At 54.9% G+C, this 57,671-nt stretch carries 52 protein-coding genes and 1 riboswitch (2 of these 53 cut by a window edge); of the genes, 30 read left to right on the top strand and 22 right to left on the bottom strand.

The window, feature by feature from the left end:
• Positions 1 to 1,416 carry the 5' portion of a ribulokinase gene (araB, locus tag SIK69_RS01330; protein ID WP_319785227.1) on the bottom strand. It extends 291 nt beyond the left edge of the window, so only the first 1,416 of its 1,707 coding nucleotides appear in the window; its start codon is at positions 1,414 to 1,416; its stop codon lies beyond the left edge, outside the window.
• 216 nt (positions 1,417 to 1,632) lie between these two features.
• On the opposite strand from araB, the gene araC reads away from it, so the two are divergent.
• Together araC and SIK69_RS01340 are read left to right on the top strand one after the other, a co-directional pair.
• Positions 1,633 to 2,484 carry an arabinose operon transcriptional regulator AraC gene (araC, locus tag SIK69_RS01335; protein WP_319785228.1) on the top strand — a complete coding sequence of 284 codons (852 nt, stop codon included), beginning with the start codon at positions 1,633 to 1,635 and terminating at the stop codon, positions 2,482 to 2,484.
• 121 nt (positions 2,485 to 2,605) lie between these two features.
• Complete coding sequence (locus SIK69_RS01340; RefSeq protein ID WP_319628204.1) at positions 2,606 to 3,373, top strand: DedA family protein; 768 nt, start codon at positions 2,606 to 2,608, stop codon at positions 3,371 to 3,373.
• Here the strand turns inward: SIK69_RS01340 and thiQ are convergent.
• From thiQ to sgrR, 4 genes are all read right to left on the bottom strand, one after another.
• Positions 3,315 to 4,061, bottom strand: coding sequence for a thiamine ABC transporter ATP-binding protein ThiQ (thiQ, locus tag SIK69_RS01345; protein WP_319628203.1), 747 nt, complete (start codon positions 4,059 to 4,061; stop codon positions 3,315 to 3,317). The two genes, SIK69_RS01340 and thiQ, sit on opposite strands and share 59 nt — an antisense overlap.
• Positions 4,045 to 5,655: a thiamine/thiamine pyrophosphate ABC transporter permease ThiP gene (thiP, locus tag SIK69_RS01350; RefSeq protein ID WP_319785229.1), complete on the bottom strand. Its 1,611-nt coding sequence runs from the start codon at positions 5,653 to 5,655 to the stop codon at positions 4,045 to 4,047. The genes thiQ and thiP overlap by 17 nt, the downstream gene beginning before the upstream one ends.
• Entirely contained in the window at positions 5,631 to 6,614 is a 984-nt protein-coding gene (gene thiB / locus SIK69_RS01355) for a thiamine ABC transporter substrate binding subunit (protein ID WP_319785230.1), read from the bottom strand. Before thiB ends, thiP begins: the two co-directional genes overlap by 25 nt.
• A 30-nt stretch (positions 6,615 to 6,644) precedes the next feature.
• Positions 6,645 to 6,791: riboswitch (TPP riboswitch) on the bottom strand.
• Positions 6,792 to 6,827: 36 nt separating this feature from the next.
• On the bottom strand, positions 6,828 to 8,483 hold the full coding sequence (gene sgrR / locus SIK69_RS01360) for an HTH-type transcriptional regulator SgrR (RefSeq protein ID WP_319628200.1): 1,656 nt from the start codon (positions 8,481 to 8,483) through the stop codon (positions 6,828 to 6,830).
• Between the two features lie 87 nt (positions 8,484 to 8,570).
• Here sgrR and sgrT point away from each other — a divergent pair, with 87 nt between their 5' ends.
• Together sgrT and SIK69_RS01370 are read left to right on the top strand one after the other, a co-directional pair.
• A complete protein-coding gene (gene sgrT, locus SIK69_RS01365) occupies positions 8,571 to 8,726 on the top strand; it encodes a glucose uptake inhibitor SgrT (RefSeq protein WP_319628199.1) in 156 nt (51 codons plus the stop codon).
• A 117-nt stretch (positions 8,727 to 8,843) separates the two neighbouring features.
• A complete protein-coding gene (locus SIK69_RS01370) occupies positions 8,844 to 10,022 on the top strand; it encodes a sugar efflux transporter (RefSeq protein WP_319628198.1) in 1,179 nt (392 codons plus the stop codon).
• 54 nt (positions 10,023 to 10,076) lie between these two features.
• On the opposite strand, the gene leuD is transcribed toward SIK69_RS01370, so the two are convergent.
• The 5 genes from leuD to leuL all read right to left on the bottom strand — a co-directional run bounded on the left by leuD (position 10,077) and on the right by leuL (position 14,938).
• Positions 10,077 to 10,682, bottom strand: a complete 606-nt coding sequence (gene leuD / locus SIK69_RS01375) for a 3-isopropylmalate dehydratase small subunit (protein ID WP_319628197.1) — start codon at positions 10,680 to 10,682, stop codon at positions 10,077 to 10,079.
• A gap of 10 nt (positions 10,683 to 10,692) precedes the next feature.
• Positions 10,693 to 12,093: a 3-isopropylmalate dehydratase large subunit gene (gene leuC, locus SIK69_RS01380; protein ID WP_319628196.1), complete on the bottom strand. Its 1,401-nt coding sequence runs from the start codon at positions 12,091 to 12,093 to the stop codon at positions 10,693 to 10,695.
• Between the two features lie 2 nt (positions 12,094 to 12,095).
• Positions 12,096 to 13,187 carry a 3-isopropylmalate dehydrogenase gene (gene leuB, locus SIK69_RS01385; RefSeq protein ID WP_319785231.1) on the bottom strand — a complete coding sequence of 364 codons (1,092 nt, stop codon included), beginning with the start codon at positions 13,185 to 13,187 and terminating at the stop codon, positions 12,096 to 12,098.
• A complete protein-coding gene (gene leuA / locus SIK69_RS01390; RefSeq protein ID WP_319628194.1) occupies positions 13,187 to 14,758 on the bottom strand; it encodes a 2-isopropylmalate synthase in 1,572 nt (523 codons plus the stop codon). The genes leuB and leuA overlap by 1 nt, the downstream gene beginning before the upstream one ends.
• 93 nt (positions 14,759 to 14,851) lie before the next feature.
• On the bottom strand, positions 14,852 to 14,938 hold the full coding sequence (leuL, locus tag SIK69_RS22910) for a leu operon leader peptide (protein ID WP_110510754.1): 87 nt from the start codon (positions 14,936 to 14,938) through the stop codon (positions 14,852 to 14,854).
• Between the two features lie 640 nt (positions 14,939 to 15,578).
• Between leuL and leuO the strand changes: the two genes are divergently transcribed.
• From leuO to mutT, 23 genes are all read left to right on the top strand, one after another.
• Positions 15,579 to 16,529, top strand: coding sequence for a transcriptional regulator LeuO (gene leuO, locus SIK69_RS01395; protein WP_319628193.1), 951 nt, complete (start codon positions 15,579 to 15,581; stop codon positions 16,527 to 16,529).
• Positions 16,530 to 16,915: 386 nt separating this feature from the next.
• Entirely contained in the window at positions 16,916 to 18,640 is a 1,725-nt protein-coding gene (ilvI, locus tag SIK69_RS01400; RefSeq protein ID WP_319628192.1) for an acetolactate synthase 3 large subunit, read from the top strand.
• A gap of 2 nt (positions 18,641 to 18,642) precedes the next feature.
• Entirely contained in the window at positions 18,643 to 19,134 is a 492-nt protein-coding gene (gene ilvN, locus SIK69_RS01405) for an acetolactate synthase small subunit (RefSeq protein WP_097162857.1), read from the top strand.
• A gap of 180 nt (positions 19,135 to 19,314) precedes the next feature.
• The gene (cra, locus tag SIK69_RS01410) at positions 19,315 to 20,319 is read left to right on the top strand and encodes a catabolite repressor/activator (RefSeq protein WP_319628191.1); all 1,005 of its coding nucleotides are present in this window, start codon (positions 19,315 to 19,317) and stop codon (positions 20,317 to 20,319) included.
• Between the two features lie 604 nt (positions 20,320 to 20,923).
• Positions 20,924 to 21,382, top strand: a complete 459-nt coding sequence (gene mraZ, locus SIK69_RS01415; protein WP_319628190.1) for a division/cell wall cluster transcriptional repressor MraZ — start codon at positions 20,924 to 20,926, stop codon at positions 21,380 to 21,382.
• Between the two features lies 1 nt (position 21,383).
• A complete protein-coding gene (gene rsmH, locus SIK69_RS01420; RefSeq protein ID WP_319628189.1) occupies positions 21,384 to 22,325 on the top strand; it encodes a 16S rRNA (cytosine(1402)-N(4))-methyltransferase RsmH in 942 nt (313 codons plus the stop codon).
• Complete coding sequence (gene ftsL, locus SIK69_RS01425; RefSeq protein WP_110510760.1) at positions 22,322 to 22,687, top strand: cell division protein FtsL; 366 nt, start codon at positions 22,322 to 22,324, stop codon at positions 22,685 to 22,687. Before rsmH ends, ftsL begins: the two co-directional genes overlap by 4 nt.
• A 15-nt stretch (positions 22,688 to 22,702) precedes the next feature.
• Positions 22,703 to 24,469 carry a peptidoglycan DD-transpeptidase PBP3 gene (gene ftsI, locus SIK69_RS01430; protein ID WP_319628188.1) on the top strand — a complete coding sequence of 589 codons (1,767 nt, stop codon included), beginning with the start codon at positions 22,703 to 22,705 and terminating at the stop codon, positions 24,467 to 24,469.
• Complete coding sequence (murE, locus tag SIK69_RS01435) at positions 24,456 to 25,943, top strand: UDP-N-acetylmuramoyl-L-alanyl-D-glutamate--2,6-diaminopimelate ligase (RefSeq protein ID WP_319628187.1); 1,488 nt, start codon at positions 24,456 to 24,458, stop codon at positions 25,941 to 25,943. The genes ftsI and murE overlap by 14 nt, the downstream gene beginning before the upstream one ends.
• Positions 25,940 to 27,298 (top strand): UDP-N-acetylmuramoyl-tripeptide--D-alanyl-D-alanine ligase, encoded by a 1,359-nt coding sequence (gene murF, locus SIK69_RS01440; RefSeq protein WP_319785232.1) that lies wholly within the window; start codon positions 25,940 to 25,942, stop codon positions 27,296 to 27,298. Before murE ends, murF begins: the two co-directional genes overlap by 4 nt.
• A complete protein-coding gene (mraY, locus tag SIK69_RS01445) occupies positions 27,292 to 28,374 on the top strand; it encodes a phospho-N-acetylmuramoyl-pentapeptide-transferase (RefSeq protein WP_319628185.1) in 1,083 nt (360 codons plus the stop codon). The genes murF and mraY overlap by 7 nt, the downstream gene beginning before the upstream one ends.
• A gap of 2 nt (positions 28,375 to 28,376) precedes the next feature.
• The gene (gene murD / locus SIK69_RS01450; protein WP_319785285.1) at positions 28,377 to 29,693 is read left to right on the top strand and encodes a UDP-N-acetylmuramoyl-L-alanine--D-glutamate ligase; all 1,317 of its coding nucleotides are present in this window, start codon (positions 28,377 to 28,379) and stop codon (positions 29,691 to 29,693) included.
• On the top strand, positions 29,693 to 30,937 hold the full coding sequence (gene ftsW, locus SIK69_RS01455; RefSeq protein ID WP_319628184.1) for a cell division protein FtsW: 1,245 nt from the start codon (positions 29,693 to 29,695) through the stop codon (positions 30,935 to 30,937). Before murD ends, ftsW begins: the two co-directional genes overlap by 1 nt.
• The gene (murG, locus tag SIK69_RS01460) at positions 30,934 to 32,001 is read left to right on the top strand and encodes an undecaprenyldiphospho-muramoylpentapeptide beta-N-acetylglucosaminyltransferase (RefSeq protein ID WP_319785233.1); all 1,068 of its coding nucleotides are present in this window, start codon (positions 30,934 to 30,936) and stop codon (positions 31,999 to 32,001) included. The genes ftsW and murG overlap by 4 nt, the downstream gene beginning before the upstream one ends.
• 58 nt (positions 32,002 to 32,059) lie before the next feature.
• Positions 32,060 to 33,535, top strand: a complete 1,476-nt coding sequence (murC, locus tag SIK69_RS01465; protein WP_319628182.1) for a UDP-N-acetylmuramate--L-alanine ligase — start codon at positions 32,060 to 32,062, stop codon at positions 33,533 to 33,535.
• The gene (locus tag SIK69_RS01470) at positions 33,528 to 34,448 is read left to right on the top strand and encodes a D-alanine--D-alanine ligase (protein ID WP_319785234.1); all 921 of its coding nucleotides are present in this window, start codon (positions 33,528 to 33,530) and stop codon (positions 34,446 to 34,448) included. The genes murC and SIK69_RS01470 overlap by 8 nt, the downstream gene beginning before the upstream one ends.
• A gap of 1 nt (position 34,449) precedes the next feature.
• On the top strand, positions 34,450 to 35,286 hold the full coding sequence (gene ftsQ / locus SIK69_RS01475; RefSeq protein ID WP_319628180.1) for a cell division protein FtsQ: 837 nt from the start codon (positions 34,450 to 34,452) through the stop codon (positions 35,284 to 35,286).
• Positions 35,283 to 36,539, top strand: coding sequence for a cell division protein FtsA (gene ftsA, locus SIK69_RS01480; RefSeq protein ID WP_319785235.1), 1,257 nt, complete (start codon positions 35,283 to 35,285; stop codon positions 36,537 to 36,539). The genes ftsQ and ftsA overlap by 4 nt, the downstream gene beginning before the upstream one ends.
• Positions 36,540 to 36,601: 62 nt before the next feature.
• Complete coding sequence (ftsZ, locus tag SIK69_RS01485; protein ID WP_319628179.1) at positions 36,602 to 37,753, top strand: cell division protein FtsZ; 1,152 nt, start codon at positions 36,602 to 36,604, stop codon at positions 37,751 to 37,753.
• A gap of 100 nt (positions 37,754 to 37,853) precedes the next feature.
• Positions 37,854 to 38,771 (top strand): UDP-3-O-acyl-N-acetylglucosamine deacetylase, encoded by a 918-nt coding sequence (lpxC, locus tag SIK69_RS01490; RefSeq protein ID WP_319628178.1) that lies wholly within the window; start codon positions 37,854 to 37,856, stop codon positions 38,769 to 38,771.
• 261 nt (positions 38,772 to 39,032) lie between these two features.
• Entirely contained in the window at positions 39,033 to 39,536 is a 504-nt protein-coding gene (gene secM / locus SIK69_RS01495) for a secA translation cis-regulator SecM (protein WP_319628177.1), read from the top strand.
• 60 nt (positions 39,537 to 39,596) lie between these two features.
• The gene (gene secA / locus SIK69_RS01500; protein ID WP_319628453.1) at positions 39,597 to 42,302 is read left to right on the top strand and encodes a preprotein translocase subunit SecA; all 2,706 of its coding nucleotides are present in this window, start codon (positions 39,597 to 39,599) and stop codon (positions 42,300 to 42,302) included.
• Positions 42,303 to 42,373: 71 nt separating this feature from the next.
• Positions 42,374 to 42,766, top strand: coding sequence for an 8-oxo-dGTP diphosphatase MutT (gene mutT, locus SIK69_RS01505; RefSeq protein ID WP_319628176.1), 393 nt, complete (start codon positions 42,374 to 42,376; stop codon positions 42,764 to 42,766).
• Here mutT and yacG read toward each other — a convergent pair.
• From yacG to coaE, 3 genes are read right to left on the bottom strand one after another with little or no spacing between them, the layout of a single operon-like run.
• Positions 42,763 to 42,960 (bottom strand): DNA gyrase inhibitor YacG, encoded by a 198-nt coding sequence (yacG, locus tag SIK69_RS01510; protein WP_319785236.1) that lies wholly within the window; start codon positions 42,958 to 42,960, stop codon positions 42,763 to 42,765. The two genes, mutT and yacG, sit on opposite strands and share 4 nt — an antisense overlap.
• A 9-nt stretch (positions 42,961 to 42,969) precedes the next feature.
• Positions 42,970 to 43,713 carry a cell division protein ZapD gene (gene zapD / locus SIK69_RS01515; protein ID WP_319628174.1) on the bottom strand — a complete coding sequence of 248 codons (744 nt, stop codon included), beginning with the start codon at positions 43,711 to 43,713 and terminating at the stop codon, positions 42,970 to 42,972.
• Positions 43,713 to 44,333, bottom strand: a complete 621-nt coding sequence (coaE, locus tag SIK69_RS01520; protein WP_319785237.1) for a dephospho-CoA kinase — start codon at positions 44,331 to 44,333, stop codon at positions 43,713 to 43,715. The genes zapD and coaE overlap by 1 nt, the downstream gene beginning before the upstream one ends.
• A gap of 228 nt (positions 44,334 to 44,561) precedes the next feature.
• On the opposite strand from coaE, the gene SIK69_RS01525 reads away from it, so the two are divergent.
• Positions 44,562 to 45,605 carry a GMP reductase gene (locus tag SIK69_RS01525; RefSeq protein ID WP_319628172.1) on the top strand — a complete coding sequence of 348 codons (1,044 nt, stop codon included), beginning with the start codon at positions 44,562 to 44,564 and terminating at the stop codon, positions 45,603 to 45,605.
• A 36-nt stretch (positions 45,606 to 45,641) separates the two neighbouring features.
• On the opposite strand, the gene hofC is transcribed toward SIK69_RS01525, so the two are convergent.
• From hofC to nadC, 4 genes are all read right to left on the bottom strand, one after another.
• Positions 45,642 to 46,841 (bottom strand): protein transport protein HofC, encoded by a 1,200-nt coding sequence (gene hofC / locus SIK69_RS01530; RefSeq protein ID WP_319785238.1) that lies wholly within the window; start codon positions 46,839 to 46,841, stop codon positions 45,642 to 45,644.
• On the bottom strand, positions 46,831 to 48,216 hold the full coding sequence (gene gspE, locus SIK69_RS01535) for a type II secretion system protein GspE (RefSeq protein ID WP_319785286.1): 1,386 nt from the start codon (positions 48,214 to 48,216) through the stop codon (positions 46,831 to 46,833). The genes hofC and gspE overlap by 11 nt, the downstream gene beginning before the upstream one ends.
• Before the next feature lie 10 nt (positions 48,217 to 48,226).
• Positions 48,227 to 48,664 (bottom strand): prepilin peptidase-dependent pilin, encoded by a 438-nt coding sequence (gene ppdD, locus SIK69_RS01540; RefSeq protein WP_319628170.1) that lies wholly within the window; start codon positions 48,662 to 48,664, stop codon positions 48,227 to 48,229.
• Between the two features lie 159 nt (positions 48,665 to 48,823).
• Positions 48,824 to 49,717 (bottom strand): carboxylating nicotinate-nucleotide diphosphorylase, encoded by an 894-nt coding sequence (gene nadC / locus SIK69_RS01545; RefSeq protein WP_319628169.1) that lies wholly within the window; start codon positions 49,715 to 49,717, stop codon positions 48,824 to 48,826.
• A gap of 92 nt (positions 49,718 to 49,809) precedes the next feature.
• On the opposite strand from nadC, the gene ampD reads away from it, so the two are divergent.
• Together ampD and ampE are read left to right on the top strand one after the other, a co-directional pair.
• The gene (gene ampD / locus SIK69_RS01550) at positions 49,810 to 50,373 is read left to right on the top strand and encodes a 1,6-anhydro-N-acetylmuramyl-L-alanine amidase AmpD (protein ID WP_319628168.1); all 564 of its coding nucleotides are present in this window, start codon (positions 49,810 to 49,812) and stop codon (positions 50,371 to 50,373) included.
• A complete protein-coding gene (ampE, locus tag SIK69_RS01555; protein WP_319785239.1) occupies positions 50,370 to 51,224 on the top strand; it encodes a beta-lactamase regulator AmpE in 855 nt (284 codons plus the stop codon). The genes ampD and ampE overlap by 4 nt, the downstream gene beginning before the upstream one ends.
• A 74-nt stretch (positions 51,225 to 51,298) precedes the next feature.
• Here ampE and SIK69_RS01560 read toward each other — a convergent pair whose 3' ends face one another.
• The 5 genes from SIK69_RS01560 to SIK69_RS01580 form a co-directional block, all read right to left on the bottom strand.
• The gene (locus SIK69_RS01560; RefSeq protein ID WP_319785240.1) at positions 51,299 to 52,561 is read right to left on the bottom strand and encodes a hypothetical protein; all 1,263 of its coding nucleotides are present in this window, start codon (positions 52,559 to 52,561) and stop codon (positions 51,299 to 51,301) included.
• A gap of 280 nt (positions 52,562 to 52,841) precedes the next feature.
• Positions 52,842 to 54,389 carry a glycoside hydrolase family 43 protein gene (locus tag SIK69_RS01565; RefSeq protein WP_319785241.1) on the bottom strand — a complete coding sequence of 516 codons (1,548 nt, stop codon included), beginning with the start codon at positions 54,387 to 54,389 and terminating at the stop codon, positions 52,842 to 52,844.
• On the bottom strand, positions 54,382 to 55,839 hold the full coding sequence (locus tag SIK69_RS01570; RefSeq protein WP_319785242.1) for a glycoside-pentoside-hexuronide (GPH):cation symporter: 1,458 nt from the start codon (positions 55,837 to 55,839) through the stop codon (positions 54,382 to 54,384). Before SIK69_RS01570 ends, SIK69_RS01565 begins: the two co-directional genes overlap by 8 nt.
• A 200-nt stretch (positions 55,840 to 56,039) precedes the next feature.
• Complete coding sequence (locus tag SIK69_RS01575; protein WP_319785243.1) at positions 56,040 to 56,990, bottom strand: glycoside hydrolase family 43 protein; 951 nt, start codon at positions 56,988 to 56,990, stop codon at positions 56,040 to 56,042.
• On the bottom strand, positions 56,987 to 57,671 hold the 3' end of the coding sequence (locus tag SIK69_RS01580) for a glycoside-pentoside-hexuronide (GPH):cation symporter (protein ID WP_319785244.1). It continues 719 nt past the right edge of the window; only the last 685 of its 1,404 coding nucleotides appear in the window; the start codon falls outside the window, past its right edge; the stop codon is at positions 56,987 to 56,989. The genes SIK69_RS01575 and SIK69_RS01580 overlap by 4 nt, the downstream gene beginning before the upstream one ends.

Here is a 57,671-nt window from a genome sequence, read left to right on the forward strand (position 1 = left end):
GCAGCTGGCCTGCATGATCTCGACGTTTTTACGGGCGATGCCGCCGAGCGCCATCACGTTGTCGACCGGGATCCCCTGCGAAGTGAAACACTCCATGATGGCGCGCGCCCCGAAGGCGGTCGCGGCGACCAGCCCGCCAAACAGCGCCGGCGCATCGGTGGCCAGATTCAGGTCGGTAATGACCCCTTTCAGACGCTGATTGGCATTCGGGGTGCGGCGACCGTTAAACCAGTCGAGCACCACCGGGAGATGTTCGAGAGATGGTTTCTGCGCCCAGGCGGCGGTCAAAGCGGGTAGCAGCTGTTTTTGGTGGGCGTTAATCTGCTCTTTCAGTTCGGGATGCTGGGCCGCCAGCTGCTCCAGTGGCCAGCCAAGCAGGCGGCCAAACCAGGCGTAGATATCACCGAAAGCGGATTGCCCGGCCTCCATGCCGATAAAGTCGGGCGTGACGCTGCCGTCGACCTGGCCGCAAATGCCCTGTACCGCGCGGTCACCGACGCTGGCTTTGTCGGCAATCAAAATGTCGCAGGTGGAAGTGCCAATCACTTTCACCAGCGTGTTGGGCTGCGCCCCGGCTCCGACCGCGCCCATATGGCAGTCGAACGCCCCGCCGGAAATTACGACGCTTTCAGACAGGCCCAGGCGCTGCGCCCATTCGGTGTTCAGCGTGCCGACCGGAATGTCGGCGGTCCAGGTGTCGGTAAACATCGGGTAATCGAGATGTTGATTCAGCAGTGGATCGAGTTCATCGAAGAAGCTGGCGGGCGGCAGGCCGTTCCAGCTTTCATGCCACAGGGATTTGTGCCCGGCGCTACAGCGTCCACGGCGAATATCCTGCGGACGGGTAGTGCCGGACAGCAGAGCAGGCACCCAGTCGCACAGTTCAATCCAGGACACGGCGGCTTCTGCCACGCTGCGGTCTTCGCGCGTCACGTGCAGGATTTTGGCCCAGAACCACTCGCTGGAATAAATACCGCCGATGAAGCGGGAGTAATCCACCTTGCCAGGCTGGTGGCACAGGCGGGTGATGGCTTCGGCTTCTTCGACGGCGGTGTGGTCTTTCCACAGCACAAACATCGCGTTCGGGTTATCGACAAATTCCGGACGTAGGGCCAGCACGTTGCCGTCGGCGTCAATGGGGGCAGGGGTAGAACCGGTACTGTCGACGCCGATGCCGACGACCTCGTTCCGGCGTGAACCGAGTTCGTTAAGCACATTTTTCAGCGCTGTTTCCATTGATTCGATGTAGTCACGCGGATGATGGCGAAACCGGTTGTTGGGCGCATCGCAGTAGCGACCTTCCTGCCAGCGCGGATACCATTCCACGCTGGTGGCGATTTCCTTCCCGGTGGTGCATTCCACCGCCAGGGCTCGCACTGAATCACTACCAAAATCGAGGCCAATTGCTATTGCCATCGTGTTGCTCCATGAAGAGTGTCAGACATGGTGAAACAGTAGATATCCGCGAAAAAAAGCGTCAGGCGTGAACCGCTAATCTTATGGACAATAATGCTGTGTAAACGCAAAGTGTGACGGCGTGCAAATATTCTCGCAGGCCATTTCGCCCTTTTTCGCTTCGCTGGCAATATGGACAATTGATTTCCTGATGAGCCTGTTGAGTGAGCGTTTTTTATGCCTGAACTCCAGAATGACCCGCTGTTACCCGGCTACTCTTTTAACGCCCATCTGGTGGCGGGACTGACGCCGATTGAGGCCGATAGCTATCTCGATTTCTTTGTCGACCGTCCGCTCGGCATGAAGGGCTACATTCTCAATCTGACGGTGCGCGGAGAGGGGGTGATTGACAATCAGGGGCATCAGTTTGTCTGCCGACCGGGGGACATTGTGCTGTTCCCGCCGGGTGAGATTCATCACTATGGCCGCCACCCCGATGCCAGCGAGTGGTATCACCAGTGGGTATATTTCCGGCCACGCGCCTACTGGCATGAATGGCTGGCGTGGCCGACGCTGTTTGCCCAGACCGGTTTTTACCGCCCCGATGATGCGCATCAGGCGCAGTTCGCCGACCTGTTTGGGCAGATCATTGATGCCGGGCAGGGCGTGGGGCGTTATTCGGAACTGCTGGCGATTAACCTGCTGGAGCAGTTATTACTCCGGCGGATGGAGGTCATCAACGAATCGCTACTGCCGCCGATGGATAACCGGGTGCGCGATGCCTGCCAGTACATCAGCGATCACCTGGCCGATAGCCAGTTTGATATCGCAAGCGTTGCCCAGCACGTCTGCCTGTCGCCGTCGCGGCTGTCGCATTTGTTTCGCCAACAGTTGGGGGTCAGCGTGCTGAGCTGGCGGGAAGATCAGCGCATCAGTCAGGCCAAGCTGCTGCTCAGCACCACTCGTATGCCCATTGCCAGCGTAGGGCGCAACGTTGGCTTCGAAGATCAGCTCTATTTCTCACGCGTCTTTAAGAAATGTACCGGTGCCAGTCCCAGCGAGTTTCGGGCTGGTGTAAACAATGTGTGAAAAAAGTGAACCCCGGCGCGCGAATACAGGTCATAACCTGTAACTATTCAGATAATTGTCGGCTTGACGAAGTGGCGGCCCCTCAGGAGAATCGCAGCTTCGTCTTCCTGTCGGGTACCTTATGCAAGCGTTGCTGGAACATTTCATTACCCAATCGGTAATGTATTCGCTGATTGCCGTCGCGCTTGTCGCGTTTCTCGAATCGCTGGCACTGGTCGGGCTTATCCTGCCTGGCACCATCATGATGTCGGCCCTTGGGGCGCTAATTGGTAGCGGTGAAGTGAATTTCTGGCAGGCCTGGCTGGCGGGGATTATTGGCTGCTTGCTGGGGGACTGGATCTCATTTTGGCTTGGCTGGCGTTTCAAAAAGCCGCTGCACCGCTGGTCATTCATGAAGAAGAACAAAGCGCTGCTCGACAAGACCGAACATGCGCTGCATCAGCACAGCATGATAACCGTGCTGGTGGGCCGTTTTGTCGGCCCGACGCGTCCGCTGGTGCCGATGGTGGCCGGGATGCTCGACCTGCCGGTGTCCAAATTTATCCTTCCGAACATCATCGGGTGCCTGTTCTGGCCACCGGTCTATTTCCTGCCTGGCATTCTTGCCGGGGCGGCAATCGATATTCCGTCTGATGTTCAGAGCGGCAGCTTCAAGTGGCTCCTGCTGCTGGCGGCGGGCGTAGTCTGGCTGACGGCATGGCTTGGCTGGCGTTTATGGCGCAGCGGTAAATCAGGCACCGATCGCCTGACGCGTTATCTGCCACGGACGCGTCTGCTGTGGCTGACGCCGCTGATGACTATTCTGAGCGTGGTTTCACTCTATTTTCTGTTCAAACATCCGCTGATGCCGGTGTATCTGGATATTCTTGGCAAGGTCGTGAGTCGCTAATACCCAACAGGTGCGAGGCGCTGGCTTTGCCGCTGAGTAGTTCATCGGTCGGGCCATCCCAGGCGATGCGCCCGTCGGCAATCACCAGCGAACGTGGCGCAATCTTCAGCGCGTCTTCCACGCTGTGCGATACCATCAACAGCGTCAACTGCTGGCGCTGACAAACGTCGCTGACCAGCTGGAGCATCTCCTGACGTAGCGCAGGGTCGAGCGCTGAAAACGGTTCATCCAGCAACAGGATTGGCTGCTCGCGCACCAGACAACGCGCCAGGGCCGCACGCTGTCGCTGCCCACCGGACAGCTCACCGGGCAGCCGTTCCAGCAGCGATTCAATCCCCATTTGGCTCGCAATCACCCCGAGTTTATGCTGCTGGGCGGCATTCAGCTTGAGCCCCGGATGCATCCCGAGACCGATGTTTTGTCGCACCGTCAGATGGCTGAACAGATTGTTCTCCTGAAACAGCATCGACACCGGGCGCTTGGCCGGGGGCGTGAAGGTATGCGGCTGGTCGCCGATCAGCAGCGTCCCGCTCTCCGGCGTTAAAAATCCGGCAATCAGGTTTAGCAGGGTGCTTTTCCCCGCGCCGCTCGGGCCTAAGACGGCTATCTGCTCCCCCTGTTTGACGGACAGGGTAAAGCGCATCGGCAGATGCTCGTACAGCCAGGTGACATCATTCAGTTTTAGCATCACGCCCCGGAAGTTTTTCAATCACGGTAAATAACAGGAAACAGAGTATCAGCAGAATAAAGGCGGTGACCGCCCCATCCTGACTACGATAGGCACCCATCTGCTGATAAAGATAAAACGGTAGGGTGCGGAAATCCTCATTGCCAAACAGTGCCACCACGCCGAAATCGCCAATCGACAGCACGCAGGCGAAGGCCAGCGCCTGGGCGATAGGCCGCTTCAGGGCGCGCAGTTCAACGACCCGGAAACGGGTGAATCCCTGCATGCCAAGCGACTGGCACAACAGGCTGTAACGCGCGGTGGCGTCACGCATCGGGATTTCCAGCACCTTAAGCGCATACGGGATGGCCATCAGCGCATTGGTGAAAATCACAATTCCGTCAGCGGATGACGGCAGGCCAATGCTGTTATTGAGCAGTAGAAAGAAGCCGGTAGCCAGCACGATGCCCGGCATGGCGAGGATCAGCATCCCGCTCAACTCCAGCGCTTGTCCGGCGAAATTGAACTGTCTGGCGCGCAGTTCCCGACTGCTCCACAGCAGCATGAGCGTCAAGGTCACGCACAGCAATCCGGCGGCCACCGCGATGCGCAGCGAGGTCCACGCCGCCTGCCATAGCACGGGCTGCATCAGCACCTGCGGTAAATTACGGTTCAAGCCATCGATTCCCACCGCCAGCAGTGGTGGGAGCAACAGCAGTAGCGCCAGCCCGATCAGCATGCTGTCAGTTACCCGGCTGTGCAGGCGATCGTCCGGATCGCGCCAGCCGGTGTGCTGCGTATTCCCCGGGGCGAGGGAGCGACTCAGGCGCTGGCTAACCAACATCAGGCCCAGGCAGCAGATCATCTGCACGAGCGCCAGCATCGCCGCGCGTCCGGGATCGTAATCGAAATTGAGCGCCTGATAGATGGCGAGTTCGATCGTCGTGGCCTGTGGCCCGCCGCCGAGCGACAGGACGGTGGCGAAGCTTGCGAAGCACAGCATGAAAATCAGCGCGGCGGTGGCCGGGATTTGTCGCCGCATCCACGGCCATTCGACAAAGCGGAAGAAGCTAAAGCCGCGCATTCCCAACTGCGCCGCCAGCTGACGCTGTTCACCGGGGATCTGCTCCAGTGCCTGAAGCAGCAGCCGCGTTGCCATTGGCATATTAAAGAACACGTGCGCCAACAGAATGCCTTGCAGGCCATACGGCGAGAACGACCATTCCCAGCCGAGCCAATGGCATAGTTGAGCCAGCCAGCCCTGGCGACCGTATACGCTGAGAATGCCAAACACCGCCACCAGAACCGGCAGAATTAAGGTCATGGCGCACAGTCGGAGCAGGATTTGACGGCCTACAAAGCGGCGGCGGTAGAGGGCGCGGGCGAGGAAAATAGCGGGCACGACCGACAGCAGAGCGGACAGAAACGCCTGCCAGAAGGAAAACCGCACCACGTGCCAGAGATAGCTGTCGTGCAGGAAAGCCCCCCAGCTGGCGGTCGGGGAGTTAACCCACAATGCCAGAAACGCCGCCAGCGCAACAGCGACCATCAGGCTGGCCACCGTTGCGCCGGGTATCAGCCAGCCGGCGATTACTGGCTGACGGCGCGTTGCCATGCAGCAATCCAGTTCTGGCGCTGGGTAGCAACCTGTTGCGGGGTATATTCCAGCGTGCTTTTCGGTTTCACCAGACCGTTAAAACCGTCTGGCAGCGCCACGTCGGTGACCGGATACATCCAGTTCCCGGTCGGGATCGTTTTCTGGAACGCCGGGCTGACCATAAATTTCAGGAACTGTTCAGCCAACTGTGGCTGTTTGCTGGCGGCGGTCCGCGCGGCGACTTCGACCTGCAGATAGTGGCCTTCGGCGAAATCAGCGGCGGCGTAGTTGTCTTTCTTCTCTTCAATGATGTGATAAGCCGGGGAGGTGGTGTAGCTCAGCACCAGGTCGCTTTCCCCTTTCAGGAACAGGCCGTAGGCTTCGCTCCAGCCTTTGGTGACGGTGACGGTTTTGGCCGCCAGTTTCTGCCACGCTTGCGGGGATTTATCGCCATACACTTTCTGCATCCACAGCAGCAGGCCAAGACCTGGGGTGCTGGTACGTGGGTCTTGATAGATAACGCGCCATTTCTGCGGGCTCTCGACGAGGTCTTTCAGGCTTTTCGGCGGGTTCTTCAGCTTATTTTTGTCATACACGAACGCAAAGTAACCATAGTCGAATGGCACAAAGGTCTCGTTACTCCAGCCGCCAGGCACCTTGATCCCGGCGGTTGGCACACCGCTATTGGCGAACAGCCCGGTTTGGGTGGCGGCCTCAAGCAGATTGTTATCCAGCCCCAGCACCACGTCGGCTTTGCTATTTTTGCCTTCCATCCTTAAGCGGTTGAGCAACGAAACGCCGTCTTCCAGCGCCACGTATTTCAGCTCGCAGTTGCAGTCCGCTTCGAAGGCTTTTTTGACCGCAGGCCCCGGGCCCCAGTCGGCGGAGAAAGAGTCGTAGGTATAAACGGTGAGAACGGGTTTCGCGAAAGCAGGGACGCTTAACAGGAACAGGAATGGCAGGAGTTTTTTCAGCACTTTGCACCTCAAATTAAGGGGTGGCAAAGGATTTTGAGTAGCCTCAAATCCCTTCGCCGGCGTTATCCGGATCAGGTTCGACGGGTATCATCTCAGCCCATAAACGTCATCATTCAAGCCGCCTTGATGCCTCTCGAATGATTTTGTGTCGGTTTATTAGCACCCCGTTGAGAACGACAGCATTGTAATGAGTTTGTGACTTTTCAGAAAGCCTTAAGAATCCGGTGGCGCAAACCACGCCGATTTAAAGTCAAACCAGCCGAGGGTGTTCATGCGCAGACCGCGCATACTGCGCTGGCCCTGGATCATCAGCCAGTGGTGGATCAGCGGCACCACAGAACGCTGGGCGATAAGCTGCTGACACCAGTTGGCGAGGTGCATGTCACCAGCCTGCCATTCGGCGGCGGCCTGTTGCCAGTCGAGCGGGATACAGTGCTGGATCAGCGGCACTTCAAACAGCTGGGCAAACAGCGAGAAATCCAGCGGCAGGGTAAAGTTGGCGCTGTTCAGCCACATGTCGCTGTGTGCTTCACCCCGGTGCCACTCGTCGTAATCCAGCTCCTGAATCTCCAGCTTCACCTGATGTTCGGCCAGCAGGTCACCCATGATCCGCGCGATGTTTTTGTGTTCCAGATGTTCCCGATAATAGGTCAGGGTCAGCGTTTCCAGCCCGGCGGGTTTACCCCCTTTACCCGGACGCGCATGGTGCCAGCGTGGCAGCAGGCCGTAGGCCGGGAACCAGTGCCCCTGATACTGTTCATCGGCGTGATACAGCAGGTTGGCGGGGGAAAGGATTTTGCTCACCCACTCACGGACTTCATCGGAGACCCCTTTCTGGCTGCGGGCGTCGAACAGCAGGTAATAGCAGCCTTCTTCGAGGCGACTTTCAACCGCTTTTTCGCCGTCGGTAGGGCCTTCCAGCGTCAGGCCGCAGGTGACTTCCTCGCCGATTTCCGGTAGCACCCAGACGTTCACCTCATCTATCAGCGCCCGATAGCCAAAGAAGTCGTCAAAGGCATGGATTTTTAGCTGGTTTTGATTGTTACGTGCCACGGCGTAAGGCCCGGTGCCCACCGGCAGGCTGGAAAAGTGATTCATGCTTTCCCATTCACGCGGCAGGATCATCGCCGGAATGTGGCCGACCAGCCACGGCAGCCAGCGGTCAGGGCGTGCAAGATGAATATCCAGCGTCCAGGCGGTTGGGGAATCGATGCGCCGGATGTGAGCGTACAGCGGCAGGGCATTAATACGCTGTAGGGAATGGATAACGTCCTCCATTTCCAGTTCACGGCCATGGTGGAAATGAATCCCTGGCCGGAGATAAAAGCGCCACTGCAAAGGGGAAATCTGCTGCCAGTGATGGGCAATGTCCGCTTCCAGTTCCCCGTTTTCCTCATTTATACGCGTCAGGGCGCTAAATATCTGTCGGGCAATGTGGGTTTCCGAACGGCGTAACGGCGTGCCGGGTAGCAGATTGCGCATCGGACGATAGTAGAGCACCCGCAGGATGTGCCGCCCCTGGCGAAAGCTACGACCAAGATGTGAGACCAACATCTGACGCACGGTGGCTTTGTCTCCGACCAGTTGTACCAGCTGATCAATCCTGTCCTGTTCCAGTAAATCTTCCGCCCGCTGCTGCTGGAGCGCCAGGCCGGTATACAGGAACGTCAACCGCGAACGCTTCCCGCGCCCGGCTTCCGCCTGCCAGGTCAGCCAACCTCTCTCTTCCATGGTGTTCAGCAGCGTGCGCATATGGCGGCGCGAACAGCTGAGTAATTCGGCCAGCTCGTTGAGCGTGGTCTGCTGGGATTGACCGTCACAGCATTGCCATAACCGGATGAACTGTTGTTGCAGACGACCAGAGGACATAAAAGGGGAACTCCTGACGAAAACTCAGCAATTTATTTATCCTCATATTAAGCCAATAATCACTCCCGATGAAGTGAGGAGGTGAAGATGAAGAAGCCAACTGCCCGTCAGTTTTACCAACAGTACTTTTTGGCGACGCAGGGAGCGTCATGGCTGGCCCGCCTGGTCGCAGGAATGCGCCTGAAAATGCTGGAAGATTTGATGCAGTGGGATGTTACAAACCCGGTTTCGGATCTTCATTGACTTGACTTAATCATGTGTGACTGAGTATTGGTATCAGGCGAGAGCCTTGAAAGACCCGCCAGCAGAATGCTTCTGCTGGCTTTTTTCGTTTTCTTTTTTTGTGCGACGGGAATAAGCATGCATTGGTTAGCGACGATGGGACGACGACTGAACGGGGTGTACGCTGCCTTTATGCTGGTGGCGTTTATGGTAGGCGTGGCGGGTGCATTGCAGATGCCGACGTTAAGCCTGTTCCTCAGCCGGGAGGTAGGCGTGCAGCCATTCTGGGTCGGCCTGTTTTATACCGTCAACGCCATCGCCGGGATCGTGGTCAGCCTGGGGCTGGCTAAACGATCTGATAGCCAGGGCGATCGCCGCAAGCTGATTTTGTTCTGCTGCCTGATGGCGGTCGGCAATGCGTTGCTGTTTGCCTTTAATCGGCATTATCTGACGCTGCTTATCTGCGGCGTGATGCTGGCCTCGCTCGCCAATGCCCTGATGCCGCAGCTGTTTGCCCTGGCCCGTGAGTATGCCGACAGCTCAGCGCGTGAAGTGGTGATGTTCAGCTCGGTGATGCGTGCGCAGCTGTCGCTGGCGTGGGTGATTGGCCCGCCGCTGGCCTTTATGCTGGCGCTGAATTACGGCTTCACCACCATGTTCTCAATAGCGGCTGGGATATTTTTCCTGAGTCTGGTGCTGATTGCCTTTGCGCTGCCGTCGGTGTCGCGCGTCGAGACTTCCGCCGATGTCGCAGTCACCGAGGTTAGCGGCTGGGGCGATAAAAATGTGCGGATGCTGTTTGTGGCATCAACCCTGATGTGGACCTGCAATACCATGTACATCATCGACATGCCGCTGTGGATAAGCAGCGATCTGGGGCTGCCTGATAATCTGGCGGGCATTCTGATGGGCACCGCCGCCGGGCTGGAGATCCCGGCGATGATCCTCGCCGGATATTATGTGAAACGCTTCGGTAAGCGGCCGATGATGATTACCGCCGTGGCGGCCGGGGTGCTGTTCTATTTTGGGCTGATCCTGTTTCACTCCCATGAGGCGCTACTTTTCCTGCAACTTTTCAACGCGGTGTTTATCGGGATTATCGCCGGGATAGGAATGTTGTGGTTCCAGGATTTGATGCCGGGCAGGGCGGGTTCTGCGACCACGCTGTTTACCAACAGCATTTCAACCGGGGTCATTATTGCCGGGGTGATTCAGGGGGCGGTCTCACAGAGTTTTGGTCATCACGCGGTGTATTGGGTGATGGCGGCGGTGGCAGTGGTAACGCTGGGACTGACCTGTCGGGTGAAGGACGTTTAGTTTTTATTGCCCGGCCAGGCCTACGATCCTATGTCGGCCTGGCCGGGCAAAAAATCAGCTCATAAACGCAGGCTGCTTGTTCTCGTACTCCGAAATCGCACCTTCGTGTTGCAGCGTCAGCCCGATGCTGTCCAGACCGTTCAACATGCAGTGGCGACGGAACGCGTCGATGTTGAAGCTGTACGACTTGTCTCCGGCTTTCACCACCTGCGCTTCCAGATCCACTTCAAACGTCATGCCCGGGTTCGCCTGTACCTGCTGGAACAAATCGTCGACCTGTTCATCGCTGAGCGTGACCGGCAGGAGCTGGTTGTTGAAGCTATTGCCATAGAAGATATCGGCAAAACTCGGGGCAATCACCACTTTGAAACCGTAATCGGTCAACGCCCACGGGGCATGTTCTCGCGATGAACCACAGCCAAAGTTTTCACGCGCCAGCAGAATCGACGCGCCTTTAAACTCCGGGAAGTTCAGCACGAATTCCGGGTTTGGCTGCTCGCCTTTATCGTCAAGGAAGCGCCAGTCGTTAAACAGGTGTGCGCCAAAGCCGGTCCGGGTGACCTTCTGCAAAAACTGCTTAGGGATAATCGCATCGGTGTCCACGTTAGCCGCATCCAAAGGGACAACCAGGCCGGTGTGTTGGGTAAATTTCTCTGCCATGATGGTGCCCTTATTTCATGCTACGAATGTCGGCGAAATGGCCGGTAACGGCAGCCGCTGCGGCCATCGCCGGGCTGACCAGATGGGTTCGTCCGCCGCGGCCCTGACGGCCTTCAAAGTTGCGGTTGCTGGTTGAGGCACAGCGCTCGCCCGGGTTGAGGCGATCGTTGTTCATCGCCAGGCACATTGAGCAGCCCGGTAAACGCCATTCAAAACCGGCCTCAATGAAAATCTTGTCCAGCCCTTCCGCTTCGGCCTGTGCTTTTACCGGGCCGGAGCCTGGCACCACTAACGCCTGAACGCCAGGTGCGACTTTGCGACCTTTGGCGATTTCTGCCGCTGCGCGTAAATCTTCAATGCGGGAGTTGGTGCAGGAGCCGATAAACACTTTATCGATAGCCACGTCGGTCAGCGGGACGCCCGGCTTCAGGCCCATGTAGGCCAGCGCTTTTTCAGCACTTGCTCGCTCAACCGGATCGGCGAACGAAGCCGGATCGGGAATGCTGTCATTGACGGAAATCACCTGTCCTGGGTTGGTGCCCCAGGTCACTTGTGGGGCAATCTCTTCAGCTTGCAGGGTGACAATGGTATCGAATGTTGCACCATCGTCGGTTTTCAGGGTTTTCCAGTACGCCACGGCGGCGTCAAAGTTTTCCGCTTTTGGCGCGTGCAGACGGCCTTTCACGTAGTTGAAGGTAGTGTCATCCGGTGCGACCAGGCCCGCTTTGGCACCCATTTCAATTGCCATGTTGCACAGGGTCATACGCCCTTCCATGGTCAGCGCCTGGATGGCGTCGCCGCAGAATTCGACCACGTGACCGGTGCCACCCGCGCTGCCGGTTTTACCGATGATCGCCAACACGATGTCTTTGGCGGTGATGCCCGGCGCAGCTTTGCCATTCACTTCGATTTTCATGGTTTTGGCGCGGCCCTGTTTCAGGGTCTGCGTCGCCAACACGTGTTCCACTTCGGAGGTGCCTATTCCGAAGGCCAGGGCACCAAACGCCCCGTGGGTTGCGGTATGCGAATCACCGCAGACGATAGTCATGCCCGGCAGGGTGATGCCCTGTTCCGGCCCCATCACATGCACAATGCCTTGATACGGGTGATTCAGGTCATACAGCTCCACCCCGAACTCATTACAGTTTTTGATAAGCTCCTGCATCTGAATGCGAGCCATCTCACCGGAGGCGTTGATGTCTTTGGTCTGGGTCGAGACGTTGTGATCCATCGTCGCGAAGGTTTTACCCGGCTGACGCACCGGGCGGTGGTGCGCCCGCAGACCGTCAAAAGCCTGCGGGGAGGTCACTTCATGAACCAGATGACGGTCGATATACAGCAGCGGGGTCTCGTTTGGTGCCTCGTGCACAATATGCGCATCAAACAATTTCTCATATAACGTCTTCGCCATGATTACACCCCTTCAGCTACATAGCGGGCGATGATGTCGCCCATTTCATCGGTACTGACGGCGGCATTGCCACGCGCCAAATCACCGGTGCGCACGCCTTGCTCTAATGCGCGGTTGATCGCGCTTTCGATAGCGGTGGCCGCCGCGTCGGCATCCAGGCTGTAGCGCAACAGCAGCGCCAGCGACAGGATTTGCGCAATCGGGTTGGCGATGTTTTTGCCCGCGATATCCGGGGCGGAACCGCCTGCCGGTTCATACAGGCCAAAACCTTGTTCATTCAGGCTGGCAGACGGCAACATCCCCATTGAACCGGTGATCATCGCGCATTCATCAGACAGAATGTCGCCGAACAGGTTGGAGCACAGCAGCACGTCGAACTGCGACGGATCTTTAATCAGCTGCATGGTGGCGTTGTCGATGTACATATGCGCCAGTTCAACGTCCGGATACTCTTTGGCGATTTCGTTCACGATTTCACGCCATAAAATGGACGACTGCAGCACGTTGGCTTTATCAATCGAGGTCACTTTGTGACGGCGTTTACGCGCCGATTCAAACGCGATGCGGGCAATGCGCTCAATTTCAAAACGGTGATACACCTCGGTATCGAACGCTTTCTCATGCTGTCCGCTGCCTTCACGGCCCTTTGGCTGACCGAAGTAAATGCCGCCGGTCAGTTCACGCACGCACAGAATGTCGAAGCCGTTTGCGGCGATATCGGCGCGCAGCGGGCAGAACTCTTCCAGGCCCTGATACAGTTTGGCTGGACGCAGGTTGGAGAACAGCTTGAAGTGCTTACGCAGCGGCAGCAGCGCCCCGCGCTCTGGTTGTTCAGCCGGGGGCAGATGTTCCCATTTTGGGCCGCCTACGGAACCGAACAGGATTGCATCCGCTTGTTCACAGCCTTCGACGGTGGCCTGTGGCAGCGGTTTACCGTGCTTGTCGATGGCGATACCGCCTACGTCATAGTGGCTGGTGCTGATGCGGATATCGAAACGCTGACGAACGGCTTCCAGTACTTTCAGGGCCTGCGCCATCACTTCCGGGCCAATACCGTCACCCGGCAAAACGGCAATATGGTAGTTCTTCGACATTACACGGTTTCCTTTTTGTTCTCGTTATTCTGCGCTTTGCGCTGCAACTCTTTTTCGACTTCATTGGCACGCCAGATGCTGTTCAGCACGTGAACCATCGCTTTGGCGGAGGATTCAACGATATCGGTCGCCAGACCGACGCCGTGGAAGCGACGACCGTTGTAATTGGCGACGATATCTACCTGGCCCAGCGCATCTTTGCCATGGCCTTTGGCGGTCAGACCGTATTTGACCAGTTCGATGTCGTATTGGGTGAGGCGGTTAATGGCCTGATACACCGCATCGACCGGGCCATTACCGTTGGCGGCTTCAGCTTTCACTTCGTCGCCACAGGCCAGTTTGACCGAGGCAGTGGCGATATCGTTAGAGCCAGACTGCACGCTGAAGTAATCCAGACGGAAATGTTCAGGCTCTTCCTGCTGCTTGTTAATGAAGGCCAGGGCTTCCAGGTCGTAATCGAAGACCTGACCTTTTTTATCTGCCAGTTTCAGGAATGCGTCGTACAGGTTATCGAGGCTGTAGTCGGCTTCTTTGTAGCCCATTTCATCCATGCGGTGCTTCACGGCGGCACGGCCAGAGCGTGAGGTCAGGTTCAACTGCACCTGGTTCAGGCCGATGGATTCCGGGGTCATGATTTCGTAGTTTTCGCGATTCTTCAGCACGCCATCCTGGTGGATACCGGAGGAGTGCGCGAAAGCACCTGTGCCAACAATCGCTTTGTTCGCGGGGATCGGCATGTTGCAAATTTGGCTCACGGTCTGACTGGTACGCCAGATTTCATTGTGATTGATCTGGGTCTGCACGTTCATGATGTCTTTGCGGACCTTGATAGCCATGATCACTTCTTCCAGCGAGCAGTTACCGGCACGTTCACCGATCCCGTTCATGGCACCTTCAACCTGACGCGCTCCGGCGTGGACGGCGGCGATGGCGTTCCCGACCGCCAGACCCAAATCGTCGTGGGTGTGAACGGAGATGATGGCTTTATCAATGTTAGGCACGCGCTCATACAGGCCGGAGATGATATTGGCGAACTCGAATGGCATGGTGTAGCCCACGGTGTCCGGGATGTTAATCGTACGCGCCCCGGCATTGATGGCGGCCTCTACCACGCGAGATAAGTCGTCAATCGGCGTGCGGCCCGCATCTTCACAAGAAAACTCCACGTCGTCGGTATAGTTACGGGCGCGTTTAATCATATAGATGGAGCGCTCGATAACCTCATCCAGCGTGCTGCGCAACTTAGTGGCGATATGCATCGGCGAGGTGGCAATGAAGGTATGAATACGGAAGGCTTCAGCGACTTTCAGCGATTCAGCCGCAACATCAATATCTTTCTCAACGCAGCGGGCCAGGGCGCAGACGCGGCTATTTTTGATGGTGCGCGCAATGGTCTGAACGGAATCAAAATCGCCAGGGGAAGAGACAGGGAAGCCGACCTCCATCACGTCAACGCCCATACGCTCGAGGGCCAGCGCAATCTGCAGTTTCTCTTTCACGCTCAAACTTGCCTGTAATGCCTGTTCACCGTCACGTAAGGTGGTATCGAAGATAACGACTTGTTGGCTCATGGTTTTAGGTCCTTGTCAGTCTTAGGTCGCCTTGCTACGAGCATAAAAAAACCCGCGCTAAGGCGCGGGTTTTTAGTCTTACTGGGAGATGACTTAACGTAAAACGTCGCCCACCAGTCTACCGCGCAGAATGAATGCGTTTAGTAGTAGTAGACCGGTGAAACGAGATGTACGAATCATTGCGTCATGCTCCAGATGAATGCGTTATGCTTTTAGTGGTACTGGATATGGCAGGCACTGTCAACCTTTTCTGAGGTAAGGCACGTATTCAACAGGGCGACGCTCAGAAACTTCTTTAGCTAATTGTGCTGATTGCGGGGTTATTTTTCGCAGATTGTTTTAATCTGCGTTTACTGTTTTAATAAAATGAATCATCTCATCATAATTATTTGCATCCGGAAACGGATTGGCACGTTCAGCACTCCGCGGTAACGCAATGATATAGTGATGATTCGTATGGAAGAGAAGATGAATTTAGGAATTTTCACAGTTTAATGATAATAATTTGTTATGTGAATACTGATTTTTTAAAAAGTCCTTAAGTACAACTAAATTATTCTTGTTCTAAAGTGCTGTTGTTTATTACTCTGGTTTATGAGTAAAATTTGACTACAAAGCCGCAGTTATTGATTGATGGGGAATTGAACAGCGCTCAACGTTGCGTTAACCCTTGTCTAACCGAGTTCTGCAGGTAAAACTTTATAAAATCCTAATTTTCTCTGTATCTCTTCTTTTGAATGTATATGCATGGTAAATCATATTTTCAGAAATTATTGCTGTATCCAGGCAAAGGGAGCTATGTGTGACAGTGGAGTCAAGTATGATCGTTGAAAAAGAAGTCCCCGAACCCGGTTCGGGACAGGAGCATATCCGCCCCCAGCTCCGTTCGGTGGATCTCAATTTGCTGACAGTTTTTGATGCAGTAATGCAGGAACAAAATATTACCCGTGCTGCACATATTCTGGGAATGTCGCAGCCCGCAGTCAGTAACGCCGTTTCTCGCCTGAAAGTGATGTTCAACGATGAACTGTTTGTGCGCTATGGACGCGGCATTCAGCCCACAGCCAGAGCCTCTCAGCTCTTTGGTTCCATCCGCCAGGCGTTGCAATTAGTACAAAACGAGTTGCCGGGTTCTGGCTTCGAACCTATCAGCAGTGAACGGGTGTTTAATCTTTGCGTCTGTAGTCCTCTTGATAATTATTTAACCTCATTAATTCTTAATAATGTGAATGAGGTCGCACCGAATATCCATCTCGTGTTTAAGTCCTGCTTAAATCAAAATACTGAACACCAGTTACGCTATCAGGAACTTGAGTTTGTTATCGGTTACGAAGAATTCCGCCGTCCCGAGTTTGCCTGCGTGCCGTTATTTCACGATGAAATGGTGTTAGTGGCCAGTGCCAACCATCCTCGGTTGGTGGGGCCGCTGAAAGAAAGCGATATTTATCAGGAGGAACATGCCACGGTTTCTCTCGAGCGTTATGCCTCATTCAGTCAACCCTGGTACGATACGCCAGAAAAACAGGCCTGTATTGCCTATCAGGGAATGGCGTTAATCAGCGTGCTTAATGTGGTATCGCAAACCGAACTTATTGCTATTGCCCCCCGCTGGTTAGCTGAGGGCTTTAAACAAAAACTCAATCTTCAGTTATTACCGCTGCCGATGAAATTAAACAGTCGGACCTGTTTCCTCTCCTGGCATGAAGCTGCGGGTCGCGACAAAGGCCATCAGTGGATGGAAGAGTTACTGGTCTCCGTTTGTCGTCATTAAAACCGATGCGAATAAACCAGATGTAAAAGCATCTGGTTTATTCCATAAATTTTCTAAATTCCGATATTTTCCACTAATGTACTTTCATCTGATCGCCTGCGCTCAGATTAAAAATGCATGATCGCCTGTGATGTGCCTTATCCTTCGAGTTTTCCCTATCATCTTTTCTTATTTCTGAAGTATTCCACCATTAAGTTTTCCTGCACCTTTCTATTGTTCTGTAATCCGAGGTTGTGACCGTTGGGCGGCTGATTGCCTGCCCGGAGGCGAGCGGTTATGTTAAGGAAATGCTGTCATTCAAAAATCAACGGGGCGCGGTTAAACCCTGTTGTATGACGATGCGGAAATGAGTTCCGCCGTCATTACACTAAGCCTGGAGGCAAACCATGGAGATGTTGACTGGCGCCGAGATGGTCGTTCGATCGTTAATCGATCAGGGCGTGAAGCAGGTATTCGGCTATCCCGGGGGCGCGGTTCTCGATATTTATGACGCGCTGCACACTGTCGGTGGGATCGACCACGTGCTGGTTCGTCACGAGCAGGCGGCCGTACATATGGCGGATGGCCTGGCGCGTGCGACTGGCGAAGTTGGCGTAGTGCTTGTGACGTCCGGTCCCGGTGCGACCAATGCTATCACCGGGATTGCGACTGCCTACATGGATTCCATTCCTTTAGTTATTCTTTCCGGGCAGGTTGCCACCTCGCTGATTGGCTATGATGCCTTCCAGGAGTGCGACATGGTGGGGGTTTCTCGCCCGGTGGTAAAACACAGCTTCCTGGTGAAGCAGACCGAAGATATCCCCGGCGTTCTGAAAAAGGCATTCTGGCTGGCTGCCAGTGGCCGCCCTGGCCCGGTGGTGGTCGATTTACCCAAAGATATTCTGAGCCCGGCCAACAAACTGCCATACAGCTGGCCGGATGCGGTCAGTATGCGTTCCTATAACCCGACCACCACCGGGCACAAAGGCCAAATTAAGCGCGCGTTGCAAACGCTGATTGCCGCTAAGAAACCGGTGGTTTACGTAGGTGGCGGGGCGATTACGTCCTCCAGCGAAGCGGTGCTGCGCACACTCATTGAAAAGCTGAATTTGCCGGTCGCCTCCTCGTTAATGGGCCTGGGGGCATTTCCGGCGACCCATCGTCAGTCGCTGGGTATGTTGGGGATGCACGGGACGTATGAGGCCAACATGACGATGCACCACTCCGACGTGATTTTTGCTGTCGGGGTGCGCTTCGACGATCGCACCACCAACAACCTTGCGAAATATTGTCCGAACGCCACCGTGCTGCATATTGATATCGACCCGACATCAATTTCCAAAACGGTGTCTGCCGACGTGCCAATCGTGGGTGATGCACGCCAGGTGCTGGAACAAATGTTGGAGATGCTTGAGCAAGAGAGTGCCTTGCAGCCACTGGATGATATCCGCGACTGGTGGCAGCAAATCGACCAGTGGCGCAGTCGTCAGTGTCTGAAGTACGACACGCAGAGTGAACACATCAAGCCTCAAGCTGTTATCGAAACCATCTGGAAACTGACCCATGGTGAAGCCTACGTCACGTCTGACGTGGGTCAGCATCAGATGTTTGCGGCACTGTATTATCCATTTGATAAACCACGTCACTGGATCAACTCCGGTGGCCTCGGCACGATGGGCTTCGGCCTGCCTGCGGCCCTGGGTGTGAAAATGGCGCTGCCCGCCGAAACGGTGGTCTGCGTGACCGGTGATGGTAGTATTCAAATGAACATCCAGGAGTTGTCTACCGCGTTGCAGTATGAACTGCCGGTGCTGGTGTTGAATCTCAACAACGGTTATCTCGGAATGGTGAAGCAGTGGCAGGACATGATCTACTCCGGCCGTCATTCCCAATCCTATATGTCGTCGCTGCCTGATTTCGTGCGTCTGGCCGAAGCATACGGCCATGTCGGCATGCGCATCAGTAATCCTGCCGAGCTGGAAGCCAAACTGGGCGAAGCGCTGGAGCAGGTTCGCAACAACCGCCTGGTGTTTGTGGATGTCATCGTCGACGGCAGCGAGCACGTCTACCCGATGCACATTCGCGGTGGCGGTATGGATGAAATGTGGTTGAGCAAAACGGAGAGAACCTGATTATGCGCCGGATATTATCAGTCTTACTGGAGAATGAGTCGGGTGCGTTATCGCGCGTGATTGGGCTTTTCTCCCAGCGTGGCTACAACATTGAAAGTCTGACCGTGGCCCCGACGGACGATCCGACACTTTCACGCATGACTATTCAGACCGTTGGCGATGAAAAGGTGATCGAGCAGATCGAAAAGCAGTTGCACAAACTGGTCGACGTATTGCGCGTCAGCGAGCTGGGGCAGGGCGCGCACGTTGAGCGTGAGATAATGCTGGTGAAAGTCCAGGCCAGCGGCTACGGACGCGAAGAGGTGAAGCGCAATACCGAGATTTTCCGCGGGCAAATCATCGACGTGACCCCGTCTATTTACACCGTGCAGCTGGCCGGGACCAGCGACAAACTCGATGCGTTTCTTGCTTCGCTGCGTGATGTGGCGCGCATTGTCGAAGTGGCGCGATCTGGCGTGGTTGGCCTGTCGCGTGGCGACAAAATCATGCGATAAGTCTGGGTTTCATCTGAAAACCATAGCCCGACGCCAGACGCCGGGCTTTTTTTTGCGAAATCAGCGGTAAGTGTCAACAAAAGCGGTTGCCGCTGTCCGCATTCTGCGCTTAGATGTTATGGAATTTATTCCATGATTTAACAATGGTTATGGATTGTACATTTTACGCAAGGGGCAATTGTGAAACTGGATGAAATCGCCAGGCTGGCGGGTGTGTCACGCACTACGGCGAGCTATGTGATCAATGGAAAAGCGAAACAGTATCGCGTCAGCGATAAAACTGTCGAAAAGGTCATGGCCGTTGTACGTGAGCATAACTATCATCCGAACGCTGTCGCCGCCGGTTTACGTGCGGGCCGTACGCGCTCGATTGGCCTGGTTATTCCCGATCTCGAAAACACCAGTTACACCCGGATTGCCAATTACCTCGAACGTCAGGCACGTCAGCGTGGTTATCAGTTGCTGATTGCCTGCTCTGAAGATCAGCCTGATAACGAAATGCGCTGCATTGAGCATCTGCTCCAGCGCCAGGTGGATGCGATTATTGTATCGACCTCGCTGCCGCCTGAGCATCCATTTTATCAGCGCTGGGCCAACGATCCGTTCCCAATCGTCGCGCTGGACCGGGCCCTCGATCGTGAACATTTCACCAGCGTTGTCGGGGCCGATCAGGAAGATGCCGAGGCTCTGGCGGCTGAACTGCGCAAATTCCCGGCAGACACGGTGCTCTATCTTGGCGCGTTACCCGAACTCTCGGTGAGTTTTCTGCGCGAACAGGGTTTCCGCTCTGCATGGAAAGATGACCCGCGCGAAGTGAATTTCCTGTATGCCAACAGCTACGAGCGTGAAGCTGCCGGGCAGCTGTTTGAGAAGTGGCTGGAAACGCATCCGATGCCGCAGGCGCTGTTCACCACCTCGTTTGCTCTGCTGCAAGGCGTCATGGACGTAACGCTGAGGCGCGAAGGGAAGCTGCCTTCCGAACTGGCTATCGCCACGTTTGGCGATCACGAACTGCTCGATTTCCTCCAGTGCCCGGTGTTGGCCGTCGCTCAGCGTCACCGCGATGTGGCTGAACGGGTGCTGGAAATCGTCCTCGCCAGCCTCGATGAACCGCGGAAACCGAAACCGGGCCTGAGCCGAATTCGACGTAATCTGTATCGTCGTGGCAGTCTCAGCCGACGTTAAGTGTAAAAGCGGAAAGGCAACGCTCGAAAATTGCCTTTCCGAATATCCCTCCTGAAAAAGATGAAAATTCTTATTCGGACAATTCCTTAAAGCGCCTTCTTTCACTATTTACCGTTCCGCTAAAAAGGCTCTGAGGTAATTAATTTAGGTTAATGAAAAGTAAAGAACGGTTTCGTTTGTATTGTTTTGTTACATCCTTGTCGCGTTTTGCAGAATTAACAGTCACTTCATTCATGCTCTCCACATTTCCTCACGCTTAAGGGCTTCGGGCGGGTAGAAACAGTTCCCACAAGGGCTATCAACGCGGATAAGAATGTCCTAAAATGCCGCGCACGTCGCAAACTGACACTTTATATTTTCACCTTTGTGAAATTGGGTTGTTCAAAATCGTTACGAACCTGTTGGTTTTTTTCTTGCCACTATTCATGACGTTATTTTGCCTCGTTCGCTGGACAGAAATTAATCAGGGCGAATATTGGTGCTTATTATTGAGTTTTCGGACTCGTATAGCACCAGTGCTGGCTTGACAAGCTTTTCCTCCGCTCCGTAAACTCCTTCAGGTGGGGATTTGTGGGTGAAAGTGGAGAAAAGGGGTGAGGCTGGCATGTTCCGTGGAGCTACGTTAGTCAATCTCGACAGCAAAGGGCGCTTGGCCGTCCCAACCCGATACCGGGATTTGCTGATTGAGAACGCTACTGGTCAATTGGTTTGCACCATTGACATCCATCACCCATGCCTGCTGCTTTACCCGCTGCCCGAATGGGAAATCATCGAGCAAAAATTATCGCGACTGTCGAGCATGAATCCCGCAGAGCGCCGCGTACAGCGTCTGTTACTGGGACATGCCAGCGAATGTCAAATGGACAACGCCGGTCGTTTGCTGATTACGCCGGTTTTACGGCAACACGCCGGACTGACCAAAGAAGTGATGCTGGTCGGACAGTTCAACAAGTTTGAACTGTGGGATGAAACGACCTGGTATCAACGGGTCAAGGAAGATATCGACGCTGAGCAGTCCGCCTTCGGAGAGTTGTCGGAGCGGTTGCAGGACTTGTCATTATAAAATGATGGAAAATTTTAAACATACAACGGTACTGCTGGACGAGGCTGTAAACGGCCTGAACATTCGCCCTGACGGTACCTACATTGACGGCACTTTTGGTCGTGGTGGCCACTCACGCCTGATCCTTTCGCAACTGGGTGCGCAAGGGCAGCTGATCGCTATCGACCGCGATCCAGAAGCTATCGCCGTGGCCAACGCCATTGATGACTCCCGCTTTTCCATCGTGCATGGACCTTTTTCTGCGCTGGCTGACTACGTGGCAGAGCGCAATCTGATTGGCAAGATCGACGGTATTCTGCTCGATCTTGGTGTCTCTTCACCACAGCTTGATGATGCTGAACGTGGCTTCTCCTTCATGCGTGACGGACCGCTGGATATGCGTATGGACCCCACGCGCGGTCAGTCTGCCGCGCAGTGGCTGCTCAATGCAGAAGAAGCTGATATCGCCTGGGTGATTAAAACCTTCGGCGAAGAGCGGTTCGGCAAGCGCATTGCGCGCGCCATCGTTGAGCGCAACCGCATTGAGCCGATGACCCGCACCAAAGAACTGGCGGAAGTCATCGCGGCGGCCATGCCGGTGAAAGACAAATTCAAACATCCTGCGACCCGTACTTTCCAGGCGGTGCGCATCTGGGTGAACAGTGAACTTGAGGAGATAGAGCAGGCGCTAAAAAGCTCGCTCGACGTGCTGGCCCCGGGTGGGCGGCTCTCCATCATCAGTTTCCACTCGCTGGAAGACCGTATTGTGAAACGCTTCATGCGTGAGCAAAGCCGCGGTCCGCAGGTTCCGGCGGGAATTCCGATGACTGAAGAGCAACTCAGGAAACTGGGTGGCCGTCATCTGCGAGCACTAGGCAAGTTGATGCCGGGCGAACAAGAAGTGGCAGAGAATCCACGCGCTCGTAGTTCAGTGCTGCGTATTGCAGAGAGGACGAACGCATGATCAGCAGAGTGTCAGAAGCCCTAAGCAAAGTAAAAGGGTCGTTAGGAAGCAACGAGCGCCATGCCTTGCCTGGCGTGATCGGCGACGATCTTTTGCGGTTTGGGAAGCTGCCACTCTGCCTGTTCATTTGCATTATTTTGTCGGCAATAACGGTAGTGACCACGGCGCACCATACGCGTCTGTTAACCGCCCAACGTGAACAACTGGTTCTGGAACGCGATGCGCTCGATATTGAGTGGCGTAACCTGATCCTCGAAGAGAATGCCCTCGGCGACCATAGCCGGGTTGAGCGGATCGCGACGGAGAAGCTGCAAATGCAGCATGTCGATCCTTCCCAGGAAAACATCGTTGTACAGAAATAAGGATTATCACGACGCATGAAAGCAGCGGCAAAGACGCTTAAACCAAAACGTCCGGAAGTACAGGCCAACTTTATCAGTTGGCGTTTTGCGTTGCTTTGCGGTTGCATTTTGCTGGCGATGGCTTTCCTGCTGGGCCGCGTGGCCTGGCTACAGATTATTAACCCCGACATGCTGGTGCGTCAGGGGGACATGCGTTCCCTGCGTGTGCAGGAAGTGACGACCTCGCGCGGGATGATTACCGACCGTTCCGGTCGTCCGCTGGCTGTCAGTGTGCCGGTGAAGGCTATCTGGGCCGATCCGAAAGAACTGCATGATGCAGGCGGGGTCAGCATCGACAACCGCTGGAAAGCCTTAGCTGATGCCCTGAACATGCCCCTCGATCAGCTGGCGTCGCGTATCAATTCCAATCCGCGGATGCGCTTTATCTATCTGGCACGTCAGGTCAATCCCGATATGGCCGACTACATCAAAAAGCTCAAGCTGCCGGGGATTCATCTGCGGGAAGAGTCCCGCCGTTACTATCCTTCAGGGGAAGTGACCGCTCATCTTATCGGTTTCACCAACGTTGACAGCCAGGGGATCGAAGGCGTTGAAAAGAGCTTTGATAAATGGCTCACCGGTCAGCCGGGCGAACGTATCGTGCGTAAAGACCGCTACGGTCGCGTCATAGAAGATATCTCATCAACCGACAGCCAGGCCGCACATAACCTGGCGTTGAGCATTGACGAACGCCTGCAGGCGCTGGTTTACCGTGAACTGAATAACGCCGTGGCGTTTAACAAAGCGGAATCCGGTAGCGCCGTGCTGGTGGATGTCAGCACTGGAGAAGTGTTGGCGATGGCTAACAGCCCCTCCTACAACCCGAACAACCTGACCGGTACGCAGAAAGACATTATGCGTAACCGCACCATTACGGACGTGTTCGAACCGGGTTCCACCGTTAAGCCCATGGTGGTGATGACTGCGCTACAACGCGGGATCGTCAATGAAAGCACCGTGCTGAACACCATTCCATATCGAATTAACGGCCACGAAATCAAAGACGTGGCGCGCTACAGCGAATTGACCCTGACCGGGGTATTACAGAAGTCGAGTAACGTCGGTGTCTCCAAGCTGGCGTTAGCGATGCCGTCCTCAGCGTTAGTAGATACTTACTCTCGTTTTGGGCTGGGAAAGGCGACCAATTTGGGGTTGGTCGGAGAACGCAGTGGCTTATATCCTCAAAAACAACGGTGGTCTGACATAGAGAGGGCCACCTTCTCTTTCGGCTATGGGCTAATGGTAACGCCGTTACAGTTAGCGCGAGTCTACGCCACGATTGGCAGCTACGGGATGTATCGCCCGCTGTCGATCACCAAAGTTGATCCTCCGGTTCCCGGTGAGCGTATCTTCCCGGAACCTATCGTTCGTACCGTGGTGCACATGATGGAAAGCGTGGCGCTGCCCGGCGGAGGCGGCGTAAAAGCGGCCATCAAAGGTTATCGCATCGCCATTAAAACCGGTACGGCGAAAAAAGTGGGTCCAGACGGTAAGTACATCAACAAATACATTGCTTACACCGCGGGCGTTGCGCCAGCCAGCCAGCCGCGTTTCGCGCTGGTGGTGGTTATTAACGATCCGCAGGCAGGTAAATATTACGGCGGTGCCGTTTCCGCGCCGGTGTTCGGTGCCATCATGGGCGGCGTTCTGCGCACCATGAACATCGAACCGGATGCGCTGGCGACGGGCGATAAAAGTGAATTTGTGACGAATCAAGGCGAGGGAACAGGTGGCAGATCGTAATTTGCGCGACCTTCTTGCTCCGTGGGTGCCAGGCGCACCGGAGCGGGCACTGCGAGAGATGACACTCGACAGCCGTGTGGCGGCATCGGGAGACCTCTTCGTGGCTGTTTTAGGTCATCAGGCGGACGGGCGTCGGTATATCCCGCAGGCGATAGCGCAAGGTGTAGCTGCCATTATTGCGGAAGCAAAAGATGAAGCCGCTGATGGCGAAATCCGCGAAATGCACGGCGTGCCGGTCATTTATCTCAGCCAGCTTAATGAACGTTTGTCCGCGCTGGCCGGGCGTTTCTATCACCAGCCTTCTGAACAACTGAGCCTGGTCGGCGTGACCGGAACCAACGGCAAAACCACCACCACCCAGCTTCTGGCGCAATGGGCACAGCGGCTCGGCGAGACCAGCGCGGTGATGGGCACCGTAGGCAATGGCCTGCTGGGCAAAGTCGTTCCAACGGAAAATACCACCGGTTCTGCGATTGACGTGCAGCACGTGCTGTCCGGTCTGGCAGAGCAGGGCGCGTCGTTTGCGGCAATGGAAGTCTCTTCACACGGGCTGGTACAGCATCGCGTGGCGGCGCTGAAATTTGTTGCCTCGGTGTTCACCAATCTCAGCCGCGATCATCTCGACTATCACGGCGACATGGAACACTACGAAGCGGCGAAATGGATGCTCTATTCCACCCACCATTTCGGTCAGGCGATTATCAATGCCGATGACGAAGTGGGCCGACGCTGGCTGGCAAAACTGCCGGATGCGGTGGCGGTGTCGATGGAAGACCACATCAATCCAAACTGCCATGGTCGCTGGTTGAAAGCGACGGCGGTGCGTTACCACGACAGCGGGGCGACGATTGCGTTTGACTCCAGCTGGGGCCAGGGCGAAATCGAAAGCCGTTTAATGGGCGCATTTAACGTCAGCAATCTGTTGCTGGCGTTGGCTACCCTGCTGGCGCTGGGCTATTCGCTGGCGGATCTACTGAAAACCGCGGCGCGTTTACAGCCGGTTTGCGGACGCATGGAAGTGTTCACCGCGCCAGGTAAACCCACGGTGGTCGTGGATTATGCGCACACCCCAGACGCGCTGGAAAAAGCGCTGGAAGCCGCTCGTCTGCACTGCACCGGCAAGCTGTGGTGCGTGTTTGGCTGCGGGGGCGACCGTGACAAAGGCAAACGTCCGTTGATGGGCGCGATTGCCGAACAGTTCGCCGATATTGCCGTGGTCACTGATGACAATCCGCGCACCGAAGAGCCGCGCGCCATCATTGACGATATTCTTGCCGGCATGCTTGACGCAGGCCATGCGAAAGTGATGGAAGGCCGCGCGGAAGCGGTGACCGCCACCATCATGCAGGCCAAAGAGAACGACGTCGTGTTGTTGGCCGGTAAAGGCCACGAAGATTATCAAATCGTTGGCAATCGTCGCCTCGACTATTCCGACCGCATCACCGCGGCGCGTCTGCTGGGAGTTGTCGCATGATTAGCCTGACGCTGAGTCGCATCGCAGACATTCTTAACGGCGAACTGCTGGGGCAAGACGCCACCGTTGATGATGTGACGACGGATACCCGTAAAGTGACGCTGGGCTGCCTGTTTGTGGCCCTGAAAGGGGAGCGTTTCGACGCCCACGATTTCGCCGGGCAGGCCCAAGCTGCTGGCGCGGGTGCGCTGCTGGTAAGCCGCAAACTCGACTGCGATTTACCGCAGGTGGTGGTGAAAGACACCCGTCTGGCGTTTGGCGAACTCGCAGCCTGGGTTCGCCAACAGGTGCCGACCCGCGTGGTGGCGCTAACCGGTTCCTCTGGCAAGACCTCTGTCAAAGAGATGGCGGCTTCTATTCTCAGCCAGTGCGGCAACACGCTGTACACCGCCGGGAATCTGAATAATGACATCGGCGTACCGATGACCCTGCTGCGTCTGACCAAAGACCATCAGTACGCGGTGATTGAATTGGGCGCGAACCATCAGGGCGAAATCGCCTGGACCGTCAGCCTGACGCGTCCGGAAGCGGCCCTGGTGAACAATCTGGCCGCCGCCCATCTGGAAGGGTTTGGCTCGCTGGCCGGCGTGGCGAAAGCCAAAGGTGAGATTTTCACCGGACTGCCGCTCGACGGTATTGCCATCCTCAACGCCGACAATAACGATTGGCTGAACTGGCAGAATGTCATTGGCTCACGCAAAGTGTGGCGCTTCTCGCCCAACGCGGCGAACAGCGACTTCACAGCTAATAACATTCACGTTACCAGCCATGGCACAGAATTTACGCTACAGACGCCAGTCGGCAGCGTTGACGTACTGCTGCCGTTGCCGGGCCGTCACAATATCGCCAATGCGCTGGCTGCGGCCGCGCTGACCATGGCGGTCGGTGCCGATTTAGATGCAGTGAAAGCGGGGCTTGCCACGCTGAAAGCCGTGCCTGGTCGCCTGTTCCCGATCCAATTGGCTGAAAATCAGCTGCTGCTGGATGACTCCTATAACGCCAACGTCGGTTCAATGACCGCCGCCGCGCAAGTGTTGTCTGAAATGCCAGGCTACCGCGTGTTGGTAGTGGGCGATATGGCCGAACTCGGCGCAGAAAGCGAGGCGTGTCATCGCCAGGTGGGTGAAGCGGCGAAAGCGGCCGGCCTCGACTGCGTGATTAGCGTGGGCTCGCTCAGTAAAACGATAAGTGATGCCAGCGGTGTAGGTGAACATTTTGCCGATAAGCCTGCGGCGATTTCCCGCCTGAAAGCGCTGGTCGCAGAACATCAGATTATTACCCTTTTAGTGAAAGGTTCACGTAGCGCTGCCATGGAAGAGGTGGTTTGCGCTCTACAGGAGAACGGTACATGTTAGTTTGGCTGGCCGAACATTTGGTCAAATATTATTCCGGCTTTAACGTCTTTTCCTATCTGACGTTTCGCGCCATCGTCAGCCTGCTGACTGCGCTGTTCATCTCGTTGTGGATGGGCCCGCGGATGATTGCTCGCCTGCAAAAAATGTCATTTGGCCAGGTCGTGCGTAACGATGGCCCTGAGTCGCATTTCAGTAAGCGCGGAACGCCAACGATGGGCGGGATCATGATCCTGACCGCCATTGTGGTGTCTGTTCTGCTGTGGGCTTATCCGTCTAACCCGTACGTCTGGTGTGTGCTGGTGGTACTGGTCGGTTACGGCATCATCGGTTTTGTCGACGATTACCGTAAAGTAGTGCGCAAAGATACCAAGGGCCTGATTGCTCGCTGGAAGTATTTCTGGATGTCGGTGATTGCGCTCGGGGTGGCCTTCGCGCTGTACATGGCCGGGAAAGACACGCCGGCGACTGAGTTGGTGGTGCCGTTCTTTAAAGACGTGATGCCGCAGCTCGGCATTTTCTACATTCTGCTGGCCTATTTCGTGATTGTCGGTACCGGTAATGCGGTGAACCTCACGGACGGCCTCGACGGTCTGGCTATTATGCCTACGGTGTTTGTGGCGGCGGGCTTTGCGCTGGTGGCGTGGGCGACCGGTAACATGAACTTCGCCAATTATCTTCATATCCCCTACCTGCGTCATGCAGGTGAACTGGTGATTGTCTGCACCGCCATCGTTGGCGCAGGGTTAGGCTTCCTGTGGTTTAACACCTATCCGGCTCAGGTCTTCATGGGCGATGTGGGTTCGCTGGCTCTCGGTGGCGCGCTCGGGATTATCGCCGTGCTGCTGCGTCAGGAATTCCTGCTGGTTATCATGGGCGGTGTGTTTGTGGTGGAAACCCTGTCGGTTATCTTGCAGGTCGGATCGTTCAAGCTGCGCGGTCAGCGTATCTTCCGTATGGCACCTATCCATCACCACTATGAACTGAAAGGCTGGCCAGAGCCGCGCGTTATCGTGCGCTTTTGGATTATCTCGCTGATGCTGGTGCTGATTGGCCTGGCAACGCTGAAGGTACGTTAATGATGGCTGATTACCAGGATAAAAACGTTGTCATCATCGGTCTGGGAATGACCGGGCTGTCCTGCGTCGATTTCTTCCTCGGGCAGGGCGTTACGCCGCGGGTGATGGATACGCGCCAAACGCCACCGGGTCTGGATAAGCTGCCGGAAGAGGTTGAACGTTTTGTCGGTGGCCTGAATGACGAGTGGCTGCTGGCGGCGGATTTAATTGTCGCCAGTCCTGGTATTGCCCTGGCGCACCCTTCGCTTGCCGCCGCCGCGGATGCCGGCGTAGAGATTGTCGGTGATATCGAACTGTTCTGCCGTGAAGCGCAGGCACCCGTCATCGCGATCACCGGGTCAAACGGCAAAAGCACCGTTACCACGCTGGTCGGTGAAATGGCAAAAGCGGCGGGAATTAACGTCGGCGTGGGCGGCAATATCGGGCTGCCTGCATTGATGCTACTGGACGTATCGCGTGAGCTGTACGTGCTCGAACTCTCCAGCTTCCAGCTCGAAACGACGACCAGCCTCGAAGCGGTTGCCGCTACGGTGCTTAACGTGACTGAAGATCACATGGACCGCTATCCGTTTGGCCTGCAACAGTATCGCGCCGCCAAACTACGCGTCTATGAACAGGCCAAAACCTGCGTGGTAAATGCCGATGATGCACTGACCATGCCGGTTCGCGGTGCCGATGAGCGCTGCATCAGCTTTGGCGTCAACATGGGTGACTATCACCTCAACCGTCAGCAGGGCGAAACCTGGCTGCGGGTCAAGGGCGAGAAAGTCCTGAACGTGCGTGAGATGAAGCTGACGGGTCAGCATAACTACAGCAATGCGCTGGCGGCGCTGGCGCTGGCGGATGCCGCTGGTGTTCCGCGTGCCAGCAGTCTGAAAGCGTTGACCACCTTTGGTGGCCTGGCGCACCGTTTCCAGCTGGCGCTGGAACATAACGGAGTGCGCTGGATTAACGATTCGAAAGCCACCAACGTCGGGAGCACCGAAGCGGCGCTGAACGGTCTGCACGTCGATGGCACGCTGCATCTGCTGCTGGGGGGTGACGGAAAATCGGCTGACTTCACGCCGCTGAAAACCTGGCTCAAAGGCGACAACGTGCGCCTGTGGTGCTTTGGCCGTGATGGCGATGCTCTTGCGGCGCTGCGTCCTGACGTGGCGACCCGAACGGAAACGATGGAAGAAGCGATGCGTCTGATTGCGCCACAATTGCAACAGGGAGACATGGTGCTGCTTTCACCGGCGTGCGCCAGCCTGGATCAGTTTAAGAATTTTGAACAGCGCGGGGATGTGTTTACCCGTCTGGCGAAGGAGCTTGGTTAATGCGTTTATCTCTCCCTCGCCTGAGAATGCCTCATATGCCGGGATCTGGCGTCCTGGTGTGGTTGTTTGCGGCATTAAAAGGTTGGGTGATGGGCTCCCGGCAGAAAGATACCGACAGCCTGGTCATGTACGATCGCACCCTGCTGTGGCTCACGCTCGGCCTGGCGGCAATCGGTTTTATCATGGTGACCTCGGCGTCAATGCCGGTGGGGCAGCGTCTGGCGAACGATCCGTTCCTGTTCGCCAAGCGTGACGGGCTGTACATCATTCTGGCGTTCTGCTTAGGCCTGGTGACGCTACGTTTACCGATGGCGTTCTGGCAGCGGCACAGCACCGCGATGCTGATTATGTCTATCGTGATGCTGCTGATTGTACTTGTCGTGGGGAGCTCGGTTAACGGTGCATCGCGCTGGATTGCCTTCGGCCCACTGCGTATTCAGCCGGCGGAATTTACCAAGCTGTCGCTGTTCTGTTACATCGCTAACTACCTGGTGCGTAAGGGTGATGAAGTCCGAAATAACCTGCGCGGCTTCTTAAAACCGATGGGCGTGATATTCGTGCTGGCGATTTTACTGCTGGCGCAGCCTGACCTCGGGACGGTGGTAGTGCTGTTTGTCACCACTCTGGCGATGCTGTTCCTCGCCGGGGCCAAGCTTTGGCAGTTCATTGCCATTATCGGCATGGGGATTTCAGCTGTCGTGCTGCTGATCCTCGCCGAACCGTACCGTATCCGCCGCGTGACCTCCTTCTGGAACCCGTGGGAAGACCCGTTCGGCAGCGGCTACCAGCTGACCCAATCACTGATGGCGTTTGGTCGCGGTGAAATGTGGGGGCAGGGCCTCGGCAACTCGGTACAGAAACTGGAGTATTTGCCGGAAGCGCACACTGACTTCATCTTCGCCATCATCGGTGAGGAGTTGGGCTATATCGGTGTGGTACTCGCCCTTTTAATGGTATTCTTCGTCGCTTTCCGCGCCATGTCCATTGGCCGCAAGGCGCTGGAGATGGACCAGCGTTTCGCGGGTTTCCTGGCCTGTTCGATTGGCGTGTGGTTCAGTTTCCAGGCGTTGGTTAACGTCGGTGCGGCAGCCGGTATGCTGCCGACCAAAGGTCTGACGCTGCCGCTCATCAGTTACGGTGGTTCCAGTCTGATAATTATGTCGACAGCGATCATGTTCCTGTTACGTATTGATTATGAAACGCGTCTGGAAAAAGCGCAGGCGTTTACACGGGGTGTTCGATGAGTGGTCAGGCTAAGCGGTTGATGGTGATGGCGGGTGGTACCGGCGGACACGTGTTCCCCGGGCTGGCCGTTGCACACCATCTGATGGATCAGGGCTGGCAGGTTCGCTGGCTCGGTACCGCCGATCGTATGGAAGCGGACTTAGTACCGAAGCATGGGATCGACATTGATTTTATTCAGATCTCCGGGCTGCGTGGAAAAGGCCTCAAGGCCATGCTTTTTGCGCCGATACGTATCTTCAACGCGTGGCGTCAGGCGCGCGCGATTATGCAGCGTTTTCAGCCAGATGTGGTGCTGGGAATGGGCGGGTATGTCTCGGGCCCTGGTGGGCTGGCGGCATGGTCACTGGGTATTCCAGTGGTGCTGCATGAGCAAAACGGCATTGCCGGGCTGACCAATAAATGGCTGGCGAAAATTGCAACCACCGTGATGCAGGCCTTCCCGGGCGCGTTCCCGAAAGCCGAAGTGGTCGGTAATCCGGTGCGTACCGACGTGTTGGCTCTGCCGTTACCGGAACAGCGTCTGAGTGGTCGTGAAGGTGAAATTCGAGTGCTGGTGGTTGGCGGCTCTCAGGGGGCACGTGTCCTGAACCAGACAATGCCGCAGGTGGCAGCGATTCTGGGCGACAACGTAACCATTTGGCATCAGAGTGGCAAAGGTGGGCAACAGACCGTCGAGCAAGCGTATACCGCAGTCGGTCAGTCGCAGCACAAGGTCACTGAGTTCATCGACGATATGGCTGCCGCTTACGCGTGGGCGGATGTGGTGGTCTGCCGCTCGGGCGCACTGACGGTGAGCGAAATTGCCGCCGCCGGGCTGCCCGCGATTTTTGTGCCGTTCCAGCACAAAGACCGTCAGCAGTACTGGAATGCGCTACCGCTGGAAAAAGCCGGTGCCGCGAAGATTTTTGAGCAGCCGCAGTTTAATGCGGATGCCGTTGCCAGCACGCTTGCGAGCTGGGACAGAAAGACATTGCTGGAGATGGCCGGGCGCGCACGTGCCGCCGCCATTCCAGATGCTACCGAGCGGGTAGCAAAAGAAGTGAGCCTGGCCGCAAAGGCTTAATCATCGCAGCGCCTTTTTGCGCTGCACGAATTTTTAAGTAGTCGATGGCGTTTAGAGAATGAATACACAACAACTGGCAAAACTGCGTTCCATTGTGCCCGAGATGCGTCGCGTCCGGCACATTCACTTTGTTGGCATCGGTGGTGCTGGCATGGGCGGTATTGCCGAAGTGTTGGCTAACGAAGGGTATCAGATTAGCGGTTCGGATCTTGCTCCGAACCCGGTGACTCAGCAGCTGACGGCGCTGGGTGCCACGATTTATTTCAACCATCGCCCGGAAAACGTGCGCGATGCGAGCGTCGTCGTCGTTTCCAGCGCGATTTCTGCTGACAACCCGGAAATTGTTGCTGCTCACGAAGCGCGTATCCCGGTTATCCGCCGCGCGGAAATGCTGGCCGAACTGATGCGTTTTCGTCACGGCATCGCCGTTGCCGGTACGCACGGCAAAACGACCACCACTGCGATGGTGTCGAGTATTTATGCTGAAGCGGGTCTGGATCCGACCTTCGTTAACGGTGGGCTGGTGAAAGCAGCGGGTGTTCATGCGCGTCTGGGCCATAGTCGTTACCTGATCGCGGAAGCGGATGAAAGCGATGCGTCGTTCCTGCATTTGCAGCCGATGGTGGCGATTGTGACCAATATCGAAGCCGATCATATGGATACCTACCAGGGTGACTTCGAAAACTTAAAGCAGACGTTCATTAATTTCCTGCACAATCTGCCGTTTTATGGCCGCGCAGTGATGTGCGTAGATGACCCGGTGATTCGTGAGCTGCTGCCACGCGTGGGCCGTCAGATTACGACCTACGGCTTCAGCGATGACGCTGACGTACGCGTTGAAGACTACAAACAGATTGGCGCGCAGGGCCACTTCACGCTGATTCGCCTCGATAACGCGCCGCTGAAAGTGACGCTGAACGCGCCGGGCCGTCATAACGCCCTGAATGCCGCAGCCTCCGTGGCGGTTGCGACCGAAGAAGGCATTGATGACGACGCCATTCTGCGTGCGCTGGAAAGCTTCCAGGGCACTGGCCGTCGTTTTGATTTCCTCGGCGAATTCCCGCTGGAAGACGTTAACGGCAAAAGTGGCAGTGCTATGTTGGTCGATGATTATGGTCATCACCCGACGGAAGTGGATGCGACTATAAAAGCGGCACGCGCGGGTTGGCCGGACAAAAATTTGGTCATGCTGTTCCAGCCGCACCGTTACACCCGTACGCGCGATCTGTATGACGATTTTGCCAATGTGCTGACCGAAGTGGATGCGCTGCTGATGCTGGAAGTCTATCCGGCGGGTGAAGCGCCTATTCCAGGCGCGGACAGCCGGTCGCTGTGCCGTACCATTCGTGGCCGCGGAAAAGTGGATCCCATCCTGGTGTCCGATCCGGCTAAAGTCGCTGAAATGCTGGCCCCGGTGCTGACCGGGAATGATCTGATTTTGATTCAGGGCGCGGGAAATATTGGCAAAATCGCGCGTAACTTAGCTGAAATCAAACTCAAGCCGCAAACTCAGGAGGAAGAGCGCCATGGCTGATAAAATCGCGGTCCTCCTCGGCGGCACCTCCGCAGAGCGTGAAGTCTCCCTCAACTCCGGTGCCGCCGTGGTTGCAGGTCTGCGTGAAGCAGGTATAGATGCTCACGGCGTCGACCCGCGTGATAGCGATATTACGCAGTTGAAAAATGACGGTTTTAAGAAAGCGTTTATTGCCCTGCACGGTCGCGGCGGGGAAGATGGCACGCTTCAGGGATTGCTTGAGCTTATTGGCCTGCCTTACACCGGCAGCGGCGTCATGGCTTCCGCGCTTTCCATGGATAAACTGCGCAGCAAATTGCTGTGGCAGGGCGCGGGCTTACCCGTTGCGCCATGGGTGGCATTGACCCGCACCGAGTTTGCGCAAGGCCTGTCTCAGGACCAGCTGCAGCGCATTTCCACCCTCGGTTTACCGCTGATTGTTAAGCCGAGCCGTGAAGGGTCGAGCGTCGGAATGTCCAAAGTGACCGAATCTGGTGCACTGCTCGATGCCTTAATCTTGGCTTTTCAGCACGATGAAGAAGTTCTAATCGAAAAATGGTTAAGCGGGCCAGAATTTACCGTCGCGGTACTCGGTGAAGAAATTTTACCGTCAGTTCGCATCCAACCGGCCGGAGTCTTCTATGATTATGAGGCGAAGTATCTCTCTGACGAGACGCAGTATTTCTGCCCTGGTTGTGAAGATTCGGCTCGTGAACAAGAAATGCAGTCCCTGGTACTCAAAGCATGGAATATTCTTGGCTGTTACGGCTGGGGGCGAATTGATGTAATGCAGGATAGCGATGGTCAGTTATATCTGCTGGAGGCCAATACGTCTCCGGGGATGACCAGCCACAGCCTGGTGCCAATGGCGGCGCGTCAGGCGGGCATGAGCTTCTCGCATTTGGTGGTACGAATTCTGGACCTGGCGGGTTGATATGTCGCAGGCAGCACTGAACACACGGAATCGTGAAGAAGAGGACGAACTCGCGTCTTCACGCAGAAATAATGGAACGCGTCTTGCAGGGATTGTGTTCCTGCTCGCGGTATTATTCACCGTGTTGATGAGCGGCTGGATGGTACTGAACTGGATGGAAGATGCGCAGCGTCTTCCCTTATCCAAACTGGTAGTGACCGGTGAACGGCACTACACGCGTAACGATGATATTCGCCAGGCTATTCTGGCGCTCGGTCCGCCGGGCACCTTTATGACCCAGGACGTGAATATCATTCAGAGTCAGATTGAACGCCTGCCATGGATCAAACAGGCAAGCGTTCGAAAGCAGTGGCCGGACGAATTGAAGATTCATCTGGTTGAATATGTGCCGATTGCACGTTGGAATGATCAGCATATGGTGGATACTGACGGCAACGCCTTTAGCGTGCCGACCGATCGCACCAGCAAGCAGAATTTGCCCATGTTGTATGGCCCGGAAGGTAGCGAGAACGAAGTGCTGCAAGGCTATCGCGATATGGGGCAGATGCTGGCGAAAGAGAAGTTTACGTTGAAAGTGGCGGCGATGACCGCACGCCGTTCCTGGCAGCTGACGTTGAATAATGACATCAAGCTGGATCTGGGGCGCGGCGATACGGTGAAACGGCTTGAGCGCTTTTTAGAACTCTATCCTGTTCTTCAGCAGCAGGCGCAGACCGATGGCAAACGGATTAGCTACGTTGATTTGCGTTATGACTCAGGCGCGGCAGTCGGTTGGCAACCCGCGCCCGTAGAGGATACACATCAACAACAAAATCAGGCACAGGCAGAGCAACAATGATCAAAGCGACGGACAGAAAACTGGTAGTAGGACTGGAAATTGGTACCGCGAAGGTAGCCGCTTTGGTAGGGGAAGTTCTGCCCGACGGAATGGTGAATATCATTGGCGTGGGCAGTTGCCCATCCCGGGGTATGGACAAAGGCGGCGTTAACGACCTGGAATCCGTGGTGAAATGCGTACAGCGCGCCATTGACCAGGCGGAGCTGATGGCTGATTGCCAGATTTCTTCAGTGTATCTGGCGCTTTCAGGCAAACATATTAGCTGTCAGAATGAAATCGGGATGGTGCCGATTTCTGAAGAAGAAGTGACTCAGGAAGACGTTGAAAACGTGGTGCATACGGCGAAGTCAGTGCGTGTGCGCGATGAACACCGCGTTCTGCACGTGATTCCGCAGGAGTATGCCATCGACTACCAGGAAGGGATTAAAAACCCGGTTGGCCTGTCTGGCGTACGTATGCAGGCCAAAGTGCATCTGATCACCTGCCACAACGATATGGCGAAAAACATTGTTAAAGCCGTAGAGCGTTGTGGTCTGAAAGTGGATCAATTGATTTTCGCGGGCCTGGCATCGAGTTATTCCGTCCTGACGGAAGATGAACGTGAGCTGGGCGTCTGCGTGGTCGACGTCGGCGGTGGTACAATGGATATCGCCGTGTATACCGGCGGCGCGCTGCGTCATACCAAAGTCATCCCGTATGCCGGGAACGTGGTGACCAGCGATATCGCGTATGCCTTCGGGACACCGCCAAGCGATGCCGAAGCGATTAAAGTTCGCCATGGCTGTGCGCTAGGCTCTATCGTCGGTAAAGACGAAAGCGTGGAAGTCCCGAGCGTCGGGGGGCGTCCACCGCGTAGCCTGCAGCGTCAGACGCTGGCAGAGGTTATCGAGCCGCGTTATACCGAGCTGCTCAACCTGGTGAACGAAGAGATTTTGCAATTGCAGGAACAGCTGCGCCAACAAGGTGTCAAACACCACTTGGCCGCAGGGATTGTTCTGACCGGTGGTGCGGCGCAAATTGAAGGCCTGGCGGCCTGCGCCCAACGCGTGTTCCATACGCAGGTGCGCATCGGCGCACCGCTGAACATCACCGGACTGACGGATTATGCCCAGGAGCCTTACTATTCAACGGCTGTGGGCCTGCTTCACTACGGAAAAGAGTCACATCTGAGTGGTGAGACGGAAGTGGAAAAACGTGTCGCAGTGAGTTCGTGGATTAAGCGAATCAACACCTGGCTGCGAAAAGAGTTTTAATTTTTTAAGAGAGCGTCGAAAATTAGCGCTCTCAGGCGACAGGCACAAAACGGAGAGAAACTATGTTTGAACCTATGGAACTGACCAACGACGCGGTGATTAAAGTCATCGGCGTCGGTGGTGGCGGTGGCAACGCCGTCGAACACATGGTGCGCGAGCGCATCGAAGGTGTTGAATTCTTCGCAGTGAACACTGACGCTCAGGCGTTACGTAAAACGGCTGTCGGCCAGACTATCCAGATCGGTAATGGGATTACCAAAGGTCTGGGTGCTGGCGCAAACCCGGAAGTCGGTCGTAATGCGGCAGACGAAGACCGTGAAGCCCTGCGTGCAGCCCTTGAAGGCGCTGACATGGTGTTCATCGCAGCAGGTATGGGTGGCGGTACTGGTACCGGTGCAGCACCTGTTGTGGCTGAAGTAGCCAAAGATTTAGGTATTCTGACCGTTGCTGTCGTGACCAAGCCTTTCAACTTTGAAGGCAAGAAGCGTATGGCATTTGCGGAGCAGGGTATCGCCGAGCTGTCCAAACATGTGGACTCTCTGATTACGATCCCTAACGACAAACTGCTGAAAGTTCTGGGCCGTGGCATCTCTCTGCTCGACGCTTTCGGTGCAGCGAATGACGTGCTGAAAGGCGCAGTTCAGGGTATCGCCGAACTGATTACCCGTCCGGGTCTGATGAACGTCGACTTTGCTGACGTGCGCACCGTGATGTCCGAAATGGGCTACGCGATGATGGGCTCAGGCCTGGCAAGCGGTGAAGACCGTGCGGAAGAAGCGGCTGAAATGGCTATCTCTTCTCCACTGCTGGAAGATATCGACCTGTCCGGCGCACGCGGTGTTCTGGTCAACATCACCGCTGGTTTCGACCTGCGCCTGGATGAGTTCGAAACCGTGGGTAACACCATCCGTGCATTTGCATCGGATAATGCGACCGTGGTTATCGGTACTTCTCTGGATCCGGATATGAACGACGAGCTGCGTGTGACCGTCGTGGCTACCGGTATCGGTATGGACAAGCGTCCTGAAATTACCCTGGTGACCAACAAGCAACAGCAGCAGCCAGTCATGGATCGCTACCAGCAGCACGGCATGGCTCCGCTGTCGCAGGAGCAGAAACCGGCCGCTAAAGTGGTTAACGACAATACGCCGCAAACCGCTAAAGAACCGGATTATTTGGATATCCCTGCATTCCTGCGCAAGCAAGCTGATTAAGAATTAGCTGGAATTTGGGAATCTGCGCTCTTTGTGCTAAACTGGCCTGCCGAATGTATAGTACACTTCGGTTGGATAGGTAATTTGGCGAGATTATACGATGATCAAACAAAGGACTCTTAAACGTATCGTTCAGTCGACTGGCGTCGGTTTACATACCGGCAAAAAGGTCACACTGACGTTACGCCCTGCGCCGGCAAATACCGGGGTCATCTATCGTCGCACCGACTTGAATCCACCGGTTGATTTTCCGGCAGATGCCAAATCTGTGCGTGATACCATGCTCTGTACTTGCCTTGTCAACGAGCATGACGTGCGGATTTCAACGGTAGAGCACCTGAACGCCGCCCTGGCCGGGCTGGGTATCGACAACATCATTGTTGAAGTCGATGCACCAGAAATCCCGATCATGGACGGTAGCGCTGCCCCGTTCGTTTATCTGCTGCTCGACGCAGGCATTGATGAACTGAACTGTGCGAAGAAATTTGTACGCATTAAAGACACAGTTCGTGTAGAAGACGGCGACAAGTGGGCTGAATTCAAGCCGTTCAATGGTTTCTCGTTGGATTTCACCATCGACTTTAACCATCCGGCGATTGATGGCAGCAACCAGCGTTATGCTATGAACTTCTCCGCGGATGCGTTCATGCGTCAGATTAGCCGAGCGCGTACTTTTGGTTTCATGCGTGATATCGAATATCTGCAGTCCCGCGGCCTGTGCCTGGGCGGCAGCTTCGATTGTGCCATCGTTGTTGACGATTATCGCGTACTGAACGAAGACGGCCTGCGCTTTGAAGATGAATTTGTGCGCCACAAAATGCTGGATGCGATCGGTGACCTCTTTATGTGTGGTCACAATATCATCGGTGCATTCACCGCGTACAAATCCGGTCACGCCCTGAACAATAAACTGCTGCAAGCGGTCCTGGCAAAACAGGAAGCTTGGGAGTTTGTGACCTTCGAAGACGAAGCTGAACTGCCACTGGCATTCAAAGCACCGTCAATGGTTCTGGCATAAGCCTGACCATTCTGTAAATTCGACTGGCAACCTGGTTCTCTCCGTCCAGGGAACCAGTCGTTTTTTCTTTTTAGCACTCCCAAAACGCCTCCTGTGACACCCGTTGTCATTTTCACGCCTTATATATGTGCGATTGCTGCTTTGGTGAGCACTTTTCCGCGAGGTTAACCGTCATTCCTGCTGCTGGCGCGAGCCATTAATGGTACTATCATGACGCTAAATTTTTTGATGGGTTGCCTGGCAATCAAGGTGAAAAGGTAAGTGAACGGTATACTGACGCGTTGGCGACAGTTTGGCAGACGATACTTCTGGCCGCATCTCCTGTTGGGGATGGTCGCGGCAGGGTTCGGCTTGCCTGCGATTGCTACAGCCTCTGAATCTGTTCCACCGACCAAAACCGCCAGCAGCCATAACCCCGCAACGAAGGTTAACTTCACCCATCTGGCATTGCTCGATGGCAACCGTCGGCCTGCGTTTACCGTCGATTACTGGCATCAACACGCCATTCGCACGGTTATTCGTCACCTGTCCTTCGCGATGGCACCCCAGGCGCTGCCGGTCGCAGAAGCGTCCGCGCCGCTTGAAGTTCATCATCTTGCTCTGCTGGATACGCTCAGCGCCCTGCTGATGCGTGAGAGCCAGCCGCCCGCGATCGTTCGCTCGGTGGCATGGCATGCAGAGCCTGCGGCACATCCTGCCTTTTCAGTCAGTACCTGGGTAAGCCAGGTGCACGGTATTCGTGCCGGACCTCAACGCCTTAGCTGATAAAAAACAAAACTTCACCTAATGACTAAGACTCCGCATGGCGGGGCGATTGAGATTTTAATTATGCTTAATTTATTAACCAAAGTTTTCGGTAGCCGTAACGACCGTACACTGCGTCGTATGCGCAAAACCGTCACTCAAATCAATGCCATGGAACCGGAGATGGAAAAACTCTCCGATGACGAACTCAAAGCGAAAACTAACGAGTTCCGTGCGCGTCTGGAAAAAGGCGCTACTGTAGAAAGCCTGATCCCGGAAGCGTTTGCAGTGGTACGTGAAGCCAGTAAGCGCGTGTTTGGTATGCGTCACTTCGACGTGCAGCTGCTCGGCGGTATGGTTCTGAACGACCGCTGCATCGCAGAAATGCGTACCGGTGAAGGTAAAACCCTGACCGCAACGCTGCCAGCGTACGTTAACGCCCTGTCCGGTAAAGGCGTTCATGTGGTTACCGTCAACGACTATTTGGCACAGCGTGACGCCGAAAACAACCGTCCGCTATTCGAGTTCCTCGGCATGAGCGTGGCCGTGAACATGTCCGGTATGCCAGCGCCCGCTAAACGTGAAGCCTACGCCGCGGACATCACCTACGGCACCAACAACGAATACGGCTTTGACTACCTGCGCGACAATATGGCGTTCAGCCCGGAAGAGCGTGTTCAGCGTAAACTGCACTATGCGTTGGTCGATGAGGTGGATTCCATCCTTATTGATGAAGCCCGTACGCCGCTTATTATCTCTGGTCCGGCTGAAGACAGTTCCGAGATGTATAAGCAGGTTAACAAAATTATCCCGCATCTGATCCGCCAGGAAAAAGAAGACTCCGACACCTTCCAGGGTGAAGGTCACTTCTCCGTGGATGAGAAAGCCCGCCAGGTGAATATCACCGAACGTGGTCTGGTGCTGGTAGAAGAATTGCTGGTGCGTGAAGGCATTATGGAAGAGGGTGAGTCCCTGTACTCTCCGACCAACATCATGCTGATGCATCACGTCACCGCCGCCTTGCGCGCTCACGTTCTGTTTACCCGCGATGTGGACTACATCGTTAAAGATGGCGAAGTTATCATCGTCGATGAACACACCGGCCGTACCATGCAGGGACGTCGCTGGTCTGATGGTCTGCATCAGGCGGTGGAAGCCAAAGAAGGCGTCGACATCCAGAACGAAAACCAGACGCTGGCTTCTATTACCTTCCAGAACTACTTCCGTCTGTACGAGAAACTGGCCGGTATGACCGGTACAGCGGACACCGAAGCATTCGAGTTCAGCTCCATCTACAAACTGGATACCGTGGTGGTGCCGACCAACCGTCCAATGATCCGTAAGGACATGCCGGACCTGGTCTACATGACCGAAGCCGAAAAAATTCAGGCTATCATCGAAGATATCCGCGATCGTACCGCGAAAGGCCAGCCGGTCTTGGTAGGGACTATCTCAATCGAGAAATCTGAAGTGGTGTCCCACGAGCTGACCAAAGCCGGTATCAAGCACAATGTACTGAACGCCAAGTTCCACGCCAGTGAAGCGGATATTGTTGCTCAGGCGGGTTACCCGTCTACCGTTACCATCGCTACCAACATGGCGGGTCGTGGTACTGACATCATGCTGGGCGGCAGCTGGCAGGCAGAAGTCGCGCAGCTTGAAAACCCGACCGAAGAACAAATCGCGAAGATCAAAGCTGACTGGCAGGTTCGTCACGACGCCGTTCTGGCGGCAGGCGGCCTGCATATCGTCGGTACAGAGCGTCACGAATCTCGCCGTATCGATAACCAGCTGCGTGGTCGTTCTGGTCGTCAGGGTGATGCCGGTTCTTCCCGCTTCTACCTGTCGATGGAAGATGCGCTGATGCGTATTTTTGCCTCCGATCGTGTTTCCGGCATGATGCGTAAACTGGGTATGAAACCGGGCGAAGCGATTGAGCACCCGTGGGTGACCAAAGCTATCGCCAACGCGCAGCGTAAGGTGGAAAGCCGTAACTTCGATATTCGTAAGCAGCTGCTGGAATATGATGATGTGGCCAACGATCAGCGTCGCGCGATCTACTCCCAGCGTAACGAGTTGCTGGACGTGTCCGACGTGAGCGAAACGATCACCAGCATCCGTGAAGACGTGTTCAAAGCGACTATCGATGCACACATTCCGCCGCAGTCACTGGAAGAAATGTGGGATATCGAAGGCCTGCAAGAGCGCCTGAAAAACGATTTTGACCTCGACCTGCCAATCAAAGAGTGGCTGGACAAAGAGCCAGAACTGCACGAAGAAACGCTGCGTGAGCGTATTCTGCAGAGCGGTATCGAGGTTTATCAGCGTAAAGAAGAAGTGGTGGGCACCGAAATGATGCGCCACTTCGAGAAAGGCGTGATGCTGCAAACGCTGGATTCCCTGTGGAAAGAACACCTGGCCGCGATGGACTACCTGCGCCAGGGCATCCATCTGCGTGGCTATGCGCAGAAAGATCCTAAACAGGAATATAAGCGTGAATCGTTCTCCATGTTTGCCGCGATGCTGGAATCACTGAAATATGAAGTGATCAGCACCCTGTGCAAAGTTCAGGTACGTATGCCTGAAGAAGTCGAGGCCATGGAAGAGCAGCGCCGCGAAGAAGCTGAACGTCTGGCACAGATGCAGCAGCTGAGCCACGCTGACGACGACACCGCCGCCGCAGAATCGTTGGCCGCCGAAACCGGCGATCGCAAAGTGGGCCGCAACGATCCATGCCCATGCGGTTCCGGTAAAAAATATAAGCAGTGCCACGGGCGTATCAGCTAAGCTCTGAGAGACACGAAGAACTGCGAAAACAAAGGCGCTGGTGACAGCGCCTTTTTTATGGAAAGAAGACAATGAAAATACTGCAAATCTCGACCGGTATCCTGCGTAACGCGGCAGGGGAAATCTTTATTACCCAGCGAGCTGCTGATGCACACATGGCTAACATGTGGGAGTTTCCGGGGGGAAAAATCGAAGAAGGCGAAAGTCCGGAGTTAGCGCTGGCGCGTGAACTATACGAAGAAGTGGGGATCCTGCCGGAATCAGCACTGCTGTTTGATAAGCTGGAATACCAGTTCCCGGATCGTCACATCACACTGTGGTTCTGGTTGGTAGACAGCTGGCAGGGCGAGCCGTGGGGCAAAGAAGGGCAACCGGGACGCTGGGTTGCACAGAAAGATTTGTTGGCAGACGAGTTTCCGCCTGCCAACGCACCAGTGATTGCGAAACTGATCGAGCAGGCTTAAGGCAGCTGTTCTTCGCTCCAGTCATCGCTTTCTGACAAATCGCCAGAGCTTGGGATCCGCTTCTCTTCAGCGGCCCACTCGCCTAAGTCAATGAGCTGGCAGCGTTTGCAGCAGAAGGGGCGGAACGGACTCTGTTCGCCCCAGACCAGGCTTTTGCCGCAAGTCGGGCAGTTTACGGTAATGATGTCACTCATAGTGTCTCCTTAGCAGCAGGCCAGTTCGAAATCCAGACGTTCTGGCACGGTGCCATTTTCGCTGTCGAGTGGCAGGAAGCGAATGGCGAAGCGGCTCTTGTGGCCGGAGATTTGCGGATAAAGCTGTTCGGCGAGCACCAGTTGAAGGCGCAGTAAATCAGCATCTTCGCCGTTATCCTGGAAGAAACCATTCAGGCTGGTGTGCTTGCGGAACTGTGCCGAGTTACGGATAAGGTCGAGGATCAGATCCAGGGCCTGATTTAGCGGGGCCAGACTTTCCAGCCAGTGCGTGACCAGCGCATCGCGCTTCGCCTGTGGAGCATGGAGCCACATGTGCAGCGTCGGTAAATCGAAGCTGCAGCAGCCACCAGGAATACTCAGACGCTGGCGAACCAGACCAATCAGCTTATCTTCCCGCAGCACCTGACCCACACGCGGAGCGCTCATCAGAATGCTACTGCTGTTTTTCAGCTGTTGGCGTAACGCTTCAATGCGATCTTTGTCGACACCAGGCACTTCATCCCACTGCTTCAATTTACGCTGCTGGCGTTCCAGCTCTTTCAATAAATCTGTACGAACTTCACCGCGTTCGAACACATCCAGTAAGTCCCCGATATTTCTAAAAAAATGCAATGCGCTGGCGTGATCGCGAACGGGCAGATTGCAATTCAACTGCTGAACAAGAAACTCGATGCGCAGCCAGGTGCGCATTTTCTCATTCAGGGGATGTTCAAAGAGGATGTGGGTGTGCATTACGATTTTTCCTGTGAATCGGCCTGATGCGCCAGCTTCAGATAGCGGGCATGCAGGCGGGCTACATCCAATGCAATGGCATCTGGTGCGCCGTTGTTATCAATGACGTCATCCGCCACGGCAAGACGCTGTTCGCGCGTGACCTGGGCGGCTAGGATCTGTTTCGCATGGTGTTCTGACACAGTGTCTCGCTGAATGGTTCGCGTGAGCTGTGTTTCTTCAGAAACATCCACGACCAGCACGCGATCGGCTTTATGCCAGAGTTTATTCTCCACCAGCAGCGGAACCACCCACAGTACATAAGGCGAAGTCGCCAGCTGCATTTGTCGCTGTGTTTCCTGCTGAATCAGAGGATGGAGAAGAGCATTAAGCCAGGATTTTTCTGCGGCATCGGTAAAGATGTGCTCTCGTAACTGACGGCGATTAAGACTGCCATCAGGCAGGCACATTTCTGCACCAAAGCGACTGACGATAGCTTGTAGTGCCGGGGTTCCGGGTTCAACAACCTGACGGGCGATGATATCGGCATCAATAACGTTAACTCCCAGGTCTGCAAAGGCATTTGCGACGGTCGTTTTCCCGCTGCCGATGCCACCTGTTAACGCCACTGTATACACCATACCACCCTGTCCTGTGAAGAATTATTGCTACAAATCAAAAGGTTAAATTTAGCCCTGACGGCCACCAAAATGACAAACGTTAAAATCGCTGTTCACCAGGTAAATTTGTACGATTGTAGCGTAAAAAAAGTGAAAATCGCAGTCTTGCGACAGGATGATTAGTGCGTATGATAACGTCACTGGAGTTGTGCTTAGCCCATTTTTGCCTTTAACCCCAGGAATCCGTACATGCGTATCGAAGAAGATCTGAAGCTAGGTTTTAAAGACGTCCTTATCCGCCCTAAACGCTCTACCCTCAAAAGCCGTTCCGAAGTTGAGCTGGAACGCGAATACACCTTTAAGCATTCTGGTCAGAAATGGTCTGGCGTTCCTATCATTGCAGCGAACATGGACACCGTCGGCACGTTCGCGATGGCAAAAGCCCTGGCGTCCTTTGGTATTCTCACCGCTGTTCACAAACATTACTCTGTTGAAGACTGGAAAGCCTTTGCAGGGAGCGTTTCTGCTGATGTTCTGAAACATGTCATGGTTTCTACCGGCACGTCCGATGCGGATTTCGATAAAACCAAACAGATCCTGAACCTGAATCCAGCGCTGAACTTTGTCTGCATCGACGTGGCAAATGGCTATTCCGAGCACTTCGTCCAGTTCCTGTCCAAAGCGCGTGAAGCCTGGCCGACCAAAACCATTTGCGCAGGCAACGTAGTGACCGGCGAGATGTGTGAAGAGCTGATCCTGGCTGGGGCGGATATCGTTAAAGTCGGCATTGGCCCAGGTTCCGTATGCACCACCCGTGTTAAGACCGGTGTGGGCTATCCGCAGCTTTCTGCCGTTATCGAATGTGCCGATGCGGCGCACGGCCTGGGCGGGCAGATCGTCAGTGATGGCGGATGCACCATGCCAGGCGATGTAGCAAAAGCCTTCGGCGGCGGCGCAGATTTCGTGATGCTGGGCGGGATGCTGGCCGGGCATGAAGAAAGCGGCGGCACCGTCGTGGAAGAGAACGGTGAGAAATTCATGCTGTTCTACGGCATGAGCTCCGAGTCTGCGATGAACCGTCACGTCGGTGGTGTTGCGAAATACCGCGCGGCAGAAGGCAAAACCGTTAAGCTCAAGATGCGTGGCCCGGTCGAAAATACCGCGCGTGATATCCTGGGCGGCCTGCGTTCAGCTTGTACCTATGTCGGGGCATCACGCCTGAAAGAGTTGACCAAACGTACGACCTTTATCCGCGTTCAGGAACAAGAGAACCGCGTGTTCAACAGCCTGTAATGCCGTAAATCGCTGGCGTAATTCTTGCGCCAGCGATTATCCTCCACTGATAGCATCCCCCAAATGAAAGATGGGCAGATACATCGCCACCACCAGCGTCCCGATAATCACTCCCGTCACCAGTAACATCACCGGTTCCAGAATCGTCGCCAGGTTATCGGCCTGCTGATGCGTCTGTTCGCTGTGGTAATGCGCCAGATTCTCTAACATTTTATCCAGTGACCCGGACACTTCACCGGTTCTTACCAGTTGCTTACAGAGCGGTGTAAAAACCGTCTGCTGTGCCATTGCTTGCCAGATAGCGCTGCCTTGCGCGATGGATTCACTCATTTGATGAATCACGCTCCGCCACCACGGGCAGGTCAACGTTTTTTCGACGCTCTCAAGCCCTTGTAGAAAAGGGATCCCGGCGTTCTGGGTTAAGGCGAGCACGGTATAAATTTGGCTCAGCATTCGTCCCCGAATCAGTCCTGATACCATCGGCAATGCCAGCCACAGCTGCGGGCGAAGCATCTGCCAGCGCGGGCTACGTTGCAGAATCGGTCGCAGGATAAACGGCATGATAGTCAGACAGACCAGCAGCGGTAGCCCTCGCTGTACCGCCGAGGACATCGCCATCACCCACCGGGTCAGCACCGGCAGCGGAGTATTAAAGGTGCGATAAATCGCGGCGAACTCCGGCAGCACAAATACACTCATGCCAATCACCACCAGCACTGCGAGCAGTAAGATCATCAGCGGGTAGCGCAGCGCTTTTTTGACTTTTTGGTTCAGCCGCTGCTGCTGCTCCTGTTGCCGCGCCAGATGAGCGCAGCAGTAATCCAGCTTGCCGGTCATTTCTCCGGCCTGGATCATCGCGTGATACAGCGGTGGAAAGGCCTCTGGCCACGCTTGCATGGCGAGGGACAGTGACTGCCCCTGAGCCAGTTGACGGGCGAGATCCTGCATCAGGGCTTGCCACTGCGGAACAGGATGCTGCTCGGCCAGAAGCTGCAAACTTTCCGACAGCGTTAGTCCCGCCTGGAGCAGCGTGGCCAGTTGCTGCATGAGTTCACTGCTGTACTGCGCCCGCCACAGTGAGAGGCGAATCGCCCGGCGTTTGAGCGCCAGCGGATGCACGCCGTCTTCCCGGGCACATTCCAGGGCTGCAAGTTTGTTGTCGACCCAGACGAGGCCCTGCCGGGGATCCCCGTCTTCCGCCAGGCCGCGCCACTGCCAGAGCTGTTTACTCGCCATGCGGCACACCTAACACGCGCAGTAGTTCTTCCACGGTGGTCTGGCCCTGGGCCACGGCTTCGCAGCCATGTTCGAATAGCGTCGTCATACCGGAAGCTCGCGCCAGCTGTTCGACCTCCTCAGGGTTGGCTCCGCTGACTATCGCCTGTTTCAATGAGGGCGTGATCGCGAGAACTTCAAACAGCGCAATGCGTCCGTGATAGCCGTGATAACAGCGGTCACAGCCTTTGGCCCGCCAGTGGGGTAAAACGCCGGGCCATAGGGTGACCGGGAGCGCATCATAATCTCCATCCTGCTCCCGACAATGGGGACATAAGCGGCGGACCAGTCGCTGGGCGATCACCAGCAGCAGTGCCGAAGAAATCATCCAGCGTGCGACGCCCATCTGCTGTAGTCGAATTAACGTCTCAGTGGTGGAGTTGGTATGCAGCGTCGAGAGGACCAGATGCCCGGTCTGTGCAGCCTTAATGGCAATTTCAGCGGTTTCGGTATCGCGAATTTCGCCCACCATGACCACGTCAGGATCTTGACGCAGCATGGCGCGCAATACGTTCTGAAACGTCAGCCCTGCGCGGGTGTTGATCTGCGTCTGATTGATCCCATCGAGCGGGATCTCCACCGGATCTTCCACGCTGCATAAATTAATCTCCGGGCGATTTCGTGCCTGAAGCGCGCTGTATAGGGTGACTGTTTTTCCGCTACCGGTAGGGCCGGTGACCAGCATCAGGCCTTGGGGTTGATTCAGCGCCTGGTGAAACGTCTGCAGCTGCGACGCATTCATGCCTAGTGCCGTGACATCCAGCGCCTGTTTAACCTGATGCAGCAGGCGCAGCACCACCTTTTCACCCCCGCGACAGGGGAGGGTGGCGATACGAAAAGAGACATTGCGCCCGGCAATATCGACGCTAAATTGCCCATCCTGCGGCAGTCGTCGCTCGGCGATGTCCAGATTCCCCAACACTTTGAGCCGGGCTATCAACGGCCCACTGAGCGTTGGCGAAAAATCGGGCAGCGGGTGCAGGACACCGTCAACCCGCAGACGGACGCGCAGTACCGCGTCGCCTGGTTCAAAATGAATGTCGGATGCTCGCTGCTGTAATGCCTGCTGAAAGGTCTGATTCAGCAGTTCCACAACGTTGCCTGTATCAACATGGGCGGCGGGCAGATGCGTATCTTGTGAGGTATGCCGATGCTGGTCCATTCGAGGCTGATCCCAGCATTCAATATCAATGCGTTTTTGTGTCATAAAACGCAGCGAATCCATTAACTCTTTCGGCGGTGCGCCGACAATGGCGATACTGATAACCTGTTCGTCATTGCTGAGCAGCACCGCATGGTGGCGTCGGCAGAGTGTCGTTAACCGGGGATTGTTCATCATTGCGCCCTCAGGATGCATCAAAGCGGAACACGTCTTCACAGGCCTGTTTTAGCGCACTGTCGTTGGCGATGGTGCAGGTGCGCTGCCAGCCGGTGATTCCGTTTTGTGTATCCCACGCGGGTTTCAGTGTGACGCTAAGCCCGGTGAGGCTTTCCTGGCCGGTCAGCGTCACGGAGCCTTGTACGACCTCCATGCCTGACACATAGCGGCTGGTCGTCGGGGAGGGAATGCCATTACTGCCGCCGTCACATTCGGTCGTACCGCCATGATCGAGAGCGCACAGTTCTATCGCGGTGCGATAGGGCATGAAGGTTTGCAGCATGTCGGTCAACGCCGCTTTACGCAGGTAGTTTTGATACGCCGGAACGCCGATGGCGCTGAGAATGGCAATAATGCCAATCACCACCATTAGCTCGATCAGGGTGAATCCGTATTGTTTATCCATAAGTCGCTCCTTGTTTGACGGGAGCACTTTGGCAGCAGGCGTGGCGGCTGGCGAAGGGGAATAATGAAATCGGGAAGGGAGCTTCCTGTCTTTCGCGCGATTTGCAGTCGCGTTGCAGCGTGCTGCGAAGGGGATCGTAAATCCCCTTCACGGCATGTGTTATTTAAAGCGCATCGACAGGTCAAGGGCCTGTACATGTTTGGTGAGCGCCCCAACGGAAATGAAGTCCACTCCGGTTTCGGCAAATTCACGAATAGTATCGAAGGTCACATTACCAGACACTTCCAGCCGCGCCTGACCCTGGGTGATGTTCACCGCTTCACGCATCAGCGGCGCGTCGAAATTATCGAGCATGATGATGTCAGCCCCGGCTTTGAGGGCCGCCTGTAACTCTTCAAGGTTTTCGACTTCAACTTCAACCGGCACATCCGGGTGCATCCAGAAGGCTTTTTCTACCGCCTGGCGAACGGAGCCGGATGCGATGATGTGGTTTTCTTTAATCAAAAACGCGTCCGACAGGCCCAGACGATGGTTCGCGCCGCCGCCGCACAGCACCGCATATTTCAGCGCGGTGCGCAGGCCGGGCAGGGTTTTGCGGGTGTCGAGCAGCTGGGTTTTTGTACCTTCAAGCAAATCGACGTAGCGACGCACAACGCTTGCCACGCCGGACAGCGTCTGCACAAAATTCAATGCGGTGCGCTCGCCAGTTAACAGCACGCGCGACGGGCCGTGAAGTTCAAACAGCGGCTGATTCTCAGTAAGCAAATCGCCATCTGCCACATGCCAGGTGAGAGTGACGTCATCTCCGGCGAGCTGGATAAAGACTTCTTCCACCCAGCGTTTACCACAAAACACGCCTGCTTCACGGGTGATCACCACGGCGTGGGAATGTGAATCTTCAGGTAGCAACTGGGCGGTAATGTCATTTCCGGCGTTCACTTCGCCGCCTAAATCTTCACGTAGCGCATGGGCTACAGCAGCAGGTATATCGAGGTTAATACGTTCCAGCAATGCGTCACGACGTTGCTCAGGATTGTAGCGGCGAGGCGGCATGATAAAACTCCAAATGGTAAGGAATCATAAGTTATAAACATGCTACTCTGAACCGGATTTTTGCACCATAGAATAGAATGAGGAGCGTCCGAATGCAGTTACACGGTGGCTGGCTGGATAATGCCCGACGGGTTCCGTCGCCGCATCACGATTGCCGCCCGGATGATGAAGCACCCACGTTGCTGGTGGTGCATAATATCAGTTTACCGCCCGGCGAATTTGGCGGCCCGTGGATCGATGCATTATTCACTGGAACAATCGATCCGGATGCTCATCCTTTTTTTGCTGAAATTGCGCATTTGCGCGTGTCGGCCCACTGCCTGATCCGCCGTGATGGCGAAATTGTGCAGTACGTTCCGTTCGATAAACGCGCCTGGCACGCGGGCGTGTCGCGCTATAAAGGGCGTGAAAAATGCAACGACTTCTCGATTGGTATTGAACTGGAAGGCACCGATACGCTGGCCTATACCGATGCGCAATATCAACAGCTTGCGGCGTTAACCCGTCTGCTGATGACGGCCTACCCGGCGCTCGCCAACAACATGGCCGGTCATAACGATATCGCGCCCGAACGTAAAACCGATCCCGGCCCGGCTTTTGACTGGCCGCGCTTCCGCGCTCTGGTGAGCCATCCGTCAGATAAGGAGATAACATGACGCTGTTTACCACGTTACTGGTGCTGATTGCTGAGCGCTTGTTCAAGCTGGGCGAACACTGGCAACTCGATCACCGGCTGGAGGTCCTGTTCCGCCGCATCAAAAATTACTCCTTTTCTCTCACCCTGCTGATGACCCTCGTTGCGATGGTGATTGTGTATCTGATCCAACGAGTGTTGTTTGGCGTGCTGTTTAATGTGCCGCTGCTGGTGGTGTGGATCCTGATTGGCCTGCTGTGCATCGGGGCGGGTAAAGTGCGTTTGCACTATCATGCGTATTTGAAAGCCGCGTCGCGAAACGACGCCCATGCCCGTGATGCGATGGCCAGCGAGCTAACGTTAATCCACGGCGTGCCGCCCGGCTGCGACGAGCGCGAGTACCTGCGCGAACTGCAAAACGCGCTGCTGTGGATTAACTATCGTTACTATCTCGCACCGCTGTTCTGGTTCGTGGTCGGTGGCCCATTTGGGCCTGCCACACTGATGGGCTATGCGTTCCTGCGTGCATGGCAGAGCTGGCTGGCGCGTTATCAGACCCCGCGGGATCGTCAGCAATCGGGTGTGGATGCCATTCTTCACGTGCTCGACTGGGTGCCAGTGCGTCTGGTTGGCGTGGTGTATGCGCTGATTGGCCACGGTGAAAAGGCGCTGCCCGCCTGGTTTGCCTCGCTTGGCGATCGTCACTCTTCGCAGTATCAGGTGCTGACTCAACTGGCTCAGTTCTCACTGGCCCGCGAGCCGCATGTTGATAAGGTTGAAACGCCGAAAACAGCAGTATCGATGGCGAAAAAGGCGTCGTACGCGGTGGTGGTCATTATGGCGCTACTGACGATTTACGGCACGCTAGTTTAAGCCTGTGAATCTGTAGAGGGGATGCCAAAGTCTGGCATCCCTTTTTTATTTAAGGCTTAACGCTCTGCCGGGTATTAACGATTGTCGTCAGGATCATATTTAAGAGGGATCGTAGAGGTGACTTTATTTCCATCCGCCTCACATATTGATAACCTCTCAGGTGTCGCCCCGCTGGGGAGTTTCCTTACGCTATGGTCATAAAAGCAAACATAAGCATTCGAGCGGTACAGTTCATGGTGTTTGGTATCACCTTCGCCGTAGCAGTACCTTCCCGCAGGGGTCTCTGAGCCTGAGTCATCTTCAGCAAGGCACGCCCAGTTAGTTGTGCGACGTAACCCCGACAGGCGGGTATGAATTGCTTCAACATCCCGAATATCAAATTGTTCTGGCAAAAAAGTTTGTGAGGGGATAGTAAAAGCATAAGGCCTGTTTGAACGAATCATTCCCCATGATATTGATGGTGAATAATATGGGTAGACGGGATCTCGGGAATCAGTCTGGCGATATAATGAGAAAACAGTATTCTCCGGATTGCTTTCATTACGACGATAGGTAAAAGTCACAATCCGTCGATCCATTTCATCATTCACTGCATCGCCACCGCTTCTCAAGATCAGTGCTTCAACATGGATTAAATCCAGATGGCGATGAGGGAAGTACATAATTCTCTCTTGTCTTTCACCATAGGCTGAATCGGCGGTCACATCTCGCCTGGGCTTGCCTAAAGTCGGCCTGCCGATCGCGGGAAAGAGTACGGTATCAACACGTAATCTGTTGCCATATTGGCGATAAAGATCTGCGTAGCGCGTGTAATCAGAATCATTAGCCCAGTAGCTACACGATGGTGTGTATTCTTCTACTGTTACTGATTCGTGGCAGGTTGTGACTGCTATATTATTTACGGGCTGGTCGGCTGCCTTCCCATAAATAAAGGGGTTTGTTTTGGCATCATTGAGTGAAAGTACATCTGCGCCATCATTGTCCTCACTAAGCGCATCTTCAGCTGGTTGTCGTGGGTTATATCCTTTTAGTGCGAAATCACTGTTATAATAATCTGCATAATTACTGTCGTCATAACCCTCAGAAACAACATACATAATATTCACCGCGATATTGGCACCATCCTCCACTTCCCATTCCCCGTCTTCCTTGCGGCCAAAAAAGTCAGAAATGGGCATTGCGAGTGGCATATCCATTGGATCGAGTGCATTTCCATTGTTATTGTTGCTTTGATTAAATTTAAATGTTCCTCCTTTGGGAGAACTAGCGGAAGCATCAACAATAAAAGAGAGTGAAATTGATGCCAATAATATATTAATTAATGCCTTAATATTCATGATGCCTCAGTAAGCAATGAAATCGGGATGCATTTAATATTTTGAGTGTGGCAGAAAGTATGTTTTCCCGTCATCGCCAAATCAAGTATGCAGAATGATTACGGATATTATTTTATTAATAAGTTGAATAATGGGGTTCAGTGTGTTAGGCGGTATTAATGCGGGTATAAGTAAGGGGTTTCATTCAGGTAATTATAATAGATCTCATAAGATGTGATTTTAAGAAAAGGAGAGGCATTTCTGCCTCTCAATCAACGTCGGCTACCGGACGACAATCAAATTAGATATCTACCGCAAAACGCGAGAAAACGCCTGTGCCTGGGAGGGACGAATGTTGATTCGCGGCGGCAAAAACGCCTACTTTAGCCCCCACCCATTTGCCTTTTCCAGCAGCAAAATAGGGCGTGACGGCCTGCCAGTCCTTGGCATTATCGCTGTAGCTGAAATAACACAGGCCGCCTGATTTAACCTCTACTCTAAGCCATAGCGGTGCGTTGGACGGCCAGTCGGCAATGTCACGCTGTTGCTGATGTAGCCTGCCGGTATCACTCATCCACGCAGCGATCAGCACGATTTTACGTTGTCCTTTGCACTGAGAAAGCGCAAGCGTTGCATAGCGTTCTCCATACACAATCAGTCCGCTGAGTTCACCCTCATGCTGAAAACCCGCGCTTAAAACGGTGGTGACGCAGAATTCACGCGCCGGGAATTTTTGCAACAGCAGGTTTGGCTGGCTATAGAGCGCCAGTTCGCCCTGATATTCGCGCATTGGCTGGCAGGTCAGCGCCAGGGCGTTGAGCGTCGGTTGTAGCCAATCTGCCTTTGGCTGGGCCTGCCACTGCCATTGTCGTCCGGGATATCCACGGGCGAAATCATCGCTGGTTTGTGGATTAAGATAGCCCTGAGGATGTTGCGCCACCGAGGGCAACGGGTATTCAATCACTGGTTGCCCGGGAGCATCTGTTGCTTGCTGCTTGCCGATAAACGGCCAGTCGTCCGTCTGCCAGTGCATCGGTTGTAGGTGGACAATGCGCCCGTAGAGGTCGGCATCCTGAAAATGTATGAACCAGCATTCGCCGTTTTCCAGTTCAACAAAGCCGCCTTGATGAGGGCCGTTAACATGGGTTTCGCCCTGTTGCAAAACGATGCGCGCCTCCCATGGCCCCTGCACGCTTCTGGCCCGCAGTACCGACTGCCAGCCGGTTTCCACCCCTCCTGCTGGTGCAAAGATGTAATACCACCCGTTGCGTTTGTAGAACTTCGGCCCTTCAAGGGTGGGGTTGTCCAGTGCACCATCGTAAATAATTTGCCCGTCATCAAGCAGAGAGCGGCCATCAGGCGACATTTCCATCAGCTGCAACTGATGTTTTCTGCCGGTGCGGCTATGGGCGAAAGCATGAACCAGCCAGGCGCGGCCATCGTCGTCCCACAGCGGACAAGGGTCTATCCAGCCTTTCGCCAATTTGACGCAGTGGGGGGCACTCCATTCTGCATGGGGGTCGGTCGTGCAGGACATAAAGATGCCTTCATCAGGCGTACTGAAAAAGACCCAAAATTTACCGTCGTGATGGCGAATCGACGGCGCCCAAACGCCTTTTCCAGGCTGCATGGTGTCGTAGGTCGCATCGTTAAAGGTGGAAAAGACGTGATTAATAATGGTCCAGTTGACTAAATCCCGTGAGTGCAAAATAGGCAGTGCGGGAAAATGATTAAAGCTGGAGGCCACCATATAGAAATCATCACCTGCACGCACAATGTCAGGGTCAGAATAATCGGCATGCAGAATCGGATTTTTATAGTATCCGGGGCGTGCAGTGTGATTAGGCATGATGATTCTCTCCGGTGGTGGTCATTGGCTCGGTGATATTTTTCACCATTACAGGGGATTCGCTAATCGGGCTGGTAGCATTTGCCTGCTGACGCAGCGCCAGTTCACGCTGTATTTTGCTCATCATCTGATCGTCAAGGGTATAAAAACGGCTTAACCAGTACAGGATGAAATAGGAAATGGACGGTCCAATGGTTAATAAGCTAATTATCCCAGTGGTGGCGAGTGTTGTTTGGGTTGGTACACCCGCCTGATAACCAAACCAGCCGAGAGAAAAACCGACAAATGCACCGGCTACGGCCATCCCCATTTTTAAAGCAAATAAGTTACCGGAAAAAGAGAGGCCAGTAATACGGCGCCCAAATTTCCATTCGCCGTAATCAGCGGCGTTGGCCATCATATTCCATTTAAAAGGCTGATACATTTGATGGAAAAAACCGACCAGGAAATAGAATGGGAAAACAACTGCCAGCCAGGTGGGCGGGACAAAGAACATCACGACGCCGATGATGACCAGGAGTAAGTTAATATTTTTGAACAGTGATACCGCCCGATAGCGCTGTGCTAAATAACCCGCGGCGATACTGCCGATAATGGTCCCGATGACGCTGGTGGAAACAAACGCTGATTTCATTGCCGTTCCGGCTGCGCTTTCAACGCCTCCCAACATCAGATAGGTGGCATAGTACAGCGTCGCTGCGCTACGCATCACACCCGCCATGCTGGAAAAGAACGTGATGATCGCCACGATTCGCCACTGATCGTTGGCGAGTAAAATACGCAGATCGCCCATCATACTGTTGTTGCTTTCACTGGTCGGACGGACACGTTCTGACGTTGTGAAGAAGCAGAAAAATAACATGATCACGGCCAGGGTTCCCATAATCGCCATCGTGGCCTGGAAGCCAAACTGTTTATTTTCTTTTCCGAGCCAGTCGACTAAAAATAAAGTCGCCACCGAGACCACCAGACCTGCAAGGGAAGAAATGGTGAAGCGATAGGATTGCGCGGATAAACGATCTTTTTCATCAGCTGTAATCACCCCGCCAAGTGCACAGTAAGGGATATTGATAAAGGTGTAGCACAGCATTAATAACGTATAGGTGATATAGGCATAGAGTAATTTACCTGATGCGCCAAAGTCTGGCGTTGTGAAGGTTAATACCGCCAATACCGCGTAAGGAATGGCGAACCAAATCAACCATGGCCGAAAATGACCCCAGCGCGTACGTACCCGATCCGCGACCAATCCCGTTAACGGATCGGTAATGGCGTCGAGAATACGGGTCACCAGAAACATTACCCCGACGGCTGCTGCCGAGAGTCCATAAATATCGGTATAAAAATATGTTAAGAACATAGTAACCGAAGAATAAACGATGCCACATGCGGCATCGCCCATACCGAAGCCAATTTTTTCGGCAACGGATAATTTCCTGAGTGTTGTCATTGTTCTCTCCAGGCATGAGTGTGTATTTTTTACTCTATGGACTGGGGGTTTATTTGACTATTGAGATATTTGCTCTGATGGTTATGTTTTTTGTCAATTGAGAAAGTTGTCACATAACAATAAATAATTGGTCTGACAAAAAAAGAGGGCTATTACACCAAAAAAACGCTCCTGAAGAGTCAGGAGCGTCGGTCACTGTTTTACAGTGAATCCGCATGCGGGACGCCGAAGTCAGGCATCCCGTTTTCATGCCAGTGGATGAGCTTCAACCGGGTATGGCGGTTAGGGTCATACAGCGGGTCGCCTTCGATTTCGGTGTAGTTTCTGGCGTGATAGACCAGCACATCCTGGCCGTCTGGCGTTTGGGTAAAGCTGTTATGGCCCGGGCCGTATTGCCGATTTTCATAGCTGGTGGTGAACACCGGCTGCGGTGATTTATGCCAGTTGCTGGCCTGCATCGGGTCGGCGTCGAGATCAATCCATAACAGGCCCATGCAGTAGTTCTCATCGGTGGCGCTGGCAGAATAGCTGACGAACAGGCGGTTGCCGTGGACAATCACCGCCGGGCCTTCGTTCACCAGAAAGCCCCGACACTCCCAGTCAAATTCGGGTTTACTGAGCATCACCGGCAGGCCTTTCAGCGTCCATGGATTTTCCAGCTCCGCCAGATACAGATTGGAATTTCCGGCAATATCCGGCGCCTTTTGCGCCCACAGATACCACTGCTTTCCCTGATGCATGAATGTGGTTGCGTCGAGCGCGAAGGTATCAAACGGCGTTTTCACCTGGCCTCTTTCCTGCCACGCACCGGTCAGCGGGTCGGCATCGTCACAGGTCAGCGCGAACATCCGATGCTGGAACATCCCCAATTCATCAAGGTCATGGGTGTGCGTGGCGGCAAAATAGATGACCCAGGTGCCGTCAATGCAGTGCAGTTCCGGCGCCCAAATTAGCTGGCTCATCGGGCCGCTATCGGGTTTACGCCAGACCACTACCGGTTCAGCAGTGCGTAAACCGGCGATGTCAGCGGCGCGGCGGATTTCCAGTCGGTCATATTCCGGTACTGAGGCGATGAAGTAATACGCCCCCTCGTGATGCAGAATAAACGGGTCCGCACGCTGCTCGATAAACGGGTTAGGCCAATTGTTCATTGTGGTTTCCTCACCAGCTCTGCCTGTTGTTGATATTCACTCAGTTCGCGATAGTTCTGACGACGTTTTTCCAGATCGGCCTGGATCTGTTTCATTAATTCCCGATCCACTTTCAGCAGGCGAACGACCCCGGCGGTAATCAGATAACCGACGCCAGGGATGACGCTGAACAGCAGCACGATCCCGTTGAGCGCATCCGGGCCTTGTGCTTTCGCGCCCGCATCATAACCATACCAGGAGAGCAGGAACCCGACCATCGCCCCGGCGACCGCCAGCCCGACTTTCAGGAAGAACAGGTTGCCGGAGAAGCTGATGCCGGTGATGCGTTTACCTGTTTTCCATTCGCCATAGTCGTCCACATCGGCCATCAGCGACCAGTGCAGCGGGGAAGGGATCTGATGCAGGATGTTGAGCAGGAAATAGAGCACCATGATCATCATCGTGGCGTGCGGATCGAAGAAGTAGAAGGCGCAGGAGAAAATCGCCAGCGCGATGTTGGTCCAGAAGAACACCTGCAGTTTGCACCAGCGGTCGGTCAATACCTTCGCTAACATACTGCCGATCATCATCCCGACCACGCCGAGGCTGATAAACAGCGTGGCGAAATGGGTGCTCTGTTGCATTACCCAGGTAACGTAGTACATGGTCGCCGCCATGCGGATAAAGCCCGGGCAGACATTG

This window comes from Scandinavium lactucae, assembly GCF_033843265.1.
GTDB lineage: Bacteria > Pseudomonadota > Gammaproteobacteria > Enterobacterales > Enterobacteriaceae > Scandinavium > Scandinavium lactucae.

Coding starts and splice junctions, on each gene's coding strand:
- araC (WP_319785228.1), top strand. CDS start 1,633: ATGCCTGAACTCCAGAATGACCCGCTGTTACCCGGCTACTCTTTTAAC.
- hofC (WP_319785238.1), bottom strand. CDS start 46,841: ATGGCGAGTAAACAGCTCTGGCAGTGGCGCGGCCTGGCGGAAGACGGG.
- ilvI (WP_319628192.1), top strand. CDS start 16,916: ATGGAGATGTTGACTGGCGCCGAGATGGTCGTTCGATCGTTAATCGAT.
- murD (WP_319785285.1), top strand. CDS start 28,377: ATGGCTGATTACCAGGATAAAAACGTTGTCATCATCGGTCTGGGAATG.
- nadC (WP_319628169.1), bottom strand. CDS start 49,717: ATGCCGCCTCGCCGCTACAATCCTGAGCAACGTCGTGACGCATTGCTG.
- SIK69_RS01370 (WP_319628198.1), top strand. CDS start 8,844: ATGCATTGGTTAGCGACGATGGGACGACGACTGAACGGGGTGTACGCT.
- mraZ (WP_319628190.1), top strand. CDS start 20,924: ATGTTCCGTGGAGCTACGTTAGTCAATCTCGACAGCAAAGGGCGCTTG.
- leuO (WP_319628193.1), top strand. CDS start 15,579: ATGATCGTTGAAAAAGAAGTCCCCGAACCCGGTTCGGGACAGGAGCAT.
- coaE (WP_319785237.1), bottom strand. CDS start 44,333: ATGGTGTATACAGTGGCGTTAACAGGTGGCATCGGCAGCGGGAAAACG.
- murF (WP_319785232.1), top strand. CDS start 25,940: ATGATTAGCCTGACGCTGAGTCGCATCGCAGACATTCTTAACGGCGAA.
- leuB (WP_319785231.1), bottom strand. CDS start 13,187: ATGTCGAAGAACTACCATATTGCCGTTTTGCCGGGTGACGGTATTGGC.
- SIK69_RS01565 (WP_319785241.1), bottom strand. CDS start 54,389: ATGCCTAATCACACTGCACGCCCCGGATACTATAAAAATCCGATTCTG.
- sgrR (WP_319628200.1), bottom strand. CDS start 8,483: ATGTCCTCTGGTCGTCTGCAACAACAGTTCATCCGGTTATGGCAATGC.
- SIK69_RS01570 (WP_319785242.1), bottom strand. CDS start 55,839: ATGACAACACTCAGGAAATTATCCGTTGCCGAAAAAATTGGCTTCGGT.
- ftsI (WP_319628188.1), top strand. CDS start 22,703: ATGAAAGCAGCGGCAAAGACGCTTAAACCAAAACGTCCGGAAGTACAG.
- ftsZ (WP_319628179.1), top strand. CDS start 36,602: ATGTTTGAACCTATGGAACTGACCAACGACGCGGTGATTAAAGTCATC.
- leuA (WP_319628194.1), bottom strand. CDS start 14,758: ATGAGCCAACAAGTCGTTATCTTCGATACCACCTTACGTGACGGTGAA.
- thiQ (WP_319628203.1), bottom strand. CDS start 4,061: ATGCTAAAACTGAATGATGTCACCTGGCTGTACGAGCATCTGCCGATG.
- mraY (WP_319628185.1), top strand. CDS start 27,292: ATGTTAGTTTGGCTGGCCGAACATTTGGTCAAATATTATTCCGGCTTT.
- SIK69_RS01340 (WP_319628204.1), top strand. CDS start 2,606: ATGCAAGCGTTGCTGGAACATTTCATTACCCAATCGGTAATGTATTCG.
- murC (WP_319628182.1), top strand. CDS start 32,060: ATGAATACACAACAACTGGCAAAACTGCGTTCCATTGTGCCCGAGATG.
- murG (WP_319785233.1), top strand. CDS start 30,934: ATGAGTGGTCAGGCTAAGCGGTTGATGGTGATGGCGGGTGGTACCGGC.
- SIK69_RS01575 (WP_319785243.1), bottom strand. CDS start 56,990: ATGAACAATTGGCCTAACCCGTTTATCGAGCAGCGTGCGGACCCGTTT.
- thiP (WP_319785229.1), bottom strand. CDS start 5,655: ATGGCAACGCGCCGTCAGCCAGTAATCGCCGGCTGGCTGATACCCGGC.
- mutT (WP_319628176.1), top strand. CDS start 42,374: ATGAAAATACTGCAAATCTCGACCGGTATCCTGCGTAACGCGGCAGGG.
- lpxC (WP_319628178.1), top strand. CDS start 37,854: ATGATCAAACAAAGGACTCTTAAACGTATCGTTCAGTCGACTGGCGTC.
- yacG (WP_319785236.1), bottom strand. CDS start 42,960: ATGAGTGACATCATTACCGTAAACTGCCCGACTTGCGGCAAAAGCCTG.
- SIK69_RS01560 (WP_319785240.1), bottom strand. CDS start 52,561: ATGAATATTAAGGCATTAATTAATATATTATTGGCATCAATTTCACTC.
- leuC (WP_319628196.1), bottom strand. CDS start 12,093: ATGGCGAAGACGTTATATGAGAAATTGTTTGATGCGCATATTGTGCAC.
- SIK69_RS01470 (WP_319785234.1), top strand. CDS start 33,528: ATGGCTGATAAAATCGCGGTCCTCCTCGGCGGCACCTCCGCAGAGCGT.
- leuL (WP_110510754.1), bottom strand. CDS start 14,938: ATGATTCGTACATCTCGTTTCACCGGTCTACTACTACTAAACGCATTC.
- ppdD (WP_319628170.1), bottom strand. CDS start 48,664: ATGGATAAACAATACGGATTCACCCTGATCGAGCTAATGGTGGTGATT.
- rsmH (WP_319628189.1), top strand. CDS start 21,384: ATGATGGAAAATTTTAAACATACAACGGTACTGCTGGACGAGGCTGTA.
- ftsA (WP_319785235.1), top strand. CDS start 35,283: ATGATCAAAGCGACGGACAGAAAACTGGTAGTAGGACTGGAAATTGGT.
- gspE (WP_319785286.1), bottom strand. CDS start 48,216: ATGAACAATCCCCGGTTAACGACACTCTGCCGACGCCACCATGCGGTG.
- sgrT (WP_319628199.1), top strand. CDS start 8,571: ATGAAGAAGCCAACTGCCCGTCAGTTTTACCAACAGTACTTTTTGGCG.
- ilvN (WP_097162857.1), top strand. CDS start 18,643: ATGCGCCGGATATTATCAGTCTTACTGGAGAATGAGTCGGGTGCGTTA.
- ampD (WP_319628168.1), top strand. CDS start 49,810: ATGCAGTTACACGGTGGCTGGCTGGATAATGCCCGACGGGTTCCGTCG.
- zapD (WP_319628174.1), bottom strand. CDS start 43,713: ATGCACACCCACATCCTCTTTGAACATCCCCTGAATGAGAAAATGCGC.
- ampE (WP_319785239.1), top strand. CDS start 50,370: ATGACGCTGTTTACCACGTTACTGGTGCTGATTGCTGAGCGCTTGTTC.
- ftsL (WP_110510760.1), top strand. CDS start 22,322: ATGATCAGCAGAGTGTCAGAAGCCCTAAGCAAAGTAAAAGGGTCGTTA.
- ftsQ (WP_319628180.1), top strand. CDS start 34,450: ATGTCGCAGGCAGCACTGAACACACGGAATCGTGAAGAAGAGGACGAA.
- SIK69_RS01525 (WP_319628172.1), top strand. CDS start 44,562: ATGCGTATCGAAGAAGATCTGAAGCTAGGTTTTAAAGACGTCCTTATC.
- leuD (WP_319628197.1), bottom strand. CDS start 10,682: ATGGCAGAGAAATTTACCCAACACACCGGCCTGGTTGTCCCTTTGGAT.
- ftsW (WP_319628184.1), top strand. CDS start 29,693: ATGCGTTTATCTCTCCCTCGCCTGAGAATGCCTCATATGCCGGGATCT.